The sequence below is a fragment of the Streptomyces sp. NPDC127097 genome (assembly GCF_042724075.1).
Classification (GTDB): domain Bacteria; phylum Actinomycetota; class Actinomycetes; order Streptomycetales; family Streptomycetaceae; genus Streptomyces.
On sequence record NZ_JBHXFI010000009.1, the window covers coordinates 5,569 to 61,076 of the forward strand.

Consider the following 55,508-nt stretch of genomic DNA (forward strand, 5'->3'; position numbering starts at 1 on the left):
GAGATCCTGGAGCTGAAGTCGACGATCAACACCATGGTCGACCAGCTCTCCGCCTTCGCCGACGAGGTCACCCGCGTCGCCCGCGAGGTCGGCACCGACGGCCAGCTGGGCGGCCGGGCGCAGGTCAGGGGCGTATCCGGCGTCTGGAAAGACCTCACCGAGAGCGTCAACTTCATGGCGGACAACCTGACGTCCCAGGTCCGCAACATCGCCCTGGTCGCCACCGCCGTCGCGGAGGGCGACCTCGGCAAGACGATCACCGTCGAGGCCAAGGGCGAGATCCTGGAGCTGAAGTCGACGATCAACACCATGGTCGACCAGCTCTCCGCCTTCGCCGACGAGGTCACCCGCGTCGCCCGCGAGGTCGGCACGGAAGGCAACCTGGGCGGTCAGGCGCAGGTCAGAGGCGTCTCCGGGGTCTGGAAAGACCTCACCGAGAGCGTCAACTTCATGGCGCTCAACCTGACGTCCCAGGTCCGCAACATCGCCCAGGTGACCACGGCCGTGGCCAACGGCGACCTGTCCAAGAAGATCGATGTGGACGCCCGCGGCGAGGTCCTGGAGCTGAAGGACACCGTCAACACGATGGTCCAGCAGCTGCGGGCCTTCGCGGACGAGGTCACCCGGGTCGCCCGCGAGGTCGGCACCGAGGGCCGGCTGGGCGGCCGGGCGCAGGTCCACGGCGTCTCCGGCGTCTGGAAGAACCTCACCGACAACGTCAACTTCATGGCGGACAACCTGACCTCCCAGGTCCGCAACATCGCCCAGGTCGCCACCGCCGTCGCCAAGGGCGACCTGTCCAAGAAGATCGACGTGGACGCCCGCGGCGAGATCCTGGAGCTGAAGACGACGATCAACACGATGGTCGACACCCTGTCCTCGTTCTCGTCCGAGGTGACCCGGGTGGCCCGCGAGGTCGGCAGTGAGGGCCAGCTGGGCGGCCAGGCCCGGGTCGAGGGCGTCTACGGCACCTGGAAGCGGCTGACCACCAGCGTCAATGAGCTGGCGCTGAATCTGACCACGCAGGTCCGGGCGATCGCCGAGGTGGCCAGCGCGGTCACCCAGGGCGATATGTCCGGCTCGATCACCGTCGACGCCCAGGGCGAGGTCGCCGCCCTGAAGAACAACATCAACCTGATGGTCGCCAACCTCCGCGAGACCACCCGCGCCAAGGACTGGCTGGAGTCCAACCTGGCCCGTATCGCCAGCCTGATGCAGGGCCACCGCGACCTGGTCGAGGTCGCGGACCTGATCCTGCGCGAGCTGACCCCGCTGGTGAACGCGCAGTTCGGCGCGTTCTTCCTGGCCGAGGCGGGCGCCGAGCCCGGCGAGGGCCTGGAGCTGATCGCCGGGTACGGCACCGGCCAGCCCGAGGGCCGCCGTTCGCTGCCTCGGCTGCGGCTGGGCACCCCCGGCTGGGGCCTGATCACCCAGGCCGCCATGGAGAAGAAGCGCATCGTCGTCGAGGCCGTCCCGCCGGACTACATCACCATCAGCTCCGGACTCGGCGCCTCGGCCCCGGCCAGCATCGTCATCCTGCCCGTCCTCTTCGAGGACCAGGTGCTCGGCGTCATCGAGCTGGCCTCGTTCAGCCGGTTCAGCGAGGTCCACCTCGCCTTCATCGACCAGTTCGTGAACACCATCGGCGTCTCGATCAACACCATCATCGCCAACTCCCGTACCGAATCCCTGCTTTCGGAATCCCAGCGGCTGACCGCCGAACTCCGCCAGCGCTCCGACGAACTCCAGCTGACGAACGCCGAGTTGGAGGAGAAGGCGGCCCTGCTCGCGACCTCTTCCCAGTACAAGTCGGAATTCCTGGCGAATATGTCGCACGAGCTGCGCACCCCGCTGAATTCCCTGCTGGTGCTCTCCCGGCTGCTCGCCGACAACCCCGACGGCCGGCTCTCCCCGCAGGAGGTGGAGTTCGCCGTCACCATCCACCGCGCGGGCTCCGACCTGCTCCAGCTCATCAACGACATCCTCGATCTGTCGAAGATCGAGGCCGGCCGGATGGATGTGCACCCCAAGACGCTGCCGCTGATCAAACTCCTCGACTACGTCCGCGCCACCTTCCGGCCGCTCACCGTCGACCGCGGTCTCAGCTTCGACGTCACGGTCGGCGAGAACGTCCCCAAGGAGCTGTTCTCCGACGAACAGCGCCTCCAGCAGATCCTGCGCAATCTGCTGTCCAACGCGGTGAAGTTCACCTCCTCCGGCGGCGTGGAACTCATCGTCCAGCGTGTTCCGGGCACGGATTTCGAGGAGGAGTCCCTGCGGACCGCAGACGATGTCATCGCGCTCTCCGTCAAGGACACCGGGATCGGCATCTCGCCGGAGAAACTCGACGGCATCTTCGAGGCGTTCCAGCAGTCCGACGGCACCACCAACCGCAAATACGGCGGCACCGGCCTCGGCCTGTCCATCAGCCGCGACATGGCCGCCCTGCTCGGCGGCCGGATCATCGCCGAGAGCGAGCCGGACGTCGGCTCCACCTTCACCCTGTACGTGCCCGCGCGCTATACGGGCCCGTTCCCCGCCCCGAGCCCCACCGCCGCCACCCGCCCCGCGGACAGCACCGCCCAGTCCGGCCCCGTCCTGGCCGAGCAGCTCACGGCCGAGCCCGAACCGCAGCGGGCCGCACCGGCCGGTGACCTCTTCCCCACCCCGGCGGACCAGGAGCTGACCTCCCCCGCGGGCGGCCACTCCCCCGACGGCGGCGCCGTCACCTGGCCCGAGACCACCCGCCTCAAGGACTGGCTCAGCGGACGCGCCGGCCAGGTGCTGGCCAGGCGCCGGATCCTGATCGTCGACGACGACATCCGCAATGTCTTCGCGCTCACGCACGTATTGGGCCGGGTCGGTATCAGCGTGAAGTACGCGGAAAACGGCCGCGAGGGCCTGGAAGTCCTCGACCGGACACCGGATGTCTCACTGGTGCTGATGGACATCATGATGCCCGAGATGGACGGTTACGAGATGATCAAGGCGATCCGGCACGCGCCTCGATTCGCCGATCTGCCGGTGATCGCCCTCACCGCGAAGGCCATGCCCGGCGACCGGGAAAAGGCGATCGAGAGCGGGGCCAACGACTACATCCCCAAACCGGTCGATGTGGACCGGCTGCTGTCCGTGATCTGCCGCCTTCTCGACCCGGAGCACGGCGATCCGTCGCCGCACCCCGAGCCCGCGCACCCCGATGTCCCCCTTGCCGCCGAAGGCAGCGGTGACATCGGCCAGGACGACCAGGGAACGACGGGAACTACGGGAACTACGGGGCAAGGGCAGGGGCAGGAATCATGACGACCACACCCGACACCTCACCCAGCATCCTCATCGTCGACGACATGGAGGAGAACCTCGTCGCGCTGGAGGCCGTTCTGAGCTCGCTCACCCAGAAGGTGGTCCGTGCGCGATCCGGCGAAGAGGCCCTCAAGGCCATGCTCCGCGAGGAATTCGCGGTGGTGCTCATCGACGTGATGATGCCGGGCATGAACGGTTTCGAGACCGCCGCCAACATCAAGGGCCTCGACCAGACCAAGGACGTCCCGATCATTCTCCTCACCGGCGCCTCGGTCGACCCGAACTACGCCTACCGCGGGTACACGGTCGGTGCCGCCGACTTCCTCATCAAGCCCTTCGACCCCTGGTTGCTGCGCACCAAGGTGAACGTCTTCCTGGACCTGCACCGCAAGAACCGCCAGCTGGCCGCCCAGGCCGAGCAGTTGAAACGCCTGCTGACCTCGGACGAACAGCCCCGCGGCGAGAGCGCACCGGCCGGCGGAGCCGGGGAGGCCGGAGCCCCCGGACAGCCCGCCGCGCCCCCGGTCACCGCCCCCGCCACACCCCCCGAAGCCCAGGAATTCCGGGCGCATTCCGAGCCGGCGCCGCCCGTTTCCCCCGGGGCCGGCGACGCCTCCCGGCTGGCGGACATCGCCGGCCAGCTCGCCGAGGTGGAACTCCTCCTGCGCGATGCCCAGGGCACCGACAAGGAACGGCTGGCCGACCGCATCGCGGAATTGGAACAGGCGGTGGGCAGGCTCCTGGTGAGCCGGGGTACCTGAACCCGTGAGCCGGGCACCTGAACCCCCGTGCCGCACAGCCGTATCGGCGGCGCCCGGTGGACACCGCCGACACAACCTGTAACGCCAAGAACGCTACGCTCCCGGACCTTCTTGGGCGCTCTTGCCCCGGATCCCCGGAATCTTGTTGACAGTAAAGGCGTATATTCCCCCGAGGACGAATATCGCCAGATACTGAGCCCAGGTGATGTCATCGAGCACGCTGTTCGCCGCGACGACCACACCGGCCCAGAGAAGAGTGAATACGATCTTGGCCATCAGAATTCCCTAAACCGTCAGGAGAGCGAAGCGAGGCAGCCGGTGGCTCCGGCGACCACGGTCTTCTTCGCGATGTCCGAGGCCACGTCCTTGCTGACGTAGCGGCCGACGACCAGCGCGCCGGCTCCGCCGATCGCCCCCTTGATCAGGCAGTTCTTCACCATCTTCTGCATCTTGGTGTGGTTCATGAGGTAGGCGCAGTCGTCCTTGCTCTTGGACATGGTGCACATCGAACGGGCTTCTTCGATGGGGTTCACCATGCTCGACTGAACCTCGGGCCGCGGGTTCGACTCGGCGTGGGCCACACCGGCGCCACTGGCGAGGACGATACCTCCCACCATGACGGCGGACATCGCACCCGAGACAAGGCTCTTCATTGAATTTCCCCGATTCAACGTTCTTATGCGGCGCGGCATGGGTCAGATACCGCGCTCTCTTTGCCACTCACAAACGTAGTTGCCGATATGCACTCGGGGAAACCCTGTTGAGCCGATCTTGAGGTTGACGATTTTGTGAAACTCGCACGTGGCAATCGATGTTCATTTTTCGGTCGACTGATACGCAATGTCCAAATATCTGTGGACGCGGGGGAGTTGCGGCCGCGGCGGCCCGGGGCCTCGGGACCGCGGCGGCCCGAGCCGCGGCCCCGGCCCCGGCCCCGGCCCCTTACGACCGTCCGCCGAACTGCCACCTGTGCACCTCGATTTCGGCGTACCGTTCCGGGCTCAGAACGGCACGTGCCGCGTCCGCGTCCGGCGCCCGGACCAGCGCCGCCGTACCCAGCCAGATGGCCCCGTCGTCGGACAGCAGCGGCCCGTACGCGATCAACTCGTCCCGCCCGGGCGGCACATCGAGGTCACCGTCCGCCCCGGCGCCGAGGCCGAGCACCAGATACCGGTTGCCGCCGCTCGCACCACCAGGGAAGTCCCACATGGTGCGCCCCAAAGTGTTGCGCCACCGCCGCAGCATCACCTCGCGGTACACACCCGCTTGATAGCCGGGCTCGCCGAAGGCGAACGCGCGGGCGGCGGCCGCATCCGGCAGGTCGACGATGTGCACACTGCCGGTGGGCGTCTCACCGTCCCCGGCCATGGTCGGGCCGCGGGCGATCATCTCCGCCCCGTACCCGTCCATATAGGACCAGTGCTCTTCCAGCAGCTCCTCACGCAGCGCCAGGGAGTCGGACCGGTCGCGGTGATAGCAGAAGAATTCCATGCCCGCAGTCTTCAGCACCCCGAAGGACCTTCGCACGGGCGTTCGCTCTCCCTACCCTGGCCGCATGACGGAGACGCACACCTACGACGTAGCCATCGAATGGACCGGCAACCTCGGCTCAGGCACGGACACTTACCGCTCCTTCAGCCGCGCCCATGAAGTCCTGGCGACGGGAAAGCCGCCCATCGCGGCCTCCTCCGACCCCGCCTTCCGCGGCGACCCGTCCCGCTGGAATCCCGAGGAACTGCTCGTGGCCTCGGTCGGCCAGTGCCACATGCTCTGGTACCTCCACCTCTGCGCTGTCGGCGGAGTGACCGTCGTCGACTACGAGGACCGCGCGCACGGAGTCATGACCATGGACGCGAGCGGCGGTGGTGGCCAGATCACGGAGGTCGTACTGCGCCCCGAGGTGACCATTGCCGAGGCATCGATGGTGGACACGGCCCGCGCCCTGCACGGCGAGGTGCATGCGCTGTGCTTCATCGCCCGCTCGGTGAACTTCCCCATCCGCCACGAGCCGGTCATCCGGGTCCAGTAGGGAGGCGCTGCGCTGCGGTTGGCCGGTGGCGGCAGTCGCGGCAGCGCCCCGGGGCGGGAGCGCGGAAGGCGCGCTCGCAGCCGTCGCAGGTCTGGAGCGGGGACGGGCGGTCGCGGGCGGGGGCGGCCGGTGAGGCTGCCGGGAGGGGCGGCGGGAGCAGCTCCGTGAGGCGGTGGGCGAGCAGGGCCGCCGGGTGGCGGAGGGTGTCCGGGAGGCCGGTCGTGAGGGCGCTGCGTACGGCCTCCGGGGTGGCCCCCCGTTCCAGCCAGGCGGCGAGGGGAGGGGTGAGGCGGTGGATGTCCCGTACGGAGAGCAGGAGGCGGGGGTCGTCGCGGCGGAGGTTCGCCAGGAGGGCGGCGGCCGGGGGGTGGTGGGCGCGGGTGCGGGGCTCGGGTGGTGGCGGTGCGGGTTCGGTTCGTGCGCGGGGCGGCTCGGTTCGTGCGCGGGGCGGCTCGGTTCGTACGCGGGGAGGTTGGTCCCGTACATGGGGAGCCTCGGTTCGTGCGCGGGGCGGCTCGGCGGTCGGAGCGGGTGTGTGGGAGGTGTCCGTCGGGGCGGCCGGGACCGGTTCGGTGGCGGTGCGGCGTTTGGCCTGTTCGGCGGCCTCGCGGGCGCGGCGGGCGCGGGTGGCCTCCGGGTTGTTGTACGAGATCGTGCGGGTGACCATCCGCCCGTCGTCGGTGCGCTGCCGGACCCGTTCGAGGTAGCCGTACGCCTCCAACTCCCGTAAGGCGACGGCGATCCGGTCCCGCCCCTCGGGGAAGCGCCTGGCCAGCGTACGGATGTCGACCGGCGCGCCCTCGGGCAGCGACTGGATGTACGCGGCGAGCCCGATCGCCAGGCCCGACAGCGAACGGTGCTGGGTGAGGTGATTGCCGACGATCGTGTAGCCGGGGTCCTGGAACTCGGTGACCTGGTGGACACCGGCCGGGCGGGGCGACGGCGATCGGCGAATCGCGTACTGAGCGCGCGCAGGCGCATTAGGCTTCTCTTCAGCCACGGGAAGGCTCTTCTTCCTCGGTGGTCAGGCCCTCGATCGGGATGCCAGTCCCGGCCGGGGGCCGTCGCATGTGTGCGGGTTTTCGGGGGTGTTGCTGCCGAGGGTGCATGGGCGGAGGCAGCGGAAGCGAGTCTTCCGGTCGTGGATCACCCAAGCGAGTGACGGCGGGTGCCGCGAGCCGGGTCGGGCCGGGTGGGTTCGGTTTCTGTACCTGGGGTTATGGGTTCTTTTACGGGCCGGGCCCCCGGCGCTCGGCACACCGAAGTCCGGTTTCCCGGCCGCCGGTTGACGGGCGGCCGGCCGCCTCATCGGCCCCACAACGGCAGATCGAATTCCGCCCAGACCGTTTTGCAGGGGACCGGCCCCGGCGTGGTCCCCCAGCGGTCGGCGAGCGTCTCGACGACCAGCAGGCCGTGCCCGGAGTCCCGTACGCCCGGCACGTACCGGGCCGGAAGCCGGTCGCCGCGCGGATCCGTCACCTCGATACGGAGCGTGTCCGCGTCAGACAGCACGGCGAGCCGGAAGTCCCGGCCCGGTACGCGCCCGTGCGTGGCGGCGTTCGTGGCCAGCTCGGCGATCACATGGGCCGGGTCCTCGAACGACAGCCCCCAGGAGCGCAGCTCCTCCGTCGCTAGGAGCCGCGCCAGCCGAGCGTCCCGGCGGGTGGCGGACAGCTGGACCCTGAACTGGAGCTTGTACGAGGCGAATTCCTGATTCATGTCACTCAGCGTGGTCTCGCGCACCTACGCTGAAAAGTGATTGCACCGATACGTACGGTGACTGTCCCTGGCTGTCCAGAGGCGTCCCCTGCGGTCCAGGAGGTGGAGTGGATGAGCATTGACGACACGGACGAGGCGGGCTGGGAGCCCGACCCGGAAGACGAGACGCGGGCCGTCGTCGAGGCGGTCGGGCGACAGCTCAAACTGTGGCGGGAGGCCGCCGGGCTACGGCCCGCCGAGTTCGGGAAGGCCCTCGGGTACGGGGAAAACCTGATCTACAAGATCGAGCGCGGCGTGCGTATCCCTCGCCCCGAGCTTCTCGACAAGGCCGATGAGCTGCTGGGCGCGGGCGGGAAGATCGCCGCGATGAAGAAGGACGTGGAGCGGGCCCGGTACCCGAAGAAGGTTCGGGATCTGGAGGAGTTGGAGGCAAAGGCGGTCGAGCTCGGCGCGTACGGCAACCACAACATCCACGGGCTGTTGCAGACGAAGGAGTACGCACACGCGCTGTACGACATGCGACGCCCCACGCTCGCCGAGGACGACCTTGAACGCCATCTTGCGGCACGCATGGCGCGGCAGGAGATCTTCGGCCGAAAGCCGCTCACCACGCTGACATTCGTCCAAGAAGAGGTCACACTGAGGCGGCCCATCGGAGGCAAGCCGGTACTTCGGCGGCAGCTCGAACACCTTTTACAGCTTGGGCAGTTGAGGCACGTCGAGATCCAGGTGATGCCGACGGAGCGCGAGGATCACGCCGGAATGAGCGGACAGGTGCAGCTGTTGAAGCTCAGGGACGGTTCGACCGTGGGGTACTCGGAAGCACAACTCACCAGCCGTCTGGTGGTGCAGCCAAAAGAGGTGCAGGTCCTCGAACTGCGGTATGGAATCATCCGATCCCAGGCCCTCACTCCACGAGAGTCGCTGGCCTTCATCGAGAAACTGCGGGGAGAGACATGACACTGAGGCCCTCTGGCGGTTCCGGTTCCGTGCTGGTGTGGACCAAGAGCAGCTACAGCGGCAGCGACAACAACGACTGCATCGAGGTCGCCCCCACCCCCTCCACCATCCACATCCGCGACTCCAAGAACCCCGACGGGCCGCAGCTGCACCTCCAGCCCTCCGCCTGGGCCGACTTCGTCGCGTACGCCGCTGCCGGCGGGTAGAGACGGGCCCTCGCTACTGGCCCACCCGCCCGTCGAGGCACTCGCGCAGCAGGTCGGCGTGGCCGCAGTGGCGGGCGTACTCCTCGATCCGGTGCACCATCAGCTCCCGGATCGCGATGTTGTCCTTGGCGATGCGCGCGCCCAGGTCCGGGTACTCGGCGAGCGCGGCGTCGGTCGCGGCCTGCTCGCGCTCCAGATCGGCGTACGAGGCGTCGACCACGGCCTGCTCGCCGACGGCTCCGTCGAAGTCCGCGTCGCGCACGCCGTACAGCTTCGGCAGCGGGTCGCCGTCGGTGAACCAGTTGCGCCAGTCCCGTTCCGCCTCGGCGAGGTGGCGGATCAGGCCGAGCAGCGACATCGTCGACGGCGGAACCGTGCGACGGGCCAACTGCTCCGCGTCCAGGCCCTCGCACTTCATCCGCAGGGTCATGCGGTATCCCGACAGGAAGTCCTGGAGCGTGGCCAGCTCGCCTTCCGGTCCAGGGCCCTCGTTGTCGCGGGGATCGTCGTTGGGGTCGACCCACATGTCGGGGTAGACGGTTGCCTTGGTCCAGCGCTCGGGTTGGTCGGTCATGTGTCGATGGTCGTGGGTGAGGGATCGCGCTCGCCACTGAAATTCGGGGCGTGCCGGGCGGCACGGGGCCGTCAGGCCAGCGCTTCGGGGGCCTTGGTCCGCGGCCCTCCCGCGTCGCCCGTGTTGGCCGTGCCCACCGGCTCGAAGAGCAGGATGGCGGTCTCCTCGTCCGCCACCGGGCAGTGTTCGACGCCCTGCGGGACGACGAACAGCTCGCCGGGCCCGAGCACCACCTCGCCGTCCCTGAGCTGGAGGGTGAGCCGGCCGCTGACGACCATGATCAACTCATCGGTCTCGTCGTGCTGGTGCCAGACGAACTCGCCCTTCAGCTTGGCGAGCTTGATCTCGTAGTCGTTGAGCTGGGCGATCTTCTTCTGCGACCACAGATCGCTGAACTGCGCGAGCTTGTCGGCGAGATTCACGGGCACGGGCTGCTGGTTCATGCCTTGAGACTGCCGTGACCGGAATCCGGCGGTCTTGTACGTTCCTGGCATGACAGCCGGCCCGCCCCGTACGACGGTCAGCGCCTGGCGCCCGTCCGTGCCAGGAATCGCCGAGGTCTTCCACGCGCACTTCACGGAGCACGCGTATCCGTCCCACACCCATGACACCTGGGCCCTGATGATCCTCAACGACGGGGCGGTCGACTTCGCCTGCGACCGTCACCGGCATGGCGCGGCCGGGTCCGGCACGGTCGTACTCCTGCCGCCCGGTGTCTCCCACGACGGCAGGACGGTCACCGCGAACGGCTTCCGCAAGCGGGTGCTCTACCTGGACACGAGCGTGCTCCCGGAGGAACTGACCGGCCGGGCGGTGGACGGCCCGGTCTTCGGCGACGATCTGCTGCGCCATCGCATCCACCAGCTGCACACGGCCCTCGGGCACCCGGGCGACGGGTTCGAGGCGGAGTCGCGGCTGGCCTTCATCCGGGAGCGGCTGCACGGGCATCTGGACGCGCTGCGGCCGCCGCGTACACCGGGCCGGGAAGCGAACCGGCTGGCCGCCGCGCTGCGCGAGCTGCTGGACTCCCGGCTGGCGAGCGGTATGTCGCTGGAGGAGGCCGCCGGGCTCCTGCACGCCCACCCCACCCACCTGATCCGCTGCTTCAAGCAGACCTACGGGCTGCCGCCGCACGCCTACCTGACCGGCAGGCGCATCGAACGGGCCCGGGGCTTCCTGCTCGACGGCCGACGCCCGGCGGACGTCGCGTCGGCCGTGGGCTTCCACGATCAAGCCCATCTCCACCGGCACTTCACCCGTCACGTGGGCACGACACCGGGGCGCTACGCGGCCGCGCCACGGCTCCCCTGACGGAGCGGCCCGCCTGACCGAGCGGCTCCCCTGACCGAGCGGCTCGCCTCCGGCGTTGACACCGCGGAGCCCCGCGACCAGCGCTGGTCGCGGGGCTCCGGTGCTTCTGCCGTGTTCTGGGCGTCGGGCCGGGGGCGCCGTCGGCCGGCCCTCAGCTCAGGGTCACCTGATGGCGGGTCCCCGCGCCGTCGGGGGAAATCCGCAACCGGTGCCGTGGCACTCCCGGGCGGCCGGCGGCCACGTACCCCTCGTACGCACGGGCCACCTCGTCCCACAGCCTCCTGGGGCCGTACTGCGCGACCGCGAACGCCGACAGCTGCCGGCCGTCGTAGTCGACACTGGCCCAGCTCGTCGCCTCGTCATCGGCCAGCCACAGCCGCGTATGCGCCGCTTCCCCCTCGGTGTCCCACGCATGCCATGTCCCCGGCACCCGGAGGCCGATGTGCAGCTGCGCAGCGAGGTCCGTCCCGGCAACCGACCAGGGGGACAGCTCCGTGACGGACCGATCGGGTTTCTGGCCCTCGCGCAGCACGTCGCGATGCAGCTCCACCTCGACCCGCTGGGCTCGCATCAGCATGAACGCACCGTAGGGGGCGAGCACACCCTCGGCGGTCCCGTCCGCCTGCTTCGTGGCGATCAGCGTCCCGAAGTTGCACCAGGGGGTGTCCCACGGGATGACGAGGAGACCGCCGGTCACGGTCTGCTCCAGCCATGGGAGCGGCACGGTGCGGACGGAGCAGGTGGCGATGATCCGGTCGTAGGGGGCGTTCGGCGGCCAGCCGCCCGCGCCGTCCGCGCACACCACGTGCGGCTGCTGCCCACCCTTTGTGAACTGGGTGACGAGAGGGGCGTCGCGGTAGGCCGCGCGCCACCAGCGGTCGGGTTCGCTCTCCCGGTCGCACGGCTCGTGGCCGCCGTTCCCGTCACGCAGCCACAGGGTGGGCGGCAGAAAGAGGTGGCGGGATACGGCGCGCAGGGCGGCTTGCAGGTGGGCGGGGACGGGGTGGCCGAGCTGCCCGGCGATCTCGTCCAGCAGACCGGCGATGGCTTCGTCGGGGTCCGGATGCGAGGTCAACGGGCCTGCTCGGGCTTCGGAGGCGGAGTCGGCTCCGAGGCCGGTGGGCGCAGCGGGTGCGTCGGGTGCAGTGGGTGCGTCGGGGGCAGCGGGTGCATGTGCCGAGTGTGCCCGTACGGGGGCGCCCCGGCGTCCGGATCAGGACGACAGCATCGCCAGCTCAGGGTCTTCCCGGAGTTTGGCCAGGGCGCGGGAGACGGCGCTCTTGACCGTGCCGATGGAGACCTCCATGACCTCGGCGGTCTGGGCCTCGCTGAGGTCCTCGTAATACCTGAGGACGACCATGGCCCGCTGACGGGCGGGCAGTCGCATCACCGCGCGCCACATCGCGTCGCGCAGGCCCTGGAGTTCGGCCGGGTCGGGGGCCGGCATCGGCTCGGGCTCCGGGAGCTCGTCGACGGCGAATTCCTCGACCTTGCGCTTGCGCCACTGGGAGGTACGGGTGTTGATCAGCGCGCGGCGGACGTAGCCGTCCAGGGCGCGGTGGTCCTCGATCCGGTCCCAGGCCACATAGGTCTTGGTCAGCGCCGTCTGGAGGAGGTCCTCGGCGTCGTTCGGGTTGGGAGACATCGACCGCGCGGCGCGCAGCAGGACCGGCCCCCGGGCCCGTACATAGGACGAGAACGTCGGGAACACAGCGGCGGTCGAAGCGCTGGTGCACACTGGCGTGGTCATGGGCACCACGCTAGGAGCGCGGGTGGGGTGGACGGATCGCCCCCAGGTGCCGAAGCGCTATCCCCCTGAAGTTGTACGGGTAGTACCCACCCCACCTCCTCTAGGGGGACAGGCAGGTCGTACCCGTCAGACCTGTGGCCGCGGATTCGGCTCGCGGCCGCCCCGTCAGCCGTCCGCGCCGAGGACCAGCCCCGAGGTCGGCACGCCCGTGCCCGCGGTGACCAGTACATGCGCGGGGGTGCCCGCCTGGTTGACGGAGGTGCCGCGGAGCTGGCGGACGGCCTCGGCGATCCCGTTCATCCCGTGCAGGTATGCCTCGCCGAGCTGACCGCCGTGGGTGTTCAGGGGGAGGACGCCCGCGGCGACGAAGTCCGAGGCTTCGCCGGGCGCACAGAAGCCGAACTCCTCCAGCTGCATCAGCACGAACGGGGTGAAGTGGTCGTAGAGGATCGCGACGTCGATATCGGCGGGGGTGAGGCCGGCGGTCCGCCAGAGCTGGCGGGCGACCACGGTCATCTCGGGGAGGCCGGTCAGATCGTCGCGGTAGAAGCTGGTCATCTGCTCCTGGGCGCGGCCTGCGCCCTGTGCCGCGGCCGTGATCAGCGCCGGCGGGTGCGGCAGCGTGCGGGCCCGCTCGGGCGAGGTCACCACGATCGCCTGGGCGCCGTCCGTCTCCTGGCAGCAGTCCAGCAGCCGTAGTGGCTCGACGATCCAGCGGGCGGCGGCGTGGTCGGCGAGGGTGATGGGCTTCCCGTAGAAGTAGGCGGCCGGATTGCGGGCGGCGTGGCGGCGGTCGGTGACCGCGACCGGGCCGAAGGCGTCCGGGGTCAGCCCGTAGGTGTGGAGGTAGCGCTGGGCGGCCATGGCGACCCAGGAGGCGGGGGTGAGCAGGCCGAAGGGGAGGTTCCAGCCGAGCGCCGCGCCCTCGGCGGACGGCTCCCGCTGCTGCACGCCGGAGCCGAAGCGGCGGCCGGAGCGCTCGTTGAACGCCCGGTAGCAGACGACGACTTCGGCGATTCCGGTGGCGACCGCGAGGGCCGCCTGCTGGACGGTGGCGCAGGCCGCGCCGCCCCCGTAGTGGACCCGGGAGAAGAACGAGAGCTCGCCGATACCGGCCGCCTGGGCGACGGTGATCTCGGGGTTGGTGTCCATGGTGAAGGTGACCAGCCCGTCGACGTCCGCGGGGGTCAGCCCGGCGTCGTCGAGGGCGGCGCGTACCGCCTCGACGGCCAGTTGCAGCTCGCTGCGGCCGGAGTCCTTGGAGAACTCGGTCGCACCGATGCCGGCGATGGCGGCCCGGCCACCTAGGGAGTCGGGGCGGAGGAGGCTCATGGGGTGGCCTCCGGGGTGCTTTCGGGGGCCCCTTCGGGGATCCCTTCCGGGATGCGTCCGGGAGACCCTTCGGGGGTCCCTTCCTGGATCCCGTCCGGGAGGCCCACGGTGACCGTGCCGGTGACGTGGTGGCCGATGCCGTTCGCGCCGATGACCCGTACCACCGCCGCGTCGTCCGTCACCTCCGTGATCGTGCCGCGCAACACCATGGTGTCTCCCGGGTAGTTGGGGGCGCCCAGGCGGATGGCGACCTTGCGCAGGGTGCAGCGGGGGCCGAAGTGGTCGGTGATGTAGCGGCCGACGAGCCCGTTGGTGGTGAGGATGTTCATGAAGATCTCCGGGGAGCCCTTCGCACGGGCTGCCTCGGGGTCATGGTGCACGTCCTGGTAGTCACGGGAGGCGAGGGCGCCGGCGACGATCAGGGTGCGGGTGAGGGGGATGGTGAGGGCGGGGAGCTCGTCACCGGCTTTCATGTCACCGGCTTTCATGTCATCGGCTTTCACGTCACGGGCTCTCAGGTCGCGGGCTGGTGTGCCGCTGGGTGGTGTGTCACTGGGTGGTGTGCCGCCATCGGCTTTCGTATCGGTGGCCTTCATGGCGCCGGGTTTCATGGGGCCTCCGTCCGGTTTCATGGGGCCTCCGTCCGGGGCGGCTGGGCCGGGCGGCCGGTCGGCGCCGGGCGTTCCTCCGTGAGCAACTCGCCCAGTTCCTCCAGGGCTTCGGCGCCCGCGCCGAGGTATCCGGCGAGCTGTCTGCCCCAGAGGAAGTGCCGGTGGACGGGGTGGTCGAGGTCGGCGCCGATGCCACCGTGCAGATGCTGGCCGGTGTGCACCACGCGGGTGCCCGCCTCGGACGCCCACCAGGCGGCGGTCAGCGCATGCGGTCCGGCATCCAGGCCCGCGTCCCGGCGCCAGGCCGCCTCGTGGGCCGTGAGCCGGATGGCCTCGATGTCCATGTGGGCGTCGGCGGCACGCAGCAGCACACCCTGGTTCGTGGAGAGCGGGCGGCCGAACTGCTCGCGGGTGGTGGTGTGGGCCACCGCACGAGCCAGGGAGCCGGCCGCGACCCCGGCCTGAAGCCCGGCGAAGGCCGTCCGTGCGAGGGCCAGGATGTCGGCGTAGGCGTCGCGGATGGCGGGCCGGGCGGGGTGGGTGAGGGCGCTGGGGGCCGGGGCCAGGCGTTCGGCTCGGGCGTGCGGGGCGGGGCGCGCGGCAGGGGCGTCTGAGGCCATGGGGTCGGCCGGAGTGCCCGGGACCCGGCGTTCGACTCGGGCGTCCGGGCCCAGCCGTTCGGCCGAGGCGCCGTCCAGGGTGAGGCGGCCCGCCGACCACGGTGCGGTGGTCTCGACCGGGTCCCGCCGCACCCCGTCGGCGTCGGTGCGTACGAGCCACAGTGTCCGCGTGGCACCGTCCGGCACCAGCACATGGGTGGCCGCGCACAACCACGGCACCACGGGCACGACACCGGTCAGCCGGCCCGTCCGGTTCACCGTTCCGCTCGCCGGCCGGTCCGTCGTCCCGTTCGCCGGCCCGTCCGCCGTGACGTCCGCCGTGCCCTCGGCCCGTACGCCGCCGCGTCGCGCCGGGAAGGCCCCGGTGGCGACCGCCTCGCCGGTCCGCAGCGGCGGCAGCAGCCGCGCCCGCTGCTCCGCGCTGCCGTGGGCGCCGATCGCCAGCAGGCCGTACACACAGGTCGCGGCGAACGGCACCTGGGCCGTCGTACGGCCCTGCTCCTCCAGCATCAGGACGAGCCCGAGCAGGCCGGCCTCCTCCGCGGCGCCTGGTAGACCGGCCGCGCACAGTGCCTTCCACAGGGCGGCATCGGTACCGCTGTCGCCTGCGGCGAGGCGCTCCGGTGTGGACAGGTCGCCGAAGATCTCCGCGGCCAGCTCACGGGCCGCCGTCTGTTCCGGGGTGGGCGTGAAGTCCATCTCAGCCCTCACCTCCCTCGACCACCCGGAAGACCGGCAGCTCCAACTCCTCATCCACACACAGGAATTCGAGCCGTACGGCCATCCCGATCCGGACCTTGTCGTAGGGGACGCCGACGATGTTGCTGACCATCCGCACCCCCTCCGCGAGCTCGATCAGCCCGACCGCGTAGGGACCCGCCGTACCGGAGCCCGCTGCGCCGGAGGCCACCGCATCCGGGCCCGCCCCGTCGGCCGGTGCGTCGGGCATCGTGAACGCGGGGAAGGGCGGATGGTGCATCACGACGTAGGAGAAGACCGTCCCCGCGCCGCTCGCCTCGACGGTGTCCCACTCCGGTGACCCGCAGCTGTTGCACCCCGGCAACCAGGGGAAGCGCAGCGTCCGGCAGCCCGTGCAGCGCTGGATCAGCAGCCGGTGCCCGCGGACGCCCTCCCAGAAGCCGGCGTTGTCGCGGTTGATGACGGGCCGGGGACGGCGGGGGCGAGGGTACTGGGGTGGCTCAGGCGCCCGGGGTGGCTCAGGTGGCTCGGGTGCCGTCAGTCGCTCCGCCGTCTTGGAGGGCTGGCCGTCAGTCTTGGAGGACCGGCCGTCCGTCTTGGAGGGCTGGCCGTCCGCCTCGGGAGACCGCCCGTCCGGCTTGGAGGACCGACCAACCGCCTCGGGAGACCGCCCGTCCGTCTTGGAAAGCCGTGCGGCCGGGGCGTACTTGAGGACCCGGAAGCGATGCGTCCCGGCCGGTTCGCCGTCCGCGCGGATATCCATCCGCGTCGTGATGAAGTGCCCGACCCCCAGCTTCGTGGTCTTGCACTCCGACACCGATTCGATCACCGAGTCGAAGGTGATCCGGTCACCGGGCCGCAGCGGCCGCAGATACTCCTGCTCGCAGTCGGTGGCCACGATGGAGGTGTACCCGGCGCTGTCCAGTAACCCGGACAGTTCGTCGTACGCCCCCGAGCGGTCCGCGTGGCCGGAGAGGCCGCCCATCGTCCATGCCTGAAGCATGGTCGGCGGGGCGACGGCGTCCGGCCCCCGGTAGGCGGGGCTGGTGTCGCCCACGGCCTCGCACCAGTGCCGGATCATCGGCTCGTTGACCAGGTCCTTCCCCACCCCGGGAGCCGAGGTCGGCCGGCCCTCATAGGCTCTGAGCTGCTCGTATGCGAGCTGCACCGGACTCATCGGCGCCCCCTCCGCATCCCCAGCCGCATCGTCGCGACGATCTCCCGCTGGACCTCGCTCACGCCGCCCCCGAAGGTGTTGATCTGCGCCGCACGGTTCATCCGCTCCAGCTCCCCGTCCCCGAAGACGCCCGGCGAACCTCGCCGTACCAGGGCGGCGTCACCGGCCACCTCCTGGCAGATCCGGTAGACCTCGACGGTGCTCTCCGTCCCCGCGAACTTGACGCCGCTGGCGTCCCCGGGGCTGAGCGTCCCGGCGCCCACCTCGTCGACCAGCCGCCAGTTCAGCAGCCGGGTGGCGGCCAGCCGGGCGTGCGCCTCGGCGAGCCGGGACCGCACCCAGGGGCGGTCGGCGGGCCGCTCGCCGGTCTCCGGGTCCGGTGTGCGGGCGTACGCCAGCGCCGCGTCCAAGGCGTCCTCGGCCTGCATACCGAGGGCGGCCAACGCGACGCGCTCGTGGTTGAGCTGATTGGTGATCAGCTGCCAGCCGGCGTTCTCCTCCCCTACGAGGTTCCCGGCCGGGACGCGGATGCCGTCGTAGTACGTGACGGTGGTCGTGAGCCCGCCGACGGTCTCGATCGGCGTCCACGAGAAGCCGGGGGCGTCGGTCGGCACCAGGATGATCGAAATCCCCCGGTGCTTGGGCGCGTCGGGGTCGGTGCGACAGGCGAGCCAGATCCAGTCGGCCCGGTGGGCGTTGCTGGTGAAGCTCTTGGTGCCGTTGATCAGCCAGTGGGCGGCCTCGGTGGGACCCCTAAGGGCGTCGGGGCCGCCGGTGCCGCCTGGGCCGCCGGTGCTACCGGCGCCCTCGGTGCTACCGGCGCCCTCGGTGCTACCGGCGCCCTCGGTGCTGCGGGCGCCCTCGGTGCTGCCGGTACCCTCGGCCCCCTTAGGGGCGCCGCCCGCGCCCGGCTGCTTCACCGCCCGGGTGCGGAGGGCGGCGAGATCGGTACCGGCCTCGGGCTCCGTATAGCCGATCGCGAACACGAGCTCGCCACTGAGGATGCGCGGCAGGAAGTAGTCCTTCTGCTGCTGGGTGCCGTACTTCATCAGCGTCGGGCCGACGGTGTTGAGCGTGACCATCGAGACCGGGGCACCCGCGCGGTACGCCTCGTCGAAGAACACGAACTGCTCGTCGGGACCGCGGCCCTGCCCGCCGTACGCGGTCGGCCAGCCCAGACCCAGCATGCCGTCGGCGCCGATCCGGCGCAGTACCGCACGCTGCGCCGCGGCGTCCTCGACCGGCCCGTCCGGCAGCAGCTCCCGGAAGTACGAACGGAGTGCGGCGCGCAGCCGCTCCTGGCGCGCGGTGGGGGCGAGGTGCACGTCGGCGGCCTCCCCTTCTGGTGGCCGTACGCCCGGTGCGCTGGGTCCGGACATACGAACGAGCGAGCGGGTTTCTGACTGTCCGTCAGAAACCCGCTCGCTGTCAAGGTCGGCGCAGTGAACCCCGGAGAAGCCCCATTCCCTCCGTGCCGACCCTGACGTCTCCCCTACTGGGCGCCCACCCCGCCCCCTGGACGGCCGCCGCGCCCCCGGGCGGCGGCCCCCTGCGCGGCGTGCCCCCTACACGGCAGGCCGGATCACTCGAAGTTGTTGAAGGTGATGGTGGAGTTGGTCTGGTCGATGTCCGTGGAACCGGCGGAGCCGTTCACGCTCGCGGTGTTGTTCTGATTGGAGGCGCCGGCACCGTTGGCGACCTGCTGGCCGGTGGTCGAGTTGCCGAGGTTGTCACCGCCGACACCGGTCCCCGTCTGGCTCGTCGCCGCCGAGCTCGACCCACTGGTCGCGAAGCCGCCGTTGTCGGCCTGCGCGACGCCGGTGAAAAGGGTGGCCGCAAAGGGCAGCGCGGCGGCAACGGCGAAGGCGCGGGCGGTACGGGTGCTTGCCATGTCTCTTCTCCTCCTACGGAACACGACTGCTGAACTCCGCTCTCTCATCGGGCAGTTGGCCGACCACCGCGATACTTGCCTCGACGTCGCGCACTCAGCCTTGCCCACGAACCCCCGGCGAACCCGCCGCGAGGCGGCGATTCCCCCGCAAGCATGAGGAACCCCGGGTAAACCCCCGTCGCACACGTACCCCCGGTCACACCCGTGCGGCGACCCCCGGTCTCGCGGACAGGCCCGTCCATGGCGCGGCCGACGAGCCCACCCCGGCGCATCGACGCACCCGGCGCGCGGGTCAATGCACACACGCCCCCTTCCCTTTGTCGAACATCCGTACGAAAATAGAGCCATGGCCATGCACCGCCGCCATGCCGGAAGACCGACCGACCACCCGCCCGACCCCTGGACCAACAGCCGAGCCAATCCACGGGGAGCCATGACGCCTGACCCCTGGCGCGGCACGGGACCCGACCCGTCAGGCGGCACACAACGCGATCCGCGGGCCGAGGGGGAGCCAGACCCGTGGGCCGCCCCGTGGGCCGAGCAGCAGCCAGGCCCGTGGCCCGGCCCGTGGGCCGACTCGCGGGCCGAGCAGCAGCCCCACCCATGGGCCGACTCGTCGGCCAAGCAGGAGCCAGACCCGTGGGCCGATTCGGGGACCGGCCTGCACCCCGCCCGACCCACGGAGGCACCCGGCACCGCGTCCATGGACCGGCCCGCCACCACGCCCGTGGAACCGCCTGCCACCACATCCACGGACCCGCCCGCCACCGCGCCCATGGCCCCGTCCGCCCCCATGGACGCACCCACCGCCGCACTCACGGACCCGCTCACGGCCCCGCCCGCCGCCGCGCTCACCCAGGCACTCCTCGCCGCCGAGGCCGGCTACCCGGTCATGCCGCTGACCCGCAGCAAGCTCCCCGCCATCCGGTCCCCGCACCGCGGGCACCCCGAGAAACCACCCTGCCGCGGCGCCTGCGGCCGGCTCGGGCACGGCGTACACGACGCGAGCACCGACCCGCTCACCGTCCGCCGTATGTTCGCCGCCGCCCCTTGGGCCACCGGCTACGGCATCGCCTGCGGACGGCCCCCGCACCACCTCATCGGCATCGACCTCGACACCAAGAACGGCGCCGACGGCCTGACCGCCCTCCGGTTCCTCGCCGAACAGCACGGCTTCCCGCTCCCGCCGACCGTCACGGTCCTGACCCCCAGCGGCGGCCGCCACCTCTGGTTCACCGGCCCGCCGTCCCTGCCCGTACCGAATTCGGTCGGCCGGCTCGCCCCCGGCATCGACGTCCGCGGCGCTGGCGGCTATCTCGTCGGCCCCGGCTCACTCACCACCCACGGCCGGTATGTCCGCGCAGCCGACACCCCACACCGCCCCGCCCCCGTGCCGGAAGCCCTCCTCACCCTGCTCACGGCCCCGCCACCGCCCGCCCACCGCGAGCCGCCGTACGGCGTCCCGCCCCAGCCCGCCGCGGCGCTCATACGTTTCGTCCGGGCCTCCCCGCGCGGCCAGCGAAATGCCCGGCTCTTCTGGGCGGCCTGCCGCGCCCAGGAATCCGGCCTCGGCCAGGAACTCGCCGCCAGGCTCACAGCGGCCGCCTGCCACACCGGTCTGTCCGCAGAGGAAGCCCGCGCGACGATCGCCTCAGCCGCCCGCCGCGGCTAAGGCTGTCCCGGCCGTCCCGTAGGCCAACGGCCCGACCAGAACGGCAGCTTGAGGAGGCGGCCCGAGCAGGGAGTCCGAAGAGCAAGTCCGAAGAGACGGACGCAGATTCTGACCGAAGAAGCGGACCGCAAGGCCGACCGGCAAAGCGGGGCGGGCAGAAGGACCGGCGAGACCGACCGGAGCAGCGCACCGGACCAGCGCACCAGACAAGCGGACCGGACACCCGGCCCGAAGCGCGGCCTGCCTACCCCTTCCGCGCCTCGATCAGGAACCGCGTCGTCTGCGCCACGAACGGCCCCTCCGTACGGATCAGCTCATCCAACTCCCGCAGCCGGTCCCGGTATTGGTCGACCGTGAAGCCGGGCACCATCCACACCACCTTCCGCAGGAAGTAGATGACCGCCCCGATGTCGAAGAACTCGGTCCGCAGCGACTCCGCGCGCAGATCGACCACCTCAAGGCCCGCCGCCTCCGCCGCCCGGCGCGCATCCTCGGGATGGCGGGCCCGCCGTACGTGCTCCGGCTGCGGCCCCAGGAAGTACTCCACCAGCTCGAACACACTCGCCGGACCGACCTGTTGGGAGAAGTACGTGCCCCCGGGCCGGAGCACCCGGGCGATCTCCTCCCACCACACCGTCACCGGATGGCGGCTCGTCACCAGGTCGAATGCCTCATCGGCGAACGGCAGCGGCGGCTCGTCCGCATCTGCCACCACCGCCGCACCGAGCGGATGCAGCAGCGCGGTGGCCTTGGCGACATTGGGCGGCCAGGACTCCGTGGCCACCATCACCGGCGGCAGCTTCGCCGCACCGGCGAGCACCTCGCCGCCGCCCGTCTGGAGGTCCAACGCGGCCGACGCACCCGCCAACCGCTCACTCATCGCCCGCTGATATCCCCACGAGGGCCGCTCCTCCGTGGCCCGCCCCGCCAGCCACGAAAAATCCCATCCCTCGACCGATACGCCCTCGGCCTCGGCCACCAGGTCCTCAAATGATCGCGCCATACCCCCACAATCACCGCGAAAGACCAACCCCGCCAGCGATTTTCACCGCCCTGCCCGCAGCCTGCCACCCCACCCCGCGCGCACTGCCCCCAGGCCCCGCACCGCTATCCCACCCACTGCGGCCAGACCCGCGCCCGGCGCCCAGGCCCGCACCCCGACCCACGCCCCGACCACAGGCTCAGCAGCGCTCCTCGCCAGGCCCCACCAGAAAGGCCAGCTCCGGCCGGTCCCACATCACCGCGGGCGGATTGGCCCGCACCGTACCGACCGGCCGGGCGCCCATGCTCCGGTAGAAACCCTCGGCGGGCGGATGCGACACCACGCGCACGCGGTCGAGCCCGGCCCGCCGCGCCTCCTCCCGCATGTGCGCGAACAGCCGGCGCCCGATGCCGTACCCCTGCGCCTGGTCCGCCACAAACATCAGATCCAGCTCGGCCGGCTCCACCATGAGCGCATAGAAGCCCCACACCCGCTCCGCCGCCCGCTCGCCCGGGTCCGCACCACCGGCGGCCTCCTCCACGGCAACGAACACCCGATGCGCCGCGATGTAGTCCGGCCCCACCCGATACCCCTCGACCATCGAGGAATACCGCCCCTCGTACGCGCGAGAACTCCGCACCAGCCGAGTGAGCCGCCCGGCATCCCGCTCCTCGGCCCGCCGGATCACCACAGCCCCGCGCCGGGCCCCGCCCATTCCCCCCGCCCTCCGCGCACCCACCGTGACCCCTGCCCACTTTCCGCATCATGCCGGGAAGACAATTCCACATTCCACGACCACTTTACCGCGCCCCCGCACAGCAATCCCACGACAACCCCCGGCCCCCACCCACAATCCCACCTCTCAGCATCCCCACCTCACAGCAAATCCCCACCCCGCAGCCGCCATTCTCCTCCCCGGCGGCCACACGGCAGGGATTCCACACTGATTCCGATTCCACGCCTCATCGGGCGCCGTGCTCCACGCCTCATTGGGCGCCATTCTCCCGCGCCTCATTGGGCGCCATAATCCTCCTCCGGGAACGGAACACGCAGCTGGTCCCAGGACTTACGCCCCGGCCAGCCGTCCGCATCCGGGCCCGAGTATCCCAGCGCACTCTGGAAGGAGGAATATGCCTGACGGTGCTTGTCGTTCCACTTCGGCCCCGGACCGCTGAACCCGTAAGCGGCACCGCACCCTTCCTCCACGAGGCGCAGCCCCATCATCTGGATGATCGGGCTGGTCGGCAGGGTCTTGAACCATTCACTGCCGGGGAACGGAACGAAGCTGGGATCACCGGGCTGCGGCTCTCCCGTCGTGGCCTTGGCGACGATCAGCCGCTGGCCCACCTTGATGACGTTCGGATCCGAAATGCTGTTCCAGATCTGAAGCTGCTTCACAGTGGTACGGAAACGGGAAGCAATGCCGGAAAGCGTGTCACCGGAAACCACGACGTAGTACTTGTCCTGTGTTGTCTGTTGAGTACCCATGACACTCACGCTAGAAGCGTTTCCAGGCACCCGCATGTTTTCCCACGGCAGCCACCGACCGCACAATCCCCAACGCCATCGGCTCATTTTACCGCCGACGCCCCCCACTTGCAGTGCAGTATCCCGGCCGACCGAGATCACCCCTCCCCTCCTCCCCTCCGCCCCGAAAACAAAGGATGCCTCAATACAAAGTAGCCCAGTAAACCAACTCGTCAGACCAGCGAACGCGACACCACCAGTTCAAAGGGCAGACACATCAAAGGCGTTGGCAATAGCTTGATATCCCGCGTCGTTGGGATGCAGCCCGTCCTCGTAGACATAGCCCGGCCGTGGCCGCTCCGGGTGGGCCGGATCCGCCAGGGCCTTGTCGAAGTCGACGACCGCGTCATACGCCCCGCTGGTGCGTATCCAGTGGTTCACCTGCGTACGCAGCCGCTCCACCTTGGCGGCATGGCCCGGATAGCCCGGATACCCGCTCAGCGGCACCAGCGTGGCCCCGATGACCTTGATCCCCCGTCCGTGCGCGGCGCGGATCAACGCCCGGTAGCCCTCGGTGATCTGGCGCGCCGAGACCGGCTTGTGCGACGACGGAAAGCAGCGGCCCGTGGCCCAGTTGGCCCCGACGTCATTCGCCCCCAGCTCGACGATCACCGTACGCACCCCCGGCCGGTCCAGAACATCCCGCCGGAACCGCGCAACACCCTTCTCCCCGAAGCAGGAACTGCTGGTCAGCAGCATGTTCCCGGCGATCCCGGCATTCACCACACCAAGGTTCCTGCGGCCGGCGACCAGCCGCTCGCCCAGGGCATCCGTATACCGGCCGTTGGCCTCCGCCGTGGCCCCCACCCCGTCGGTGGCCGAATCCCCCAACGCCACCACCGTGTTCCGCCGCGCCCGGAACGGCCCGGATACCTCAACCCCGCTCAGGAAGTAAGACGACTGCGACGACTGGCGATACGCCTGCGCCAACACGTCGTCGAGGTGATTTCCACTGGCCCGATAGGACGCCGCCAGCCCGACCCCGTGAAAGGTGGCCGGCCCGGTCTCTCCGGCGAAGTACAGCGTGATCACCAGGTTCTCCAACGGGGACGTGGACAGCGGCACCGCATCACCGACCGCCTCCCCACCCGCCGGGATCACCGTCGAACCAGCGTGCCGGAAGCTCACCTTCCGCGCGGTCCCGGGCCATGCCTGCGCCCCGCCCCCGGACCGCGCGATCATCGCCCCGTCCACCCGCAGCGGCGTCCTGCCGTACCGATTGGACAGCCTGATCCGCACGCGGTCCCCGCCGACACCGACCCGCACGACCTGACGCACCGACTGATGACGAAACCCCTGCCGCGACCAATTGGGCACATCATCCACATCCCCCTCAACAGGCTCCTGCACCGCAGCACCCCACGCCTGCGCCCACCGCAATCCCGCCTCCCCCACGGCATACGCCCCACCCCCGGCCCCGGCTCCGCCTCCCGCCGAGACCACCACCCCCACCAGTGCCATCACCGTCACCACCCCCACCAGCGCCATCACCCTCGCCACCCACGAAACCCCACCCCTGCCAGCCGGCACACCCCGCACGTATCCCATGGACCGCTCACTTCCCCTCCTCAGGCATGCACCCCGTTCGACCACACCAGCAAGCCGACTTCGGCCGCTCCCCCGAGGCACCTCCGCAGTCTCGGCCCGGCCCAAGACCCACCACATCCCCCATTCGGCAGAGAAACCCCCCATTCCGCTTCCCCGACAAACGAACCGCTCTGTGACAGCGCCGAGCCCTCAAATGGGATGACTAATACGAACGAGGCTGCAACTCCCCACCGTGCAGGGCCGTTACGGCTCCCGCCGAGCAGGCCCACCAGGACGAAGGAGGCGACTTCCGCCAGACCGCTTCGTGGTACGTCGGCGAAGTCCACAACCGGCACTTCGGCACCGTGTGGCAGTACCACCCCGATTCACCGGAGATCCCCGGCGCCTGGCCGTTCGTCACCGTGCCCTTCCACCGGCTCTTCGAGTTTCCCGACGAGGACGGCATCGAACCCGACTGCCGCCCCCTCTACACGCCTGTGAAACGACTCTGCGGAATCCTCACCCCCGCCAATGGCCACCTCACCACCGACCCGGACATCTACATCCCCACCTGCGCAATTACCTAAGGGCCGTCCCGCAGCGGTCGCATTGCGCCCCGCGCAAAGACACGGTCCCGACCGTCGCGATGCGACAGCCGGGACCGTGTCTCGGTTCTGCGGGTGCTGGCCAGCTCCTAGCCTGCGGTCACGGGCCGATGACCGCGATGGACTTGATGGTCGCCCCCGGCTTGGTCTGCCCCCAGTGGCCGCTCTTGATGTCGACGCGCTTGCCGTAGCACGAGACGTCGCTGTAGACCCGGATCGTCCTCTTGGTCTGGTTGGAGACGGTCTTGCCGTTCCACGCGTAACAGCCCGGCGAGGGGTTCAGGCCGCTGGTGCGCTTCGTGCCGCCGAAGTCATTCTTCGACCACGTGCAGACCGAGCCCTTCCGGCAGACGGACGAGGCGGATGCGGTGTGGGCGGTGGCGAGCGGCAGCGTCGCGATGAGCGCGGCGCCGCCGAGCGCAATGAGCTTCGTCCTCAAGAGTGGTACTCCTGTTCCCCGATTAATCATGGTCACAACGAGCATCTCAGCGCTGGATCCACACAGCCAACCGCTTTTCAGACAACCTCCGCGCCACCGCACCCGGCGCCACTCCCTCACCCAGCAGTTGACCGGCCCCATAGTGCCAGGCAGACGACCTGGACAGGCCCCGGATCCCGCTCATGTCCCATCACCCACGCGCCGGAACCACCGAACAAATCCAGCTCATTTGACGACGCACCAGAGGCACCCACAGAAGCCCACACCACCGAGGACTGACGCACGCCCACCCGCCGCCCTACCGCTCCGAGGCCCGGGGAACTGCTCGGACCTCAGGTCGTCCCCCGCGTTGATGTCAGCCGGAGAAGATCGACAGCGCCTCCAACGACCCGAAGACGCCGAGTACGCCGACGAGCGCGACACCGATCAGGACCGCGAAGCACACGAACGCGATGACGATGATGAGCCAGGTACGGCCAACTGCCGCGTGGTACTCAGAGTCGTCGTCCCAGTCCTGCACGCGCTCGTCAGTCATCCGACTCCCCCTGCTCGTCCCCATTGCGGATTCGCTCGGCAGCCGTCCGAAGCACAGCGACACGGGTGCCCGGGCTGATCCCGACAGCAAAGTGTGTTCCCGCTCGTCCTATCAGGTGGGGCGAGCTGGTCCTGCCCAACAGCCGGCCAGAGGCCCACTCCGGGTGGAAGAACGGCGGAAAGCCCTACGAGCCGCGTGGGCTGAAACGGCGGGCCCGCAACACCGACTCAGACACGAGCGAACGCCTAGACCGGCCAGGAGCTGGGCGGGTAAGCACGCCCGCCACCGCCGAAATCCTGGCCCGCCGGTGGCCCGTACGCCCTGGTCAGCGCCGGACGCAGGCGCACCAGGGTGAGACAGGCCAAACGCAGAAGGGGCGCCCCGCCAAAGCGGGACACCCCTTCTGACCAGCTACTTCGCTGACCTCTGCGGAGGCTGTGGGATTTGAACCCACGGTGACGTTGCCGCCACGACAGTTTTCAAGACTGTTCCCTTAGGCCGCTCGGGCAAGCCTCCCCGCGGCACCTGTGCGCGGGGCGCGTGGGTGTCGCGGGATCAGACTAGCGCGTCACTTGTCGCCCGTGCGCTGGCCCAGGGTGACCTGGGTCGTGTGCTCCTTGCCGTCGCGCTTGTAGGTGAGGGTGACCTGGTCGCCGGGCTTGTGTTGCCAGATCTCGCTGATGAGGGTGGGGCCGCTGTCGATCACCGTGTCGTCGAGCTTGGTGATGGTGTCGCCGGGGCGGAGGCCGGCCTTGTCGGCGGGGCCGTTCGGGGTGACGGCCTTGGAGCCGTTGTTGCCGGTCCGGGCGATGGTCGCGCCGTCGCCGGTGTCCCGCATGCCGACCTGGACGCCGATCTGGGGGTAGACCGGCTTGCCGGTCCGGATCAGGTCCTGGGCGACCCGCTTGGCCTGGTCGATGGGGATGGCGAAGCCCAGGCCGATGCTGCCGGACTGCTGGGACTCGCCGCCCAGGCCGCCGCCGTTGCCCGCCGACTGGATCGCGGAATTGATGCCGATGACGTTGCCGGCGGCGTCCATCAGCGGGCCGCCGGAGTTACCGGGGTTTATCGAGGCGTCGGTCTGGAGGGCGCTCATGTACGAGGCGCTGGTGCCGCCGCCGTCGCTGGAGGCCACCGGGCGGTCCTTGGCGCTGATGATGCCGGTGGTGACCGTGCCGGACAGGCCGAAGGGGGCGCCGATGGCGATCGTGGCGTCGCCGACCTGCACGTTGGAGGACTTGCCGAGCGGGAGCGGGTTGAGCGGGGCGCCGGAGGCGTTCTTCAGCTTGATCACGGCGACGTCGTAGCCCTGAGCGTTGCCGACGACCTCGGCGTCGTACTTCTTGCCGTTGGAGAACGTCGCGGTGAGCTTGCCGCCGCCGGCCGCACTGGCGACGACGTGGTTGTTGGTGAGGATGTGGCCCTGCTTGTCGTAGATGAAGCCGGTGCCGGTGCCGCCCTCGCCGGTGGCACCCTGCGCCTCGATCGTCACGACGCTCGGCAGCGCCTTCTGCGCTATCCCGGAGACGGAGGTGGGCTTGCGGTTCAGCGCCCCGGGGTCGCCGGGCGCGGAGACCGTCGTCGAGGCGCTGTCGTTCTGGCCCGCGGCCCAGAAGCCGATGCCGCCGCCGACACCGCCGGCCACCAGCGCGGCCACCAGGACGGCCGCGATCAGACCACCGTTACGCCGCTTGGGCGCGGGGCTCCCGACGCCCCAGGGATCGCCGCCGTACGGGGGCTGCTGGCCCCAGCCGCCGCCCGCTCCGGCGCCATGGGCGGCGCCCGGGTACGGCGGGATCTGGGCGGTCTGCTCGGTCGTGGGCTCGTCGCCGGGGTGGCCGAAGCCGGGCTGCGGAGGGTGTCCGGCGCCCGGGCCCGAGCCGACGGTCGGGGCGAAGCCCGGCGGGGGCGGTGCGTACGGGGAATCGGGAGCCTGGGCGCCGGAGGCGGACGCGGGGGCGCTGTCCGGCTGCGGCCCGGCCGGCGGCTTGGCCTCCGACGGGACGGCGGCTCCCTCGTTCTCGGTGCTCACAGCTCTCTCCTCAGCTTCATGACTGTCGGCGCCCACGGCCTTGGCAGGCTGCTTCCCTGTCGCCCCGGATCTCATCCATGCCCGAGATCCGGGACGGGCCGTTTCTTCCGGGGCTTGCAGGTCGGCCGGACCCTGGGGGTGCGTCCGGGTGGTGCGGTTCTTCTGGGGCCGGCGGGCCTCGCGGTCCGCCGGGTGATGCGGTTGTTGCGGTCCGGCGGGCCTGGGGCCCTCCGGGTCATACAGCTCCTCGTGCCGGTGGACGGGGAACCCGTACTCCAGGATCAAGGATCCGGGCGATACGGGCGAGTCCCGGTCCGCCGGTCCGGGGCCGCCGGCTGTGGTCCGCGGGTCCCGTCCCGCGCTCCCGGCCGTGCGCGAGCCCCGTCCGCGGGCCCGTCCGGTGATCCGGGCGGGCGGCACGGGCGAGTCTCCCTACCACCCTTTCCCACCGCGCGTCAGAGCACCGTAAGTCGAGGCTGTGACTGTCCCCTCATCCTTTATTCCGGACAAAACCGGCGCATCCCCCGTTCCGGCACCTTGGGTAAGCGCCCGGCGGCCCCTCGGTGGCGGATGGCACGATAACGCGGTGACCTATGCACGCCCCGCCCAGGACGCCCGTCCGGGCCGTCCCGCCATTTCCGTCATCGCCCACCGCGGTGCCTCGGAGGACGCCCCGGAACACACCCTCGCGGCCTACCGCAAGGCGATCGAGGACGGGGCGGACGCCCTGGAGTGCGATGTCCGGCTGACCGCGGACGGGCATCTGGTCTGCGTGCACGACCGGCGGGTGAACCGCACGTCCAACGGGCGCGGCTCGGTTTCCGCCCTGGAGCTCGCCGACCTGGCCATGCTCGACTTCGGCTCCTGGAAGGGCGACGGCTTCGCGAACGACGGCTTCGCGAACGAGGCGCCGGACCGGCAGCACGAGGACCCCGAGCGGACCTCCGTCCTCACACTGGAGCGGCTGCTGGAGCTGGTCGCCGACGCGGACCGCCGGGTCGAGCTGGCCATCGAGACCAAACACCCGACGCGCTGGGCCGGACAGGTGGAGGAGCGGCTGGTCGAGCTGCTGACCCGGTTCGGGCACACGAATCCGGCCATGCGCGCCGACTGGACGCCCTCGGTCCGGGTCATGAGCTTCTCGGCGCGCTCACTGCACCGCGTACGGGAGGCGGCGCCCTGCGTCCCCGGCGTCTACCTGATGCAATTCCTCACGCCACGGCACCGCGACGGCCGGCTCCCGCCCGGCGTCGGCATCGCGGGCCCCGGGATACGCATCCTCCGCTCGCACCCCGACTACGTCGCCAAGGCGCATCGCGCGGGCCACCGCGTGCACGTATGGACGGTCAATGAGGCCGCCGATGTCGAGCTGTGCCAGGAATTGGGGGTGGATGCGGTGATTACGAACCGCCCCAAGCAGGTACGAATCCAACTCGGCCTTGGGTAGAGCCCCTCACAGGGTGTGCACCGGCGCATTCGGCCCGTATTCGATCGTGTCCAATGCGTCACCATGTGCCGCTTGGCCGGTTTCCGGTCCAGTCCATTGGGGCATTCATCCCGTGGCGTGGGGCAAAGGAGGTCTCGGGGGTGGCGTTGGTGGTGGCACAAGAGGTGCCGACGTCGTCGATCATGGCCGTACCCCATGGTCCTGTGGGTGTCGGCATGGCCAGGCGGCGCATGCGTGAAGAGCTGTTGGCAAGTGGAGTTCAGGACACAGTCGTCGATGACGCGGTCCTCATCCTTTCGGAGCTGCTGAGCAATTCGTGTCGCCATGCGCGTCCGATATACGAAAACGGATCACCGGGCTCCGCAACGGTCGAGGCCAAGGAGGCCCCGGCCTCCGTCCGGGCATCCTGGCGTATCGACGCACAAGGCCGGCTGACCGTCGCGGTCACGGACGGCGGCGGCCCGACCCGGCCACTTCCGGCCACTCCGTCGGTCACGGCGCGCGGCGGCCGCGGGCTGGCGATCATCCGCTCGCTCGCCAAGGACTGGGGCGTACACGACACCGTCGTCGGCGAAGTGACGGTCTGGGCGGCCCTCTCGTTGCAAGGCGCATTCGCTACGCGCGTGGATCTGACGCCCGATCTGCCGCCCTCGCTCACCACGGGAGCCGGAATGAGCACGGGGCTGCCGCTGCCCGGCTTCCCGGACTTCGACGATCTGCCATAGCGGCACGGCAGGACACGGCGGGCGCGCGGCCGGGCGCGACCTCGTACGCAATCCTCTAGGCTCGCGCCGAAACGCGTCCGTACCGCCCAGGATCGACCAGGAGACACCGTCGCCATGGCCAAGAAGCGCCGTCCCCAGTCCCAGGCCGCAGCATCACAGATCAAGGACGGCGAGGTGCCGGTCGTCGGCGCCCGTGAGCCCTGCCCGTGCGGCTCCGGCCGCCGGTACAAGGCATGTCACGGGCGACAGGCGGCGCATGCCGCCACCGAGCTGGTGCAGCGCCCCTTCGAGGGCCTGCCCGGTGAGTGCGACTGGGTGGCGCTGCGCGAGCTGGTGCCCGCCGCCACCGCCGAGTTGACGCTGAAGGGCGGGCTGCCCGAGGGCGTCCCGTCCGTGACGCTGGCGACGGTGCTGCCGATGGCCTGGCCCGCGCTGCGCCGCGACAACGGCGCGGTGATGCTCGGCCTCCAGAACGACACCGCCTCCGGCGACCTCAGCCGCGACCTCGCCGACACCCTCCAGCGCGCGCTGGTCGCCGAGCCCGGCACCCCGGTCACCGCCGCCCGCCCGGCCCCCGACGGTCCGCGACTCCAGGACCTGCTCGACCCGGACGCGGTCTTCGAACCGGCCGTCCACACCGGCTTCGAGTTCTGGATGGAGAACGCCGAGAACGCCACCGGCGAGGTCGCCGCCTCCCTGGAGCGGGCCAACGCGGCAGCCATTCCCACCACCCGGCTCCCCGGCCTGGAGGGTGCGTACTGGTGCGAGGCCCCGGAGAAGAACCACCTGCGCTGGGTCACCGGGTACCCCGAGGAGCAGCTGCTGGACGCGCTCGCCCGGCTGCACGCCGCGGGCGCCTCCTCGCTCGGTGAAGGCACCCGGCTGGTGGGTTCGTTCCGCGCCCACGGCCTGGTCGTGCCGGTCTGGGACCTGCCCTCGTCGATGAGCGCCGAGGACGTCGCCAAGCCGGCCGCGGCGTTCGCCGAGCGGCTGGCCGAGGCGCTCGCGACGGACGCCCCGCTGACCCCCGAGGAGCGCCGGGCGCGCGGCGGGCTCACCAACCGCCAGGTCACCCTGAGCTGACCGGACCGCCCGGCCGTGCGGACCGGATGCCTCCGGGGAGCCTCGGCGTGACACCTGTCACAACTCCCCGTACCTGCCGGTAAATAGGCGTCCGGAATTCCACGATCGAATTTGCGAACCGCCGATCTCTTGTTACGGTTCTAGAAGCCCGGTCGCTGGTGCATCCCCCGTCGCCAGCGACCGGGCGCTTCCATGTCCGGAGTCAGGCGCTCCGCCCGGCCGGCCCCGCCGCCCGCGGCCCGGTACCCTCAGCGGCCCGAACCCCTGCCTCCCACGGACGAGTTACTGCCGGAGCGCAGCAGCAGCCGCTCCCCCGCCGCGTCGGAGAACTCCGCCACCGCGCGGTACGGCCCGCCCCGGCGCACGGTCGCCCCGGCCGGTGTCTCGCACAGGCCCGGCGCGTCGGCCGCCGCGACCTCACAGTTCACCTGGACGGTCGTGCCGTCCGGCCGCAGCAGCGTCAGCGCGGCGCGCAGCGGACCGCCGGTGCGGTTGCGGTAGTACGTCCGCCCCCAGGTCAGACCGTCCTCGGCGAGCACACAGGTCTGGGCCTCGATCCGCTGGGGAGCGGTGAGTTGGGGGCCGCAGCGGGAGGTACGGCCGGAGCGGGGCGGCAGGCCGGGGCCGGCGGGGGAGCCGGTGGCGGTCCGGGCGCGGGCGGCGGCGGGGCGCATGTCCGGCTTGCCGCCACTATCGGAGCTGATGCCGCTTTTGGCCGTGGAGCGGTTTTCGGACGTGGCGGCCGTCCCGGACGCCGCAAGGTCGGCCGGACCGGCCATTGCGGCGCCCAGCGGCAGGGCGATGGCGAGCACCACCCCGCCGGCCAGACCGGTCATGCGGAGTTTCTGCGCACGCTGCATGGCCCCCACCTGCGATTGAGATGCCGCTGACGGCGGCTTGACGGTGGGCCGAACCTATCGGGCGGTGCGGGTGCCGCCGGGCACCCGGACGCTGCTTCCCCGTTGTTGTCCGGGCCGGTCACACCCGAACGGGTGATCCGCCCGCGCGTTGTTTCCGCTCATCCGCCGGTCGGGCGGGACGGGCGCATCCGCGGGTGTCAGTACGCGAGCCGGCTGCCGCCGTCGGGGGTGCTGGTGCTCGCCATGACCAGGGCGTCCACGATCGTGCTCACCTTCGGCAGCCAGGGCGCGGCCGGAACGGCGGCCGGCGGCCGCTCCCAGCGGACCCGGCCCGCGGCGATCTGGGAGGGCGGGAGCACCAGATAGCCGCCCTCGCCGTGGAACCGCAGCGAGCTGGGCACCCAGTCCTGGGAGTGCAGCAGCTCGCCCAACTCCGCGAGATCGTACGGCGACACGAGCAGGGACCAGCGGGTGGGCGTGGCCACCACGGGGCCGAGGCGGACGCCGAAGTGGTCCAGGGCCGCCAGGGCGCGGGCGCCGGCGACGGCGGGCAGGCTCACCGCGCAGGGCGCGCGGCCGCCGGTGGCCAGCACGATCGGGGCATCGGGGCGGTTCGTCCACCACCAACGCACCATCCGGGCATCGGTCGTGGCGGCCAGCAGGCCGGGGTCGAAGGGGTGCGCGCCGGGCACCACACAGTCGGGGTCGGGGCAGCTGCACCGGCGGCCGGTCCGCTCGCCGAGGCCGAGCCGGGCGCCGGCCGACTGCCGGCCGGCGGGCCTGATCCCCACACCGGGAAGTACGGGCCACTGCCACTCGGTGGCGCAGTGGAGCGCCGCACCGAGCAGCGCCGACCTTCCGCCGCGCCGGAACAGGAGCTTGCGTCGCCTTCCGAGGATCTCGCGCATGAGCGCTCGTTCCTTTCCGTTAACGCCGAGGGCTTCGTCCATCGCACTACATGGCACTTCTCGCCGGTTCGCCGTTGTCCGTGCCGTGCCGCTTCATGCCGTGGTGGGGCGTTTTCCGCGGCCCGGCCGTGCAACCCGGGGTCGATCGCATCTCGATCACGCCACGTGGATCACTGGTCACCGCGTGTACAAGGCAGCGCATCACGCCGTACGCCGAGCGTGGAACATGGCGGGGGGTGGCGCACGCATGGCGATTGCGCCTCCGTGGTGCAGTCCCCGCCTCTTGGGAGTGCGTCGCGGTCGTCGCCGTATTAGACGCCGGTGTCCGCCGGAGAGTTCCGGTGCGGCCCCAACTGGCCCCGCACCTTTCCGAGTACGTACCCGCCACTGTGGTGAAGACGCGCTGCTGATCGCCGTCAGTCGACCTCAAATTGACGCTCGGGGGGCTTTTTTCAGGCCAATCTACAGACCTCGCTGACACCACAAACCCCACGGGAGAGAGTGCTGGACATCACATCGTTGATGCGTGTACATCTGGAGCATTGATAGCGGAGCAGCATGACATGGGGGTTTGCGATGCTATTGAGGAAATTGAGCGGCCAACCGCACCGCACAACATCACTCAACAAAATGCCGCACTCCCAACCAAATAGCGGCCTGACCTGGGTTATTACCTGGCGCAACGAGAGATGCCAGCCATGACCGCCCCGCACGTACCGAAAGTGGCTGGAATCGAACCAGCTCTTCCCGCCCCCACGCACACTGTCGACCCGCGCGTGGGGAAAGCCTCCGCGGACCCCACCGTCGGCACCCCGTCCGACGGCTCACCCCCCACCCCTCAGGGCGCCCCTGCGGACTCCGCACTCGACACCGCGTCAGACGCCGCCCCCGACGACGCCCCGGACATCTCCGCCGTCGACCAACTCGTCGCCGTACAGGACCGGCTGGCCGGCTGGATCTCCGACCTCAGCACCCTGCACGATCTGACCGAACAGCTCGCGCGCACCCGCACGGTGGAGGACGCCCTCCGCGAGCTGCTGCGCGCCGGCGCCTCCCTGGTCGGCGCGCGGCGCGGGCTGGTCGCCCTCGCCCCGGCCGACGGCTTCGGCCCGGAGACCACGATCGGTCTCGGCCTCGGCCACGCCGAGATCGGCACCATCGAGACCATCCCGCGCCGCGCCCTGTCGTACGCGCGGATACTGGACGGCCTCCCGGAGCCGGGCGCCACCGGCGACGACACCCGGACCGGAGCGCTCGACGACGCCCGGCACCCGGCGGGCGACACGGGCCGTCCCCCCGGGGCCCGCGGCGCGGCGGCAGCGGCCGGACCGTGCACCGAGATCTCCGAACCCGACATCCCGGGCGAGAAGGACCTCGACCCGCGGCTGCGCGAGGTCGCGGCCCGGCTCGGGTACGCGGCCAGCTACGCGGTGCCGCTCACCGCCGACCCCATCGGCAGGACCGGCGCCGCGGTCTGGCTCTACGACGAACCGGCCGCGCCCACCGAACGTCAGCGCCATCTCATCGGCCTCTACCGGGCGCACGCCGCCGAACACCTCGCCCGCCTCCTCGAGCTGCACCGCACCCGGCAGGCCGTCCGGATCCTGCGCGAGGAGCTGCTGCCGCACCGGCTGCCGCGGGTCCCCGGCGTCCGACTCGCGGTGCGGCACAGCAGCGGGCCGCGCGGCGGCGGCGACTGGTACGACGCGCTGCCGCTGCCGGACGGCGCGCTGGGGCTGGCCATCGGTTCGGTGACCGGCTCCGGGCCGAGCGCGGTGGCGGCCATGGGGCGGCTGCGGGCGTCCCTGCGGGCCTACGCCGTCATGGAGGGCGAGGATCCGGTCGCGGTCCTCTCCGACCTCGAACTGCTGCTGCGGCTGACCGAACCGGCCCGCAGCGCCACCGCGCTGTTCGCCTTCACCGAGCCGCCGCCCGGCGCGCCGGGCGGGCCGCCCGCGCCCCCGATGCCGGACGGGATCACCGACCCCTTCGCCCGCAAGGTCGTGCTGGCCGGGGCCGGCCACTGCCCGCCGCTGATCCTCGGCGAGCTGCGGACCGAGTACGTGGAGACCTCGCTGTCCGCGCCGCTGGGCATGCTGGCCTGCTGGGAAGCGCCGAGCGTGGAGATCGAGCCGACCGGCGGCGAGACCCTGCTGCTCTACAGCGACGGGCTGCTGCACCGCACCGGCGAGCCCATGGACCGCGCCTTCACCCGGCTGCACGCGGCCGCCGCGGGCGTCCCCAGGGCCGCCCGGCACGATCCCGAGGCGGTCGTCGACCACATCGTGCGCACGATGCTGCCGCAGGGTCTGGACGACCCGCTGTCGGAGGAGGACGTCGTGCTGCTCGCGGCGTACTTCGAGGAGTAGCACCCGGTCCGGCGGCTCAGGGCCGGTCGGCGGCCCCCGGCCCTGGTCGCAGGGCCGGCCCTGAGCGCGCCTCCTACGGCGGGCGGGCATGCTGCCCGGGTGCCCGTTCACACCCCCGCCGGGCGCCATGCCTCCTATGGCCGGAGTGCCGGAGAGGTCACACCTTCCTGCCCCTGGACCGTTTTCGTTCCGCACATACGATGGAATGCGGTGCAGTCTTTCCAAAGGAGGCATGGTGACCGACGAGCTCACTCCGGAGACCCCGGACGAGGACGAGCAGCCGATCAAGCAGCGCAAGAACGGCCTTTACCCGGGCGTCTCGGACGAGCTCGCGGAGAACATGAAGAGCGGCTGGGCCGACACCGAGCTGCGCGATCTGGAGCCGGTCGAGCAGGCCCCGCACGCGGCCCGGCGCCGGGCCGCGCTGTCCGCGCGCTTCCCCGGTGAGCGGCTGGTGATCCCGGCGGGCAATCTGAAGACCCGCTCCAACGACACCGATTACCCGTTCCGCGCCTCGACGGAGTACGTCTACCTCACCGGCGACCAGACCGACGACAGCGTCCTGGTCCTGGAGCCGGCGGGGGACGCCCACGAGGCGACGCTCTACCGGCTGCCCCGCTCGAACCGTGAGAACGGCGAGTTCTGGCTCAACGGCATGGGCGAGCTGTGGGTCGGCCGCCGCCACAGCCTCCAGGAGGCCGAGGCGCTGCTCGGCATCCCCTGCAAGGACGTCCGCGAGCTGGCCGACGCGCTCAAGGAGGCCACCGGCCCGGTCCGGGTCGTGCGCGGCCATGACGCCGGTATCGAGGCCGCGCTGACCGACAAGGTCACCGCCGAGCGGGACGAGGAGCTGCGCGTCTGCCTCTCCGAGGCGCGCGCGGTGAAGGACGAGTTCGAGATCGGCGAGCTCCAGAAGGCCGTCGACTCGACGGTGCGCGGCTTCGAGGACGTCGTGAAGGTCCTGGACAAGGCCGAGGCGACCAGCGAGCGCTACATCGAAGGAACGTTCTTCCTGCGCGCCCGCGTCGAGGGCAATGACATCGGCTACGGCTCGATCTGCGCCGCCGGCCCGCACGCCACCACCCTGCACTGGGTCCGCAACGACGGCGCGGTCCGCTCCGGCGAGCTGCTCCTGCTGGACGCCGGCGTGGAGACCCACACCCTGTACACCGCGGACGTCACCCGCACCCTGCCGGTCAACGGCCGCTACACCGACCTCCAGCGGAAGATCTACGACGCGGTGTACGAGGCCCAGGAGGCGGGCATCGCGGCGGTCAAGCCGGGCGCGGCCTACCGCGACTTCCACGACGCGGCGCAGCGGGTGCTCGCCGAGAAGCTGGTCGAGTGGGGCCTGGTCGAGGGCCCGGTCGAGCGGGTGCTGGAGCTGGGGCTCCAGCGCCGCTGGACCCTGCACGGCACCGGCCACATGCTCGGTCTCGACGTCCACGACTGCGCCGCGGCCCGCACCGAGCACTATGTCAACGGCACGCTGGAGCCCGGCATGGTGCTGACCGTCGAGCCCGGACTGTACTTCCAGGCGGACGATCTGACGGTGCCCGAGGAGTACCGGGGCATCGGTGTCCGCATCGAGGACGACCTCCTCGTGACGGCCGACGGCAACCGGAACCTGTCGGCCGGCCTGCCGCGGCGGTCGGACGAGGTCGAGGCGTGGATGGCCGGGCTGCTCGGCGGCAAGTAGCAGCGCGGAGCGCGGGTACGTACGTCCCCCGGTGGCCTCAACTGCCGCCGGGGGACGTGTCGTTGGCGGGCTCGCCACCGCCGGGGGAGGTGTCGTCGGCGGGCTGCTCGTCACCGCCGGGGGGCGCGTCGTCGGCCCCCGGCGTAGTCCCCTCGGCGTCACCGCCGAGGTCGCCCCCGCCGTTCCTCCCGTAGGCGCCCGCGCGGGCCGCCGCCCAGACGGCGGTGGCGGCGGACTCGGCGAGGCGCCGGTCTACGGGCCGGCGGGCGATCAGCAGCCGGTAGTAGAAGGGCGCGCCGAGCGCCGACATCACGTCCTCCGGGTCGGTGTCCGCGGGCAGTTCGCCACGGTCGACGGCCCTCCGCACCATCTGGGCGGCCAGCGTCAGCCGCTCGCCGAAGAAGGTCCGCAGCACGGCCGCCGCCTGCGGGTCCCGCGCCGCGGCGGAGACCACCGCCTCTATCAGCGCGCTCATCCGCGCCTCGCTGAAGAAGGCGGCTATCGAGCGGGCCAGCGCCCGCAGGTCGTCGGGCAGGCTGCCGGTGTCCGGCAGCGGCACATCGGAGCTCAGTTCCGTCAGCAGCTCGCACACCAGGCCCTCGATGCAGCGCCAGCGGCGATAGAGCGTCGCCACATGAATCCCGGAGCGCTGCGCGACCTTCTCCATGGTCAGCCCGGCGAAGCCGCCCTCGTCCAACTCCTCGAACACGGCGGCGAGTACGGCCTGGCGGGTACGCGCCGTACGCCCACCGGGGCGGGTCTCGCCCGGGGCTTGGTGCGCTGTCGTCACGGCGGCTCCGTATTGCAGTGCGGGTTCTCGCCAAGTATTGTCCAAGACAAGTTAACGCGAGCAACTTCGCGTTAATCATGGTGCGCGCTGGTCTCGCAGGGACAGGGGACGCCGCGGGGGAGGTCCTCCCACCGCGAGACCGCGCTGCCCATCCTCCTCTATAGGCGATTTCCGGCCAACTGCCCCACTGCCGACGTTCGCCCGGATTGACACCTCGCCTCCCGGCGTCTCACAGCGCCGACGCGCCCCGCTCTCCCCGCGGATGACGGGACTTCACGGTCCGTCCTGGTCCGTCGCCGCCGCCGGCGTCGTCCGCAGCGGCGCCTCGCGGATCAGACAGGCGGCCGCGAAGGTGACGGCGCACAGTGCGGCCGTGCCGAGCATGACGCCGTGCAGGCCGCCGGTGACCCCGGCCCGGACGGCGTCCCGTACCGGCCCGGGCAGACCGCGCAGCAGAGCGGGGGTCAGGTCGTGGCCGCCCGCGAGGCGTTCCCCGGCCGAGCCGAGCCGGTCCGTGAGGGTGGCGGTCAGGCGGCCGCTGTAGACGGAGCCGAGCGCGGCGACTCCGAGCGAGCCGCCGATGGTGCGCAGCAGCGTGGTGACGCCGCTGGCGGCGCCCATGTCGCGGGGTTCCGCGCTGTTCATCGTGAGGAGCATCGAGGGCTGCATCAGGCAGCCGAGGCCCACGCCGAGGACGAGCGTCAGCGCGGAGGTCACGGCCGTGGCGGTGTCCGCGCCGACCATGAGCAGGGCCAGCGCTCCCGCCGTGGCGACGGCGCCGCCGGCGAGGGGGTACCCGCGGTACCCGCCGCCGTTGCCGACCGCCCGCCCGATGAACAGCTGCGCGCCCATCATGCCGAGCATCAGCGGGAGCAGCAGCAGCCCGCTCCGCGTCGACGACATGCCCCGTACGAACTGCATGTACTGCGGCAGATAGCTCGCCGCGGCCAGCATCGCCGCACCCACCAGGAAGCTCAGCACCTGGGCGAGGGTGAAGTTGCGGTCGCGGAACAGCCGCGGCGGGATGATCGGTTCGGGCGCTCGCCGCTCCACCCGGACGAACCAGCCGAGCGCGGCCACCGAGAGCGCGGCGAGCCCACCGATCTGCGGTGAGACCCAGCCGTACGTCGTGCCGCCCGTGGTCCCGATCAGGGTGAGCGCCAGGATGCCGGTGGTCAGGAGGGCGGCGCCCGCGTAGTCGATGCGGGCCGTGCTGCGCCGGGCGGGCAGCCGGATGCGGAGCCCGACGATCAGGAGTGCGGCGGCGCCGACGGGCACATTGACGTAGAAGACCCAGCGCCAGTCCAGCTGGTCGGTGAGGAAGCCGCCGAGCAGCGGGCCGCCGATCATGGCGATCGGCAGCAGCACCCCGATCATCGACTGGGAGCGCCCCGCCTGCGCGGGCGGCAGCAGCGTCCCGAGCAGGGCGAACGCGCCCACGAAGAGACCGCCCGCGCCGAGCCCCTGGAGCGCGCGGAACGCGATCAACTGCCCCATGTCCTGGGCGAGGCCGCAGAGCACCGAGCTGATGAGGAAGAGCGCGATCGAGGCCAGGTAGCTGCCCTTGCGGCCATAGAGGTCGCCGAGCTTGCCCCAGATCGGGGTGGCGACGGCGGTGGTGAGCAGGTAGGCCGTCACCACCCAGGAGAGGTGGCCGATGCCGCCCAGGTCGCCGACGATGGCCGGCAGGGCGGTGCCGACGACCGTGCCGTCGAGCGTCGCCAGGATGATGCCGAGCAGCAGCCCCAGGATGACGAGGCGCGAGGGCGGCGCCGGGTCCGGCGGCTGGTCGGTACCGGGCCCCGCGGCCCCGGTCGCGGCTTCTTCCGTCCGCTGATTCATGGCTTCTCCAAGGTCTCCGGCGAGGCGTCAGGCGGCGTACGGACGGACGGTCCTGGCATCCCGGAGCGCCTGGGCCCACCAGGCGAGCTGGTCCAGCATCGCCTTGGCCGCGGCGTCGCACCGCGCGTCCTTCATCGCGTGCTCCTCGTCGAACAGGCCCCAGGCGTGGTGCAGGCTGACCGTGTCGCGGAGGGTGGTCGCGTGCAACTCGGCCATGACCAGCCGGAGTTGCTCGACCGCGCGCAGGCCGCCCGAGACACCGCCGTAGGAGACGAAGCCGACCGGCTTGGCGTGCCACTGCTCGTTGTGCCAGTCGATGGCGTTCTTCAGGGACGCCGGGAAGCTGTGGTTGTACTCCGGCGTGACGAACACGAACGCGTCGGCCGCCGCCAGACGCGGTGAGACCGCGGCGAGTGCCTCCTTGGTGCCGGGCGCCGGCGGCTGCCCGAAGGCCGGGAAGACGGTGGGCAGCGGGGTCTCGCTCAGGTCGACGACGTCCACGCCCATGTCGTCGCGCTGTGCGAGATGGCCCTTGATCCACTGGGTCACGACGGGCGCGAAGCGGCCCTCCCGGGTGCTGCCGACGACCACCGCGACGCGGAGCTGCTGCGGCTTGCTCATGGAACCCCCTGATGTGTACGACGATGCGCACGACTGATGTGTACGGCGTATCCAGACGCGTACAACGTACACGGCACTGTGTACACCGTCCACCGGCGATACGCTGTACACGAAAGCCGGCCGGAGAGGAGCTCACGCATGGCAGCCCAGAAGAAGAGCAGGGAGGCGGATGCGCCCGTGCTGTGGGAGCGCCTGGAGCGTCCCGCCGCGGCTCCCCGCGCCGCGCTGACGCCGCAGAAGATCGCCGCCGTGGGCGTGCGGGTCGCCGACGCCGAGGGCTTCGCCGCCGTCACGATGCGCCGCCTCGCCACCGAGCTGGGCGTCGCCCCGATGGCCGCCTACCGCCATGTCTCGGGCAAGGACGACCTGTGGGCGCTGATGGTCGACCAGGTCATGGCCGAACTCACCGTCCCCGACGAGGTGACCGGCTGGCGTGACGTGCTGCGCGGCTACGCGCTGGGCAGCCGCGCCATGATGCTGCGGCACCCCTGGCTGGCCCAACTGCCCACGCCGCACTTCGTCCTGACCCCGAACCGGATGGCGGCCGCGGAACGCCAGCTGGCCGCGCTCGACGGCCACGGCATGGACACCGACACGATGATGGCCGCCTTCCGCGCGGTCAACGCCTATGTGCACGGCGCGACGCAGGCCGAGGCGGCGCTGCACCAGTACATGGAGGACAACGGCTGGACCAGCGGTGACGAGTCCCGCCGTGCGCTCGCCCCGCAGATGACCTACCTGATGGAGACCGGCCGCTACCCGACCTACCGGCGCTACGCCCTCGGGGCCGTGCGCAAGGACGACGCGGCCTGGCAGTTCGAGACGGGGCTCGACTGCGTGCTCGACGGCATCGCGGTCAGGGTGGGCGATCAGGGGCGCTGATCAGGGTGGGCGATCCGGGCCGGATCAGGGTCGGTGATCAAGGTCGGGGCTCAGGCCCGGCGATCAAGGCCGGCGATCAGGGCCGGTGATCACGACGCCATCGGGAGCGCCGCGCCCTCCCGCCACTTGAGGATCTTGTCGAAGCTGACCACCGCGCCGGGGCGGCCCGTGCGATTCCGGTAGCGGACGTGGTCGGTGAGGGCCTCGATCAGAAAGAGCCCCCGGCCGTCCTCGGCAAACTCGGGAGCCTGCGCGGGGGTGGGCACGGGGGCCGCCGGGGGGAGGGGGCGGTCCGTCGCCGTATGGGGTGGGGCGGGTGCGGGGCGGTGGTGGAAGCCGGGGCCCGAGTCGGTGACTTCGATGCGGCAGGTGTCGCCGTCGATGAAGGCGGTGACGCGGTAGTCCTCGGTGGTGTCGCCCCCGTGCTCGACGGCGTTCGCGCAGGCTTCGGAGAGGGCCACCGACAGGTCGTAACAGATGTCCGGGTCCACGCCCGCGGTCTCCATCGTGCCCAGCAGCAGGCGACGGGCCAGCGGCACGCTCGCAGCCTCGCGCCGCAAATGGAGTGACCACCAGATGCTCATCGCTCCAGCCTCCTGGCCGCGGCTCGACATATCGATACCTATTGCCGCGCCGCAAGGTCCGTAAGCATGTCCGGGACGTGATACCGCTCATTCGGCGGATGCGAAGAGTGAGCGCATCGGTGTAGGTGCCGCGCCGCCCGTGCGCCGCCGCGCGCCCTGCCTGCCTCCTCGGACGCCCCGCCGGGCGCCCCTTGACTCCGACCTGCCGTCGGAGATCCGCGGGACCAGTGGGATGATGGCGCGGCCATGACTCCACCGCCCGCCTCCACAGCGCGCGCAGCCGCCGATCTCCGGCTGTTGAGGGCCGCGGTTTTCACCGCGGTCTGCGTCGCGCTGTCCGCGGGCGGGCACATCCTCGCCTCCTGCGCCACCGTCCCGCTGTGGACGCTGGGCGTCGCCGCCGCCGCGGTGTTCGCGGTCGCGGCGCCGCTGGCCGGGCGGGAACGCACCCTGCCGGGGATCGCCGTCGGGCTCGCCGTGGGACAGCTCGCCCTGCATGCGCTGTTCGCCTGGGGCCAGCAGCCGGCACCCGCCGTGGCGCGGAGCGGCTCCGGCGTCGGCGGGCTCTCGGACCAGGCCGCGATCAGCATGGCCCGTCATGTGATGTGCGGGCTCGGCACCGGCCGGCTGGACGGTGCGCAGGCGCGCCGGGTGCTCGGCTCGGGTGGCTTCGACGCGGCCTCCGCCGCCGGCGTGACCGCACCGGCGGGGCACGGGACGGCCGGGGCCACGGCCACCGCCGACCCCGTGATGCACGGTCTGCTGCCGTCGCTGCCCATGCTGCTGGGGCATCTGCTGGCGGCGCTCGCCGTCGGCTGGCTGCTGCGGCGGGGCGAGGCCGCGCTGTGGCGGCTGGTGCGGCTGTCGGCCCCGGCGGCGTACGAGACGACCGTCCAGACCCTGGCCGGTGCGGTGCGCAGGGCGCTCGTGCTGGTCCGCGCCCTGCTCATGGGCCTCGGAGCGGCGCACGACGAGGCGCGGCGCGCCCCCGTTTCGTACGGGGATGACAAACCCGGCCCGAAGGACCTCGCACTCCACCACAGTGTCGTCAGGCGAGGGCCACCCACCCTGGCCCTCGCGGCCTGACCACGCGCGAAGCACGCTCCCACAGGACAGGGGCACGGGCTCGCGCGGCGTCACCGCACGCGCGCCCGCTACACCGTCACCAGCACCTTTCTCCTTCCTGTGGAGTGTTTTTCCGATGTCGAAGATCTCGAAGATGACGCAGACGCCGCAGCAGCAGTCGGACGCGTCCGGCGCCCGGCGGCTCGCCCGGCGGCTGCCGCTCGTGGGCGCCGCCGCGGTCGGCGGTGTGGTGCTGCTCGCAGCCCCGGCCTTCGCTCACGTCAGCGTGCAGCCGACGGGCACCGCCCCCAAGGGCGGCTATGCGACCGTCAACTTCAAGGTGCCCAATGAGCGGGACGACGCGTCGACGGTGAAGCTGGAGGTCACGCTGCCGACCGACCACCCGCTGGCGTCCGTCATGCCGCAGCCGGTGCCCGGCTGGAAGGTGAACGTCAAGAAGTCCAAGCTGGCCAAGCCGCTCGAAATGCACGGCGAGAAGATCAGCGAGGCCCCCTCGAAGATCACCTGGACCGCGGAGGACAAGGGCGTCGAGCCCGGTCAGTTCCAGCAGTTCCCGGTCTCCGTCGGCATGCTGCCCGAGGACACCGACCAGGTCGTCTTCAAGGCGCTCCAGACGTACGACGACAAGGAGGTCGTGCGCTGGATCGAGCCGACGAAGGAGGGCGCCCCGGAGCCGGAGAGCCCGGCACCGGTCCTCAAGCTCACCGCGGCCGAGGAGGAGGGCCACGGCGCCGCCGGCGCGGACGACAAGAGCGGCGGCAAGGACCACCTCAAGAACGCCGCGGCCACCGAGGACGCCCCCGCGAGCGACACCACGGCCCGCGTCCTGGGTGCCGTCGGCATCGTCGTCGGCATCATCGGAGTCGGCTTCGGAGTGTTCGCCGGCCGGCGCCGCAGCGTCTGAGCACCGACGGGCCGGCGCCCGACGCGCGCCGGCCCGACGCCCCTTCCCGGACACCCGGGACACAACTCACGGGATTTATCTGCAATGCGTAGAACGACCCTGCTCGCGTCCGCCCTCACGGCGGCCGCGGCACTCAGCCTGACCGCCTGCGGCGGGGACGACAGCAAGCCCGCCGCGGTGGTGTCCGGCGGCACCGCCAGCAAGTCGATCATCACGCTCGACAGCCCGCTGGCGAAGCCGGACCTGGTCCTGACCGACACCCACGGCGCCAAGTACGACCTGCTGAAGAAGACCGAGGGCCACCCGACCCTGATCTACTTCGGCTACACCAACTGCCCGGACGTCTGCCCGCTGACGATGGCCAACATCGCGGTCGCGGTGAAGCAGCTGCCCAAGGCCGAACAGCAGGACCTGCGGGTCCTCTTCGTCACCTCCGACCCGGAGCGCGACACCCCGGCCGCCCTCAAGAAGTGGCTCGGCGGCATCAACAAGGACTTCGTCGGGCTGACCGGCAGCTTCGACACCATCCAGGGCGGCGCGCGCAGCGTGAACATCGGCATCGAGAAGCCGGTCAAGAAGAAGAACGGCGATGTCGTCTCCACCCATGGCGCGCAGGTGCTGCTGACCTCCCCCAAGGACGACAAGATCCACTGGATGGGGATGCAGAAGGCGACCTCCGACGATTTCACCAAGGCACTTCCGAAGATCATCAAGGGGCAGAACCCGTGAACCGCCGCATCACCCTGGCCACCGCCCTCACCCTCACGGCCGGACTCGCGCTGGCGGGCTGCGGCGGGGACGGCGCACCGAAGCTCGAGGCCGTCGACGCGTACATGCCGCAGCCGGTCAACCAGGACATGGCCGGCGCCTACTTCACCGTCAAGAACAACACGGACACCGCCGACAAGCTCACCTCGGTCACCACCAACCTGGCCAAGGACATCTCGATCCACAAAACCGTGGGCACCAAGATGGAGCGGGTCGAATCGCTGCCCATCCCGGCCAACGGCACGCTCCGGCTCGGCCACGGCGGCAACCACCTGATGTTCATGGGGCTGAAGAGCAAGCCGACCAAGAACGACGTCGTCACCGTCCAGCTGCACTTCGCCCACGCCGAACCGATCCGGGTGTCCATCCCGGTCAAGGCCGCCGACTACCAGCCGAAGCACTAGCCGCACCACTAAGGGCTGTCCCGTCATCGGAGAACACACAGGTCCGAAGTAACCAGCCGCGGCCGGAAGCACCGCACCGGCCGGCCGCGACAACGGAGTAAGGGGAGCGATCACTATGGTCACCACCGGGCTTCGCCCGCGACGGTCCGCCGTGCTGCGCCTGCTGGTCGTCGCGCTCGCGCTGGCCGGCACGCTGCTCGGCGGGCTCGGCGGTGCCACACCGGCCTCGGCGCACGCCGCGCTGACCGGCAGCACCCCCGCGCAGGGCTCGGTGGCGGACCGCGCCCCCGGGCAGGTGACGCTCACCTTCTCCGAGGGCGTCGCGATGGGCGACGACTCGATCAGAGTGCTGGACCCGCAGGGCAAGCGGGTGGACGACAAGAAGCTGCGGAATCTGAGCAGCAACCGCGTCGTCAAATACGGCGCGGGGCTGCCGTCCGGGCTGCGCGACGGTACCTACACCGTCGCCTGGCAGGCGGTCTCCGCCGACAGCCACCCGGTGTCCGGTGCCTTCACCTTCTCCATCGGCGCCCCCTCCAAGACCACCGCCCCGGTTCCCCAACAGGAGGCCGGCGGCGGCCTGGTGGGCGCGCTCTACGGCATCGCCCGCTATCTGGCCTACGCCGGGTTCGTGCTGCTGGCCGGCGGCGCCGCCTTCGTGGTGGCCTGCCGGCCCGCCGCCGCTCTCGTACGGTCCGTACAGCGGCTGGTGGTGTACGGCTGGGCGCTGCTGACCGGCACCACCGTCGTGATGCTGCTGCTGCGCACCCCGTACACGGGGTCCGGCGATCTCGCCGATGTCTTCGACCTCGGCGGCCTCCAGCAGGTCCTGATCACCAAGCCGGGCGCGGCGCTGGTCTCCCGGCTGCTGCTGCTCGCCGCCGCGGCGCTGTTCGTGGCGGTGCTCTTCGGGGCGTATGCGCGGGCGCATCAGGTGGCGGGGGCGGAGGAGTCGGGGGAGGCGGACGAGCCGGGAGAGGCGGACGAGCTGGAGGAGTCCGCGGAGCCGGAGGGGTCGGGGCAGCCGGGGGAGTCGGATGCCGCTGAGGAGGGCGTGGGTGCCGCCGAGGAGGCCAGGCGGCGCAAGGACCTCACCTTCGGTCTCGGCTTCGGCGGCGTGATCGTCGCCACCGGGCTCGCCGCGACCTGGGCGATGGCCGAACACGCCTCGACCGGGCTCCAGCCCGCCGTGGCGATGCCGGTCGATGTGCTGCATCTGCTGGCGGTCGCGGCCTGGCTCGGCGGGCTGGCGGCGCTGGTGGTGTCCCTGTACTGGGGCCCGGCCGTCGAGCGGGCCGCCGTCCGCCGCTTCTCACGGATCGCCTTCGGCTCCGTAGTGGTGCTGGTGGCCACCGGCCTCTACCAGTCCTGGCGGCAGGTCGGCACCTGGAGCGCGCTGACCGACACCGCCTACGGGCGGCTGCTGCTGATCAAGGTGGCGCTGGTCGTGGTGCTCGTCGGCATCGCCTGGCTGTCGCGACGGTGGACGGGGCTGCTGGCGGAGGTACCGGCGGGGCAGGTACGGACGGCGGAACTCCGGGCGGCGGAGAAGGCCGAGGACGTCGAGCAGGAAGCCGGGCAGGAAGCGGAGCAGGATCCCGGGGAGGCGGCCGAGCAGGCGGCCGAGCAGGACGTGCGGGAAGAGCGGGAACGGGAAGAGCGGGAAGAGCGGGAAGCGGAGAAGGCGACCGTCGGTGTCTCGGCCGCCACTGCCGGCGCGGGCCCGAAGAGCGGCCCCTCCCCTAGTGGTTCCTCCCCCAGTGGTTCCTCCCTTAGTGGTTCCTCCCTTAGTGGTTCCTCCCCTAGTGGTTCCTCCCCGAAGAGCGGGTCCTCCCCCGCCTCCGACGAGACACCCACCCCCCACGACACCCCCGCCACCGACGACGGCCCTTCCGACGACGGCTCCCCGGCCCCCGACCCCGCCCGCGCCGCCCAACTCGCCCGGCAGCAGGCCGCGGCGCGTACCGCCCGGACCAAGCGGCAGCGGGACGCCGACCCCGAGCGGCTGGGACTGCGCCGGTCCGTGCTGGCCGAGGCGGCGGTCGCGGTCGTCGTGCTCGTGGTCACCACGGCGCTGACCGCCACCGAGCCGGCCCGTACCGAAGCGGCGGTCAAGGCCACCTCGGGCGGGCAGTCCGCCGAGGCCGCGCGGCCGCAGTCGCTGACCATCCCGTTCGACACCGGTGGCCCGGACGGCAAGGGCACCGCGCGCATCGGCCTCGCCCCCGGCGGCAGCGGCCGCGCCAATACGCTTCAGCTGCGAATCAGCGACCCCTCGGGCAAGGCCATGGACGTCCCCGAGGTGAAGGTCTCCTTCACCCAGAAGGCCAAGAAGCTCGGCCCGCTGTCGGTCACCACCCGGCACACCGGCAAGGGCCGGTGGCGCGCGAGCGGGATCCAGCTGCCGGTCCCCGGGAAGTGGCAGCTGTCGCTGGTCGTCCGCACCTCTGACATCGACCAGGTGACCGAGATCAAGAACGTGAAGATCGGCTCATGAGCAAGCAGACCCCCCGTAAGCAGACCGCCCGCAAGCCGGCCGCCGCGAAGCAGGACACGTCGCAGCAGGCGGCGGCGCAGCAGCCGGGTGCGAAGCAGGCCCCCGCGCAGCAGACCACCGGCCGGAAGACCCCCGGCACGGACTCCGGCGCCGGTTCCGCCAAGACGGGCGGCGGGCCCACCAAGACGGGCGGCGGGCCCACCAAGACGGGCGGCGGTCGCGTCCCCGCCCCGGCCACCGCCCCGGCACCGGAGACGGACGGGTCGCCCGCCAAGGAACTCTCCCGCCGCCGGCTGCTCGGCACCGTCGGCGCGGCGGGCGCGGCCGGGCTGGTCGTCGGCGGGGCCGGGGGCGCCGCCGCGGTCTCGGCGGCACGGGACGACGCCCCCGAGGCTCTGGCCACCGTCGGCTCGACCCGGGTTCCGTTCCGGCCGGCCGGCGGCGGGCACCAGGCGGGGATCACCACACCGTTGCAGGCCAAGGGCCATCTCGTCGCCTTCGACCTGGCACCGGGCACCGACCGCAAGGCCGCCGCGGCGCTGCTGCGCCGCTGGTCGCGGACGGCCGAGGAGCTGATGGCCGGCCGGGCCCCGGACGCCGACACGGGGGTCGCCCTCGACGCGGGCCCGTCCTCGCTGACCGTCACCTTCGGCTTCGGCCACAGCTTCTTCGGCCGTACGGGCCTGACGAAGCGGCGCCCCATCGAGCTCGACCCGCTGCCCGACTTCTCCGCCGACGCCCTGGACCCCGCGCGCAGCAACGGCGATCTGTGGATCCAGATCGGCGCCGATGACGCACTGGTCGCCTTCCACGCGCTGCGCGCACTCCAGAAGGACGCGGCCGGCCGGGCGCGGCTGCGCTGGCAGATGAACGGCTTCAACCGCACTCCGGGCGCCACCGCGCACCCGATGACCACCCGCAATCTGATGGGCCAGATCGACGGCACCAACAACCCCAAGCCGTCGGACAAGGACTTCAATGAGCGGATCTTCGTCGGGCGGGACGCCGACCAGGCATGGATGCGCGGCGGCTCGTACGCCGTCGTACGCCGGATCCGGATGCTGCTGGACGACTGGGAGAAGCGTTCCCGGCACGATCAGGAGAAGGTCATCGGGCGCCGCAAGGACAACGGGGCGCCGCTGACCGGCGGTTCCGAGACCACCCCGATGCGGCTGGACGCGAACCGCCCGGACGGGCTGCCGGTCATCCCGGCCAACGCGCATGCGCGAATCGCGGCGCCGGAATCCAACCAGGGCGCGGCGATGCTGCGCCGCCCGTTCTCGTACCACGACGGGTTCCGGGAGGACGGCGCCCCGGACGCCGGGCTGCTCTTCGTCTGCTGGCAGGCCGATCCGCTGCGCGCCTTCACCCAGGTCCAGCGGAAGCTGGACCGCGGGGACGCGCTCTCGCCGTTCCTGCGGCACGAGGCGAGCGGCCTGTTCGCGGTCCCGCCGGCCGCGGAGCGGGACGGCTACGTCGGGCAGCCGCTGCTGGAGGGGTAGCCGCCAGGGGTCCTGGTGCCTGGGACCAGGTGCCTGGGACCTGGTGTCCTGGGGTCTGCGGCTTGGGCTCCGGAGGGGTTCCCCCTGGGCCTGGGGTCCGGGGTACCGGAGGAGTGTCCCCTAGGGCCTGGGCGCGGCGGCGCGGTGGGCCTTAGGGAGGGGTCGAACGGATGCCGTAGGGGAGGGGAGCGCCCCCTCGGGGGCCACAACGGGGTGGGGGGTGGCGGTATTCCCGTGTACCGGCCGGGGGCCGGAGCGGCTGGGTATCGTGGCAGGGCAGGGAGAAGATCGGCGGGGTGCCCCCGCAGTTACGCGAGGGAGTCCTTATCCATGTCGGCCAGCCGCTATACCTATCTGGGCCCCGAGGGCACGTTCACGGAGGCCGCGCTGCGCACCCTGCCCGAGGCGGCGACGCGTGAGCTGACGCCGATGGTGTCGGTGCCCGCCGCCCTGGACGCGGTGCGGGCCGGTGAGGCCGCCGCGGCACTGGTGCCGATCGAGAACTCCGTCGAGGGCGGGGTGACCACCACCCTCGACGAACTGGCCTCCGGCGAGCAGTTGATGATCTACCGCGAGGTGCTGCTGCCGATCGCCTTCGCGCTGCTCGTGCGCCCCGGTACGGCGCTCAGTGACGTGAAGACGGTGACCGGGCACCCGGTCGCCCAGCCGCAGGTGCGCAAGTGGCTGGCGGCCCAACTCCCGGAAGCCGTATGGGAGTCGGCGGCCTCGAACGCCGATGGCGCGCGGCTGGTGCAGGAGGGCCGCTACGACGGCGCGTTCGCGGGCGAGTTCGCGGCGGCGACGTACGGCCTGACGCCGCTGGTCACCGACATCCATGACGCGCAGAACGCGGCCACCCGCTTCGTGCTGGTGGGCCGCCCGGCCCGGCCCGCCGCGCCCACGGGCGCGGACAAGACCTCGGTCGTGCTGTGGCTGCGCGCGGACCACCCCGGTGCGCTGCTCGAACTGCTTCAGGAGTACGCGGTGCGCGGGGTGAACATGATGCGCATCGAGTCCCGGCCGACCGGTGAGGGCATCGGCCGCTACTGCTTCTCCGTGGACTGCGAGGGGCACATCACCGACCGGCGGGTCAGCGAGGTGCTGATGGGCCTCAAGCGGGTCTGCCGGGAGGTGCGCTTCCTCGGCTCGTACCCCCGGGCGGACGAGGTGACGGCGAGCGTACGGCCGGAGATGACCGACACGGCGTTCACCGACGCGTCGGACTGGCTGGCGCGCTGCATGGACGGGCGGAGCTGAGCCGCCGACGAGGCTGCACGGCCGGGCCGGCGGGGCCTGCGGAAGAGCACGACCTGCGACTTTGGAAGACCTTCGAGTTATCCACAAAGTTATCCACAGGGCCGGTTCTCGACCTGTGGGTAAGTCGACATGAGAGTCGGACACAGTCGACATATCGCCCTACTGACCCCACACCGTTCCACAGCACCCCACGTCGGGCACCGTCAGCACAATTCACCTGATCAATCCTTTAGGGCGAGGCAATCCCACACGAAAGAGTGCGTGAACAACGTTTGGACAGGGAATCCATAGCCGAGCATTTCGGGAGCGGAATGATCACCTCCGACTTCCACAGATCTCACACACAGCCTGTGGATAAGAATCCCGAAAACCCCGCCCCCTGTGGACAACCGGCGGTTCACGGGGGATAACTCAGGGTCCGCACCCCGCCCCGGCGCCCGTCCAACTCCCGTTGTCCACACAGTGGATCATCGCCGCGGATGCCGCGAAAACCCCGTCACGGACGCGGTGAAGGAGTTGCGACGGACCCGGCGAAGGGGGCACACCGGCCACCCCCGCGGCACGGAATGCGCGGGAATTCCGCACCGCCTTTCGTGCCCCACCCCTAAGGGAATAAACAACCCCAAAACGGACAAACTGGTATGCCGGGGAATATGGCGTCGAGTGGCGGGGCGTGGCCCCGGTAGCCTGGGGGGGTGATTGACCTTCGCCTGCTCCGTGAGGACCCCGACCGTGTGCGCGCGTCCCAGCGCGCCCGTGGAGAGGACGTCGAGCTCGTCGACGCGCTTCTCTCCGCCGACGAGCGGCGCAGGTCGTCCAGCGTCCGCTTCGACGAGCTGCGTGCCGAGCAGAAGTCGCTCGGCAAGCTCATCCCCAAGGCCGCCGGCGACGAGAAGGCCGAGCTGCTGAAGAAGGCCGGTGAGCTGGCCGCCGCCGTCAAGGCCGCCGACGCCGCCCAGGACGAGGCCAAGGAAGAGACGCAGTCGCTGCTGCGGAAGCTCGGCAACCTCGTCCACCCCGACGTCCCGGTCGGCGGCGAGGAGGACTTCCGGGTCCTGGAGACGCACGGCACGATCCGCGACTTCACCGCCGAGGGCTTCGAGCCCAAGGACCACCTGGAGATCGGCGAGCTGCTCGGCGCCATCGACGTCGAGCGCGGCGCCAAGGTCTCCGGCTCCCGCTTCTACTACCTCACGGGCGTCGGCGCGCTGCTGGAGCTCGCGCTGGTGAACGCCGCCATCGCACAGGCCACCGCGGCCGGTTTCACGCCGATGCTGACCCCCGCCCTGGTGCGTCCGCGCGCCATGGAGGGCACCGGCTTCCTCGGCCAGGCCGCGGAGAACGTCTACCACCTGGAGAAGGACGACTACTACCTGGTCGGCACCTCCGAGGTCCCGCTCGCCGCGTACCACATGGACGAGATCGTGGACGCCGCCAAGCTGCCGCTGCGCTACGCCGGTTTCTCGCCGTGCTTCCGCCGCGAGGCCGGCACCTACGGCAAGGACACCCGCGGCATCTTCCGGGTCCACCAGTTCGACAAGGTCGAGATGTTCTCCTACGTCGCGCCGGAGGACGCCCAGGCCGAGCACCAGCGGCTGCTGGACTGGGAGAAGCAGTGGCTGACCGGTCTGGAGCTGCCCTTCCAGGTCATCGATGTCGCCACCGGTGACCTCGGCGCCTCCGCCTCCCGCAAGTTCGACTGCGAGGCGTGGATCCCCACCCAGGGCAAGTACCGCGAGCTGACCTCCGCGTCGAACTGCGACGAGTTCCAGGCGCGGCGCCTCTCGGTCCGGATGCGGGAGAACGTCGACGGCAAGCAGAAGGTCTCGCCGCTGGCGACGCTCAATGGCACGCTCTGCGCCATCCCGCGCACCATCGTGGCGCTCTTCGAGAACCACCAGCAGGCGGACGGCTCCGTGCGCGTCCCCGAGGTGCTCCGCCCCTACCTGGGCGGCCGGGAGATCCTGGAGCCCGTCGCCAAGTGAGCGCACCCGCTCCGGCCGCGGGCACCCCGCTGCCGTACAAGCTCATCGCGACCGACCTCGACGGGACGCTGCTGCGCGCCGACGAGACCGTCTCCGAGCGCACCCGCCGGGCGCTCGCCGCGGCCACCGCGGCGGGCGCGGCGCACATCGTCGTCACCGGCCGGGCCGTGCCCTGGACCCGGCACATCCTCGACGCCCTGGACTACCGGGGCCTCGCGGTGTGCGGACAGGGCGGTCAGGTCTACCACGCCGGGGAGCACCGGCTGCTGACGTCGGTGACGCTCGACCGCCAGCTCGCCGGTCTCGCGCTGGCCAAGATCGAGGCCGAGGTCGGCCCGCTCCATCTGGCGGCGAGCCGGGACGGTCTGGAGGGCGAGGTGCTGGTCGGCCCCGGCTACCGCGTCCAGGAAGGCCCGCTGCCGAGCATCCTGATGGACGACCCCGCCGACCTGTGGGCGGCCCCGGTCAACAAGGTCTACCTCCAGCACCCGACCCTGGACGACGATGCGCTGGCCCTGGCCGCGCGTCAGGTCGCCGGGGATCTGGTCGGGGTGACGGTGGCCGGCGAGGGCATCGTCGAACTGCTGCCGCTGGGCCTGTCGAAGGCCACCGGACTGTCGCTGGCCGCCCGCCGGCTGGGCCTCACCGCCAAGGACACCATCGCCTTCGGCGACATGCCCAACGACATCCCGATGTTCGGCTGGGCCGCGCACGGGGTGGCGATGGCCAACGCCCATGACGAACTGAAGGCCGTCGCGGACGAGTTCACCACCTCCCACGAGGAGGACGGCGTCGCGGTGGTGCTGGAGCGGCTCTACCTCTCCTGAGGGCTTTCCGGCCGCTGCTCCGGCGGCGGCCCGGCGGCCCGGTCCGTGGGGCCCGTCCCGTCCTCCGGCGGCAGCTCCTCGGCGGCCGCCGGGGTCAGCGGCCAGGCCGCGAAGCCCATGACCAGCGCGATGGCATGGCCGAAGTCGGTGAAGGTCGCCCCGGTCAGCAGCGGAACGCCGAAGAAGACCAGTACCCCGGCGAGGTAGCCGTAGCGCCAGGGCGGCCGCAGCCGGTACGTCAGCACCCCGGCGGCCGCCGCCAGCCCGTACGAGACCCCGATGTCCACGACATGGGTCATCGAACGCGGCAGCCGGTGCCCCTCGATGGCGAGCAGGACCAGCTCCTGGCTGGCGAGGGTGGCGGCGATATGCGCGCCGCCGACGGTCAGCAGCCAGCGCGCGGTCCCGGTCCAGCGCTCCACGTTGGCGTGCAGCAGCTCGAACATCACCGCATAGAGCAGGAAGGACTCGGGACGCTCGATCCAGAAGCCGCTGATCAGCAGCGACGGCAGCGGATGCTCGTTCAGCTCGTGGATGTTGCTGCTGGTGCGGTGGACCAGGAACTGCCCCAGCCCCTCGGAGGCGGCGGCGATGACCAGGCTGGTGATGCCGATGACCAGCAGCCAGATATGGGTGCCGGGGCTGCTGCGTACCCAGTCCTTCGCCCAGGTCAGGGGGTTGACGGTGGACGGGCGTCGGCCGCCGCGCGGCGGCTCGGCCGGCGGCCTCACCGGCGGCGCCCCGGGGCGGCGGGGCCGGCGGAGAACAGCGGTCCCGGCCCCTTGAGGTGCCGGATGCGGGGCGCGCTCTCCATGGCCCGTACGCCGGGCAGCGCCGCCACCCGGGTCGTCAGATAGGTGTAGACGGCGCGGACGTCGCGGCAGAGCACCGAGGCGAAGAGGTTGTGCGGGCCGGTGGTGGCGCAGGCGTAGCCGACTTCCGGGTGGGCCGCCATCGCCTCGCCGGCGGCGGCGAGCCGGGCGGGCTCGACGGACAGCCACAGGGCCACCATCACGCCGTACCCGAACTGCCCCAGGTCGTAATCGACGTCGTAATACAGGGCACCGGTCGCCCGCAGTTCGGTGCAGCGGCGGCGGACGGTGGTGGGTGACCAGCCGGTGGCAGCGGCGAGTTCGGCCAGCGGGGTGCGGCCGTCCCGGGCGAGGGCATCGAAGAGCCGGCGGTCGGCGTCGGTGAGCGTGACCGGGGCGGCGGCCGGGGCCGGCGGGGGCGGGCTCAGCCGGGCGATCTGCTCGTCGGTCAGCGCACCGGACTTGTTGATCAGGCCCTGGGGGCCGCCGAAGAACTGGTGCAGCCGGCAGTGGGCGGTCACCCCGATGACGCTCGGGGTGCGGGGCAGCTTCTGGAGCAGCAGATCGCTGTGGTCGCCGTTCGCCGCCCGGCACACCGCGGAGATCTCGGTGCCGCCGGACATCAGGCTGACCCAGGAGGTGTCCGGGCGACGGGCCAGCGCCTCGGCGACGGCGACCGCGGCGTCCGGTGCGCACTGCACCCGCACCAGCCACTGCACCTCGCCCAGCGCCTGCGGGTCGGGCAGCCCCAGCACCTTGAGCGCGCCCTGGGTGCGATGCCGGGTGTAGCGCCGGGCGACGGTCTGGTCGGAGACCCCGAGCGCGGCGGCGATCCGGCTGAACGGCGCCCGGCCGTCGAGCTGAAGGGCATGGATCAGCCGGTGATCGAGGTCGTCGAAACCGGTGGGGCCGCCGGGAACCGCACCGGTGCCGCTCCCCCGGTCCGCCGCGGCCGGCTTCCCGTCGGATTTCACCGTTCGAGGCTAACCCGTGTCGGATTGCGCCGCCGGGCACGCGGTGGCTGGGAGTGCGGACGGTGCCGGCCGCACCGTGGCGTCGGCAATACGGGACGCCGGCCGGCGAACCGGCGGGCCGGGCCGGACCTTCGGGCGGCGCCGGCCGCCGGTACCGGCCGCTACGAACGGAGGAAAGAAAATGCGGAGCGCACCCGAGAGGGGGACCGCGGCGGGCGGCCGGGCGCCGGGCGCGGGCGGGGAGCCGGGCGGCGGACCGGCCGGGAAGTGGTGGCCGCTGGCCGCCATCACCCTCGGCAACTTCCTGCTGCTGGTCGATGTGACGATCGTGAACACCGCGCTGCCCCGGATAGCCGACGGCCTGGGCGCCACCTTCACCTCGCTCCAGTGGGTGATGGACATCTACGCGCTGGCGCTGGC

Annotated in this window: 54 protein-coding genes and 1 tRNA gene (1 of these 55 running past the window's edge); 24 read left to right on the plus strand and 31 right to left on the minus strand. The window is 71.4% G+C overall.

What is annotated here, in order from left to right; all coding sequences use genetic code 11:
* On the plus strand, nucleotides 1-3,303 hold a 3,303-nt coding region (locus ACFWJW_RS10045), incomplete at its 5' end, for a HAMP domain-containing protein (RefSeq protein ID WP_387237392.1).
* The gene (locus ACFWJW_RS10050; RefSeq protein ID WP_387237395.1) at nucleotides 3,300-4,064 is read left to right on the plus strand and encodes a two-component system response regulator; all 765 of its coding nucleotides are present in this window, start codon (nucleotides 3,300-3,302) and stop codon (nucleotides 4,062-4,064) included. The genes ACFWJW_RS10045 and ACFWJW_RS10050, both read left to right, overlap by 4 nt.
* Before the next feature lie 93 nt (nucleotides 4,065-4,157).
* On the opposite strand, the gene ACFWJW_RS10055 is transcribed toward ACFWJW_RS10050, so the two are convergent.
* The 3 genes from ACFWJW_RS10055 to ACFWJW_RS10065 all read right to left on the minus strand — a co-directional run bounded on the left by ACFWJW_RS10055 (nucleotide 4,158) and on the right by ACFWJW_RS10065 (nucleotide 5,555).
* Nucleotides 4,158-4,340, minus strand: coding sequence for a hypothetical protein (locus ACFWJW_RS10055; protein WP_387237398.1), 183 nt, complete (start codon nucleotides 4,338-4,340; stop codon nucleotides 4,158-4,160).
* A 17-nt stretch (nucleotides 4,341-4,357) separates the two neighbouring features.
* The gene (locus ACFWJW_RS10060; protein ID WP_387237401.1) at nucleotides 4,358-4,717 is read right to left on the minus strand and encodes a hypothetical protein; all 360 of its coding nucleotides are present in this window, start codon (nucleotides 4,715-4,717) and stop codon (nucleotides 4,358-4,360) included.
* 289 nt (nucleotides 4,718-5,006) lie between these two features.
* Entirely contained in the window at nucleotides 5,007-5,555 is a 549-nt protein-coding gene (locus ACFWJW_RS10065; protein ID WP_387237803.1) for a YciI family protein, read from the minus strand.
* A 64-nt stretch (nucleotides 5,556-5,619) separates the two neighbouring features.
* On the opposite strand from ACFWJW_RS10065, the gene ACFWJW_RS10070 reads away from it, so the two are divergent.
* Nucleotides 5,620-6,093: an OsmC family protein gene (locus ACFWJW_RS10070; RefSeq protein ID WP_387237404.1), complete on the plus strand. Its 474-nt coding sequence runs from the start codon at nucleotides 5,620-5,622 to the stop codon at nucleotides 6,091-6,093.
* Here ACFWJW_RS10070 and ACFWJW_RS10075 read toward each other — a convergent pair.
* Together ACFWJW_RS10075 and ACFWJW_RS10080 are read right to left on the minus strand one after the other, a co-directional pair.
* Nucleotides 6,077-7,093, minus strand: coding sequence for a helix-turn-helix domain-containing protein (locus ACFWJW_RS10075; protein ID WP_387237407.1), 1,017 nt, complete (start codon nucleotides 7,091-7,093; stop codon nucleotides 6,077-6,079). The two genes, ACFWJW_RS10070 and ACFWJW_RS10075, sit on opposite strands and share 17 nt — an antisense overlap.
* A gap of 305 nt (nucleotides 7,094-7,398) precedes the next feature.
* Entirely contained in the window at nucleotides 7,399-7,812 is a 414-nt protein-coding gene (locus ACFWJW_RS10080) for an ATP-binding protein (RefSeq protein WP_387237410.1), read from the minus strand.
* Nucleotides 7,813-7,923: 111 nt separating this feature from the next.
* Between ACFWJW_RS10080 and ACFWJW_RS10085 the strand changes: the two genes are divergently transcribed.
* Together ACFWJW_RS10085 and ACFWJW_RS10090 are read left to right on the plus strand one after the other, a co-directional pair.
* Nucleotides 7,924-8,772, plus strand: a complete 849-nt coding sequence (locus ACFWJW_RS10085; RefSeq protein WP_387237413.1) for a helix-turn-helix domain-containing protein — start codon at nucleotides 7,924-7,926, stop codon at nucleotides 8,770-8,772.
* Entirely contained in the window at nucleotides 8,769-8,978 is a 210-nt protein-coding gene (locus tag ACFWJW_RS10090) for a DUF397 domain-containing protein (RefSeq protein WP_387237416.1), read from the plus strand. The genes ACFWJW_RS10085 and ACFWJW_RS10090 overlap by 4 nt, the downstream gene beginning before the upstream one ends.
* Before the next feature lie 13 nt (nucleotides 8,979-8,991).
* Here ACFWJW_RS10090 and ACFWJW_RS10095 read toward each other — a convergent pair whose 3' ends face one another.
* The gene (locus ACFWJW_RS10095) at nucleotides 8,992-9,552 is read right to left on the minus strand and encodes a DinB family protein (protein WP_387237419.1); all 561 of its coding nucleotides are present in this window, start codon (nucleotides 9,550-9,552) and stop codon (nucleotides 8,992-8,994) included.
* Between the two features lie 71 nt (nucleotides 9,553-9,623).
* Entirely contained in the window at nucleotides 9,624-9,995 is a 372-nt protein-coding gene (locus ACFWJW_RS10100) for a cupin domain-containing protein (protein WP_387237422.1), read from the minus strand.
* Between the two features lie 49 nt (nucleotides 9,996-10,044).
* On the opposite strand from ACFWJW_RS10100, the gene ACFWJW_RS10105 reads away from it, so the two are divergent.
* Nucleotides 10,045-10,863, plus strand: a complete 819-nt coding sequence (locus tag ACFWJW_RS10105; protein WP_387237425.1) for an AraC family transcriptional regulator — start codon at nucleotides 10,045-10,047, stop codon at nucleotides 10,861-10,863.
* 151 nt (nucleotides 10,864-11,014) lie between these two features.
* Here ACFWJW_RS10105 and ACFWJW_RS10110 read toward each other — a convergent pair whose 3' ends face one another.
* The 8 genes from ACFWJW_RS10110 to ACFWJW_RS10145 form a co-directional block, all read right to left on the minus strand.
* On the minus strand, nucleotides 11,015-11,938 hold the full coding sequence (locus ACFWJW_RS10110; RefSeq protein WP_387237428.1) for a methyltransferase: 924 nt from the start codon (nucleotides 11,936-11,938) through the stop codon (nucleotides 11,015-11,017).
* Between the two features lie 138 nt (nucleotides 11,939-12,076).
* Nucleotides 12,077-12,613: a SigE family RNA polymerase sigma factor gene (locus ACFWJW_RS10115; RefSeq protein ID WP_387237431.1), complete on the minus strand. Its 537-nt coding sequence runs from the start codon at nucleotides 12,611-12,613 to the stop codon at nucleotides 12,077-12,079.
* Between the two features lie 165 nt (nucleotides 12,614-12,778).
* Nucleotides 12,779-13,945, minus strand: coding sequence for a lipid-transfer protein (locus tag ACFWJW_RS10120; protein ID WP_387237434.1), 1,167 nt, complete (start codon nucleotides 13,943-13,945; stop codon nucleotides 12,779-12,781).
* A complete protein-coding gene (locus tag ACFWJW_RS10125) occupies nucleotides 13,942-14,418 on the minus strand; it encodes a MaoC family dehydratase (RefSeq protein ID WP_387237437.1) in 477 nt (158 codons plus the stop codon). Before ACFWJW_RS10125 ends, ACFWJW_RS10120 begins: the two co-directional genes overlap by 4 nt.
* 155 nt (nucleotides 14,419-14,573) lie before the next feature.
* Nucleotides 14,574-15,875 (minus strand): acyl-CoA dehydrogenase family protein, encoded by a 1,302-nt coding sequence (locus tag ACFWJW_RS10130; protein WP_387237440.1) that lies wholly within the window; start codon nucleotides 15,873-15,875, stop codon nucleotides 14,574-14,576.
* Between the two features lies 1 nt (nucleotide 15,876).
* Nucleotides 15,877-17,052 (minus strand): bifunctional MaoC family dehydratase N-terminal/OB-fold nucleic acid binding domain-containing protein, encoded by a 1,176-nt coding sequence (locus tag ACFWJW_RS10135; RefSeq protein ID WP_387237443.1) that lies wholly within the window; start codon nucleotides 17,050-17,052, stop codon nucleotides 15,877-15,879.
* Nucleotides 17,049-18,377, minus strand: a complete 1,329-nt coding sequence (locus tag ACFWJW_RS10140) for an acyl-CoA dehydrogenase family protein (protein WP_387237806.1) — start codon at nucleotides 18,375-18,377, stop codon at nucleotides 17,049-17,051. Before ACFWJW_RS10140 ends, ACFWJW_RS10135 begins: the two co-directional genes overlap by 4 nt.
* A gap of 257 nt (nucleotides 18,378-18,634) precedes the next feature.
* The gene (locus tag ACFWJW_RS10145; protein ID WP_387237446.1) at nucleotides 18,635-18,943 is read right to left on the minus strand and encodes a hypothetical protein; all 309 of its coding nucleotides are present in this window, start codon (nucleotides 18,941-18,943) and stop codon (nucleotides 18,635-18,637) included.
* Nucleotides 18,944-19,736: 793 nt separating this feature from the next.
* Between ACFWJW_RS10145 and ACFWJW_RS10150 the strand changes: the two genes are divergently transcribed.
* Nucleotides 19,737-20,615: a bifunctional DNA primase/polymerase gene (locus tag ACFWJW_RS10150; protein ID WP_387237448.1), complete on the plus strand. Its 879-nt coding sequence runs from the start codon at nucleotides 19,737-19,739 to the stop codon at nucleotides 20,613-20,615.
* A 244-nt stretch (nucleotides 20,616-20,859) separates the two neighbouring features.
* Here ACFWJW_RS10150 and ACFWJW_RS10155 read toward each other — a convergent pair whose 3' ends face one another.
* The 4 genes from ACFWJW_RS10155 to ACFWJW_RS10170 form a co-directional block, all read right to left on the minus strand.
* A complete protein-coding gene (locus ACFWJW_RS10155) occupies nucleotides 20,860-21,618 on the minus strand; it encodes a methyltransferase domain-containing protein (protein WP_387237450.1) in 759 nt (252 codons plus the stop codon).
* A 178-nt stretch (nucleotides 21,619-21,796) separates the two neighbouring features.
* A complete protein-coding gene (locus ACFWJW_RS10160; RefSeq protein ID WP_387237453.1) occupies nucleotides 21,797-22,312 on the minus strand; it encodes a GNAT family N-acetyltransferase in 516 nt (171 codons plus the stop codon).
* Nucleotides 22,313-22,608: 296 nt separating this feature from the next.
* A complete protein-coding gene (locus ACFWJW_RS10165) occupies nucleotides 22,609-23,085 on the minus strand; it encodes a peptidoglycan-binding protein (RefSeq protein ID WP_387237456.1) in 477 nt (158 codons plus the stop codon).
* Nucleotides 23,086-23,325: 240 nt separating this feature from the next.
* On the minus strand, nucleotides 23,326-24,612 hold the full coding sequence (locus ACFWJW_RS10170; protein ID WP_387237809.1) for an SGNH/GDSL hydrolase family protein: 1,287 nt from the start codon (nucleotides 24,610-24,612) through the stop codon (nucleotides 23,326-23,328).
* Nucleotides 24,613-25,016: 404 nt separating this feature from the next.
* Between ACFWJW_RS10170 and ACFWJW_RS10175 the strand changes: the two genes are divergently transcribed.
* Nucleotides 25,017-25,238 (plus strand): hypothetical protein, encoded by a 222-nt coding sequence (locus ACFWJW_RS10175; protein WP_387237459.1) that lies wholly within the window; start codon nucleotides 25,017-25,019, stop codon nucleotides 25,236-25,238.
* A 118-nt stretch (nucleotides 25,239-25,356) separates the two neighbouring features.
* On the opposite strand, the gene ACFWJW_RS10180 is transcribed toward ACFWJW_RS10175, so the two are convergent.
* The 4 genes from ACFWJW_RS10180 to ACFWJW_RS10195 form a co-directional block, all read right to left on the minus strand.
* Complete coding sequence (locus ACFWJW_RS10180; protein WP_387237462.1) at nucleotides 25,357-25,695, minus strand: peptidase inhibitor family I36 protein; 339 nt, start codon at nucleotides 25,693-25,695, stop codon at nucleotides 25,357-25,359.
* A gap of 355 nt (nucleotides 25,696-26,050) precedes the next feature.
* Nucleotides 26,051-26,230: a hypothetical protein gene (locus ACFWJW_RS10185; RefSeq protein ID WP_387237465.1), complete on the minus strand. Its 180-nt coding sequence runs from the start codon at nucleotides 26,228-26,230 to the stop codon at nucleotides 26,051-26,053.
* Nucleotides 26,231-26,659: 429 nt separating this feature from the next.
* Nucleotides 26,660-26,746, minus strand: a tRNA-Ser gene (locus tag ACFWJW_RS10190).
* Between the two features lie 52 nt (nucleotides 26,747-26,798).
* Nucleotides 26,799-28,262, minus strand: coding sequence for a S1C family serine protease (locus ACFWJW_RS10195; RefSeq protein ID WP_387237468.1), 1,464 nt, complete (start codon nucleotides 28,260-28,262; stop codon nucleotides 26,799-26,801).
* Nucleotides 28,263-28,848: 586 nt separating this feature from the next.
* Between ACFWJW_RS10195 and ACFWJW_RS10200 the strand changes: the two genes are divergently transcribed.
* From ACFWJW_RS10200 to ACFWJW_RS10210, 3 genes are all read left to right on the plus strand, one after another.
* Nucleotides 28,849-29,709, plus strand: a complete 861-nt coding sequence (locus ACFWJW_RS10200; RefSeq protein ID WP_387237471.1) for a glycerophosphodiester phosphodiesterase — start codon at nucleotides 28,849-28,851, stop codon at nucleotides 29,707-29,709.
* Between the two features lie 140 nt (nucleotides 29,710-29,849).
* Nucleotides 29,850-30,434, plus strand: a complete 585-nt coding sequence (locus ACFWJW_RS10205) for an ATP-binding protein (RefSeq protein WP_387237474.1) — start codon at nucleotides 29,850-29,852, stop codon at nucleotides 30,432-30,434.
* A gap of 114 nt (nucleotides 30,435-30,548) precedes the next feature.
* Complete coding sequence (locus ACFWJW_RS10210; RefSeq protein WP_387237477.1) at nucleotides 30,549-31,517, plus strand: DUF5926 family protein; 969 nt, start codon at nucleotides 30,549-30,551, stop codon at nucleotides 31,515-31,517.
* Nucleotides 31,518-31,765: 248 nt separating this feature from the next.
* Here the strand turns inward: ACFWJW_RS10210 and ACFWJW_RS10215 are convergent, their stop codons facing one another.
* Nucleotides 31,766-32,377 carry a hypothetical protein gene (locus tag ACFWJW_RS10215; protein ID WP_387237480.1) on the minus strand — a complete coding sequence of 204 codons (612 nt, stop codon included), beginning with the start codon at nucleotides 32,375-32,377 and terminating at the stop codon, nucleotides 31,766-31,768.
* A 197-nt stretch (nucleotides 32,378-32,574) separates the two neighbouring features.
* Nucleotides 32,575-33,285: a bifunctional DNA primase/polymerase gene (locus ACFWJW_RS10220; RefSeq protein WP_387237483.1), complete on the minus strand. Its 711-nt coding sequence runs from the start codon at nucleotides 33,283-33,285 to the stop codon at nucleotides 32,575-32,577.
* Nucleotides 33,286-33,983: 698 nt separating this feature from the next.
* Here ACFWJW_RS10220 and ACFWJW_RS10225 point away from each other — a divergent pair.
* Both ACFWJW_RS10225 and ACFWJW_RS10230 read left to right on the plus strand, forming a co-directional pair.
* Nucleotides 33,984-35,654 carry a PP2C family protein-serine/threonine phosphatase gene (locus ACFWJW_RS10225; protein ID WP_387237486.1) on the plus strand — a complete coding sequence of 557 codons (1,671 nt, stop codon included), beginning with the start codon at nucleotides 33,984-33,986 and terminating at the stop codon, nucleotides 35,652-35,654.
* A 235-nt stretch (nucleotides 35,655-35,889) separates the two neighbouring features.
* Nucleotides 35,890-37,353, plus strand: a complete 1,464-nt coding sequence (locus tag ACFWJW_RS10230; protein WP_387237812.1) for an aminopeptidase P family protein — start codon at nucleotides 35,890-35,892, stop codon at nucleotides 37,351-37,353.
* Nucleotides 37,354-37,390: 37 nt separating this feature from the next.
* Here ACFWJW_RS10230 and ACFWJW_RS10235 read toward each other — a convergent pair whose 3' ends face one another.
* From ACFWJW_RS10235 to ACFWJW_RS10245, 3 genes are all read right to left on the minus strand, one after another.
* Complete coding sequence (locus tag ACFWJW_RS10235) at nucleotides 37,391-38,143, minus strand: TetR/AcrR family transcriptional regulator (protein ID WP_387237489.1); 753 nt, start codon at nucleotides 38,141-38,143, stop codon at nucleotides 37,391-37,393.
* A 273-nt stretch (nucleotides 38,144-38,416) separates the two neighbouring features.
* Complete coding sequence (locus tag ACFWJW_RS10240; RefSeq protein WP_387237492.1) at nucleotides 38,417-39,985, minus strand: MDR family MFS transporter; 1,569 nt, start codon at nucleotides 39,983-39,985, stop codon at nucleotides 38,417-38,419.
* Between the two features lie 27 nt (nucleotides 39,986-40,012).
* Entirely contained in the window at nucleotides 40,013-40,606 is a 594-nt protein-coding gene (locus ACFWJW_RS10245) for an NADPH-dependent FMN reductase (RefSeq protein WP_387237494.1), read from the minus strand.
* Between the two features lie 138 nt (nucleotides 40,607-40,744).
* Here ACFWJW_RS10245 and ACFWJW_RS10250 point away from each other — a divergent pair, with 138 nt between their 5' ends.
* Nucleotides 40,745-41,488, plus strand: coding sequence for a TetR/AcrR family transcriptional regulator (locus tag ACFWJW_RS10250; RefSeq protein WP_387237497.1), 744 nt, complete (start codon nucleotides 40,745-40,747; stop codon nucleotides 41,486-41,488).
* A gap of 89 nt (nucleotides 41,489-41,577) precedes the next feature.
* Here ACFWJW_RS10250 and ACFWJW_RS10255 read toward each other — a convergent pair whose 3' ends face one another.
* A complete protein-coding gene (locus ACFWJW_RS10255) occupies nucleotides 41,578-42,072 on the minus strand; it encodes an ATP-binding protein (protein WP_387237500.1) in 495 nt (164 codons plus the stop codon).
* Between the two features lie 246 nt (nucleotides 42,073-42,318).
* On the opposite strand from ACFWJW_RS10255, the gene ACFWJW_RS10260 reads away from it, so the two are divergent.
* From ACFWJW_RS10260 to ACFWJW_RS10300, 9 genes are all read left to right on the plus strand, one after another.
* Nucleotides 42,319-43,158 carry a hypothetical protein gene (locus ACFWJW_RS10260; RefSeq protein ID WP_387237503.1) on the plus strand — a complete coding sequence of 280 codons (840 nt, stop codon included), beginning with the start codon at nucleotides 42,319-42,321 and terminating at the stop codon, nucleotides 43,156-43,158.
* 115 nt (nucleotides 43,159-43,273) lie between these two features.
* Entirely contained in the window at nucleotides 43,274-44,062 is a 789-nt protein-coding gene (locus ACFWJW_RS10265; RefSeq protein ID WP_387237506.1) for a YcnI family protein, read from the plus strand.
* Between the two features lie 84 nt (nucleotides 44,063-44,146).
* Nucleotides 44,147-44,791, plus strand: coding sequence for an SCO family protein (locus ACFWJW_RS10270; protein ID WP_387237509.1), 645 nt, complete (start codon nucleotides 44,147-44,149; stop codon nucleotides 44,789-44,791).
* Complete coding sequence (locus ACFWJW_RS10275; protein WP_387237512.1) at nucleotides 44,788-45,234, plus strand: copper chaperone PCu(A)C; 447 nt, start codon at nucleotides 44,788-44,790, stop codon at nucleotides 45,232-45,234. Before ACFWJW_RS10270 ends, ACFWJW_RS10275 begins: the two co-directional genes overlap by 4 nt.
* A gap of 115 nt (nucleotides 45,235-45,349) precedes the next feature.
* Nucleotides 45,350-47,731 (plus strand): copper resistance protein CopC, encoded by a 2,382-nt coding sequence (locus tag ACFWJW_RS10280; RefSeq protein WP_387237515.1) that lies wholly within the window; start codon nucleotides 45,350-45,352, stop codon nucleotides 47,729-47,731.
* Nucleotides 47,728-49,233: an iron uptake transporter deferrochelatase/peroxidase subunit gene (efeB, locus tag ACFWJW_RS10285; RefSeq protein WP_387237518.1), complete on the plus strand. Its 1,506-nt coding sequence runs from the start codon at nucleotides 47,728-47,730 to the stop codon at nucleotides 49,231-49,233. Before ACFWJW_RS10280 ends, efeB begins: the two co-directional genes overlap by 4 nt.
* 330 nt (nucleotides 49,234-49,563) lie before the next feature.
* Complete coding sequence (gene pheA / locus ACFWJW_RS10290; protein WP_387237521.1) at nucleotides 49,564-50,490, plus strand: prephenate dehydratase; 927 nt, start codon at nucleotides 49,564-49,566, stop codon at nucleotides 50,488-50,490.
* Nucleotides 50,491-51,185: 695 nt separating this feature from the next.
* Nucleotides 51,186-52,475 carry a serine--tRNA ligase gene (serS, locus tag ACFWJW_RS10295; protein ID WP_387237524.1) on the plus strand — a complete coding sequence of 430 codons (1,290 nt, stop codon included), beginning with the start codon at nucleotides 51,186-51,188 and terminating at the stop codon, nucleotides 52,473-52,475.
* Entirely contained in the window at nucleotides 52,472-53,302 is an 831-nt protein-coding gene (locus ACFWJW_RS10300) for an HAD family hydrolase (protein WP_387237527.1), read from the plus strand. Before serS ends, ACFWJW_RS10300 begins: the two co-directional genes overlap by 4 nt.
* On the opposite strand, the gene ACFWJW_RS10305 is transcribed toward ACFWJW_RS10300, so the two are convergent.
* Together ACFWJW_RS10305 and ACFWJW_RS10310 are read right to left on the minus strand one after the other, a co-directional pair.
* Complete coding sequence (locus ACFWJW_RS10305) at nucleotides 53,290-53,976, minus strand: rhomboid-like protein (RefSeq protein WP_387237815.1); 687 nt, start codon at nucleotides 53,974-53,976, stop codon at nucleotides 53,290-53,292. The genes ACFWJW_RS10300 and ACFWJW_RS10305 overlap by 13 nt on opposite strands.
* A 53-nt stretch (nucleotides 53,977-54,029) precedes the next feature.
* The gene (locus ACFWJW_RS10310) at nucleotides 54,030-55,088 is read right to left on the minus strand and encodes an Lrp/AsnC family transcriptional regulator (protein WP_387237530.1); all 1,059 of its coding nucleotides are present in this window, start codon (nucleotides 55,086-55,088) and stop codon (nucleotides 54,030-54,032) included.
* A gap of 181 nt (nucleotides 55,089-55,269) precedes the next feature.
* Between ACFWJW_RS10310 and ACFWJW_RS10315 the strand changes: the two genes are divergently transcribed.
* Nucleotides 55,270-55,508, plus strand: partial view of an MFS transporter gene (locus ACFWJW_RS10315; protein WP_387237533.1) — the beginning only. Its footprint extends 1,321 nt past the window's final position; the window shows 239 of its 1,560 coding nt (coding positions 1-239); the start codon lies at nucleotides 55,270-55,272; its stop codon lies beyond the right edge, outside the window.

Excerpts from the sequence above, each read along its gene's own strand:
- ACFWJW_RS10050 (WP_387237395.1), top strand. The coding sequence starts at position 3,300 with ATGACGACCACACCCGACACCTCACCCAGCATCCTCATCGTCGACGAC.
- ACFWJW_RS10055 (WP_387237398.1), bottom strand. The coding sequence starts at position 4,340 with ATGGCCAAGATCGTATTCACTCTTCTCTGGGCCGGTGTGGTCGTCGCG.
- ACFWJW_RS10060 (WP_387237401.1), bottom strand. The coding sequence starts at position 4,717 with ATGAAGAGCCTTGTCTCGGGTGCGATGTCCGCCGTCATGGTGGGAGGT.
- ACFWJW_RS10065 (WP_387237803.1), bottom strand. The coding sequence starts at position 5,555 with ATGGAATTCTTCTGCTATCACCGCGACCGGTCCGACTCCCTGGCGCTG.
- ACFWJW_RS10070 (WP_387237404.1), top strand. The coding sequence starts at position 5,620 with ATGACGGAGACGCACACCTACGACGTAGCCATCGAATGGACCGGCAAC.
- ACFWJW_RS10080 (WP_387237410.1), bottom strand. The coding sequence starts at position 7,812 with ATGAATCAGGAATTCGCCTCGTACAAGCTCCAGTTCAGGGTCCAGCTG.
- ACFWJW_RS10085 (WP_387237413.1), top strand. The coding sequence starts at position 7,924 with ATGAGCATTGACGACACGGACGAGGCGGGCTGGGAGCCCGACCCGGAA.
- ACFWJW_RS10090 (WP_387237416.1), top strand. The coding sequence starts at position 8,769 with ATGACACTGAGGCCCTCTGGCGGTTCCGGTTCCGTGCTGGTGTGGACC.
- ACFWJW_RS10095 (WP_387237419.1), bottom strand. The coding sequence starts at position 9,552 with ATGACCGACCAACCCGAGCGCTGGACCAAGGCAACCGTCTACCCCGAC.
- ACFWJW_RS10100 (WP_387237422.1), bottom strand. The coding sequence starts at position 9,995 with ATGAACCAGCAGCCCGTGCCCGTGAATCTCGCCGACAAGCTCGCGCAG.
- ACFWJW_RS10105 (WP_387237425.1), top strand. The coding sequence starts at position 10,045 with ATGACAGCCGGCCCGCCCCGTACGACGGTCAGCGCCTGGCGCCCGTCC.
- ACFWJW_RS10115 (WP_387237431.1), bottom strand. The coding sequence starts at position 12,613 with ATGACCACGCCAGTGTGCACCAGCGCTTCGACCGCCGCTGTGTTCCCG.
- ACFWJW_RS10120 (WP_387237434.1), bottom strand. The coding sequence starts at position 13,945 with ATGAGCCTCCTCCGCCCCGACTCCCTAGGTGGCCGGGCCGCCATCGCC.
- ACFWJW_RS10125 (WP_387237437.1), bottom strand. The coding sequence starts at position 14,418 with ATGAAAGCCGGTGACGAGCTCCCCGCCCTCACCATCCCCCTCACCCGC.
- ACFWJW_RS10130 (WP_387237440.1), bottom strand. The coding sequence starts at position 15,875 with ATGGACTTCACGCCCACCCCGGAACAGACGGCGGCCCGTGAGCTGGCC.
- ACFWJW_RS10135 (WP_387237443.1), bottom strand. The coding sequence starts at position 17,052 with ATGAGTCCGGTGCAGCTCGCATACGAGCAGCTCAGAGCCTATGAGGGC.
- ACFWJW_RS10145 (WP_387237446.1), bottom strand. The coding sequence starts at position 18,943 with ATGGCAAGCACCCGTACCGCCCGCGCCTTCGCCGTTGCCGCCGCGCTG.
- ACFWJW_RS10150 (WP_387237448.1), top strand. The coding sequence starts at position 19,737 with ATGGACGCACCCACCGCCGCACTCACGGACCCGCTCACGGCCCCGCCC.
- ACFWJW_RS10155 (WP_387237450.1), bottom strand. The coding sequence starts at position 21,618 with ATGGCGCGATCATTTGAGGACCTGGTGGCCGAGGCCGAGGGCGTATCG.
- ACFWJW_RS10160 (WP_387237453.1), bottom strand. The coding sequence starts at position 22,312 with ATGGGCGGGGCCCGGCGCGGGGCTGTGGTGATCCGGCGGGCCGAGGAG.
- ACFWJW_RS10165 (WP_387237456.1), bottom strand. The coding sequence starts at position 23,085 with ATGGGTACTCAACAGACAACACAGGACAAGTACTACGTCGTGGTTTCC.
- ACFWJW_RS10170 (WP_387237809.1), bottom strand. The coding sequence starts at position 24,612 with ATGGCGCTGGTGGGGGTGGTGACGGTGATGGCACTGGTGGGGGTGGTG.
- ACFWJW_RS10185 (WP_387237465.1), bottom strand. The coding sequence starts at position 26,230 with ATGACTGACGAGCGCGTGCAGGACTGGGACGACGACTCTGAGTACCAC.
- ACFWJW_RS10210 (WP_387237477.1), top strand. The coding sequence starts at position 30,549 with ATGGCCAAGAAGCGCCGTCCCCAGTCCCAGGCCGCAGCATCACAGATC.
- ACFWJW_RS10215 (WP_387237480.1), bottom strand. The coding sequence starts at position 32,377 with ATGCAGCGTGCGCAGAAACTCCGCATGACCGGTCTGGCCGGCGGGGTG.
- ACFWJW_RS10220 (WP_387237483.1), bottom strand. The coding sequence starts at position 33,285 with ATGCGCGAGATCCTCGGAAGGCGACGCAAGCTCCTGTTCCGGCGCGGC.
- ACFWJW_RS10225 (WP_387237486.1), top strand. The coding sequence starts at position 33,984 with ATGACCGCCCCGCACGTACCGAAAGTGGCTGGAATCGAACCAGCTCTT.
- ACFWJW_RS10240 (WP_387237492.1), bottom strand. The coding sequence starts at position 39,985 with ATGAATCAGCGGACGGAAGAAGCCGCGACCGGGGCCGCGGGGCCCGGT.
- ACFWJW_RS10245 (WP_387237494.1), bottom strand. The coding sequence starts at position 40,606 with ATGAGCAAGCCGCAGCAGCTCCGCGTCGCGGTGGTCGTCGGCAGCACC.
- ACFWJW_RS10250 (WP_387237497.1), top strand. The coding sequence starts at position 40,745 with ATGGCAGCCCAGAAGAAGAGCAGGGAGGCGGATGCGCCCGTGCTGTGG.
- ACFWJW_RS10255 (WP_387237500.1), bottom strand. The coding sequence starts at position 42,072 with ATGAGCATCTGGTGGTCACTCCATTTGCGGCGCGAGGCTGCGAGCGTG.
- ACFWJW_RS10260 (WP_387237503.1), top strand. The coding sequence starts at position 42,319 with ATGACTCCACCGCCCGCCTCCACAGCGCGCGCAGCCGCCGATCTCCGG.
- ACFWJW_RS10265 (WP_387237506.1), top strand. The coding sequence starts at position 43,274 with ATGTCGAAGATCTCGAAGATGACGCAGACGCCGCAGCAGCAGTCGGAC.
- ACFWJW_RS10270 (WP_387237509.1), top strand. The coding sequence starts at position 44,147 with ATGCGTAGAACGACCCTGCTCGCGTCCGCCCTCACGGCGGCCGCGGCA.
- ACFWJW_RS10280 (WP_387237515.1), top strand. The coding sequence starts at position 45,350 with ATGGTCACCACCGGGCTTCGCCCGCGACGGTCCGCCGTGCTGCGCCTG.
- efeB (WP_387237518.1), top strand. The coding sequence starts at position 47,728 with ATGAGCAAGCAGACCCCCCGTAAGCAGACCGCCCGCAAGCCGGCCGCC.
- pheA (WP_387237521.1), top strand. The coding sequence starts at position 49,564 with ATGTCGGCCAGCCGCTATACCTATCTGGGCCCCGAGGGCACGTTCACG.